This is a genomic window from Rhodococcus sp. IEGM 1318, from assembly GCF_033142465.1.
Classification (GTDB): domain Bacteria; phylum Actinomycetota; class Actinomycetes; order Mycobacteriales; family Mycobacteriaceae; genus Rhodococcus_F; species Rhodococcus_F qingshengii_B.
Genome location: NZ_JAWLSC010000008.1, coordinates 277,146 through 334,816, shown reverse-complemented (window position 1 = coordinate 334,816; position 57,671 = coordinate 277,146). Strand labels below are relative to the sequence as shown.

Here is a 57,671-nt window from a genome sequence, read left to right as displayed (position 1 = left end):
CGCTCAGTTTCGGCGTGATCACTGCGATTACCGGTGCGGTGGTACTGCTGCTCTGGATTCCGATCCGTCAGCGGCCAGGGTTCGGCACGGTCGCCAATGTCGTTGTCATTGCAATCTCGGTGGATACTTCACTGGCCTTCTTGCCGGTCTTTGATTCCATGCCAGTTCGCGCCGCGATCATGGTCGCGGGAATCCTCCTCAACGGACTGGCCAGCGTTCTCTACATCGGGGCAGGCATGGGGCCGGGTCCCCGCGACGGATTGATGACAGGACTGGTCGCTCGCACCGGCCTGTCGGTCAGGCTTGTGCGTACCAGCATCGAAATCGCGGTCCTCGCTACCGGATGGCTTCTCGGTGGAACCGTTGGCGTCGGAACCGTGTTGTACGCCTTCGGAATCGGACCGACCATTCAATTCCTGATCAAGGTGCTGCCGGATTCTATGACAGCAGCGGTGACCGGCGGACGTGACACCGAACGTAAGGCCAAGACCGTGGGGCCGGTCAACGAGATCTCGGTGCCGACGGGAACTTCCGCCGTGGAGGTAGGTTCGCCGGTCGGTGACGCCGAATCGAACGATGCAGTCAAGGTGCCGTCGAACCATTCCGGAGTGCCGACGGTGACCTGAACCGGTCCGCCGGAATGCAGGATCAGGAGCCAACTGTCGTCACCGAGCGGGCGCCCGGTCCGAGTGTGAGACCGAACGTCGGCTCCGTCGATCCAGGCCTGCAGCGTTCGGTGACTCTCGTCGTACCATGCGGTGTCGTCGAACTCGACGCCGGCAGAGTCGAACCAGACGAGGTCCGGGTGCTCCAGTCTCCTTCTGCCCTCGAAGAATTCGGGCTGACGCAACGCCGGTGCCGCTCGGCGTAATCCGAACGCTCGGGAGACGAACTGCACCAACGACTGATCGGCGCTCGTCCAGTCCAGTGCCCACGAATCGGCTGGGGAGGCAAGTGTGGGAACACAATACGCGTTGTTGTTCCCGCCCAGGCTGTGGCCGAACTCGTCTCCGGCGGTGAGCATCGGTGTACCTGTCGACAGCACGAGAGTGGCCAGCAGCGCCCGTACGTGACGTGCCCTGGCGTCCTGAATCTCGGGATCGGTGCTCGGGCCTTCGATTCCGTGGTTGAACGAATCGTTGTGATCGGCGCCGTCACGATTGTCTTCGCCATTGGCCTCGTTGTGCTTGTGGTTGTATGCCACGAGATCGGCAGCGGTGAACCCGTCGTGCGCCGTGACGAAGTTGATCGACGCCCAGGGGCGACGGCCGCTGCCGGCAAAGATGTCCTCGGAACCGGCGAGGCGGGACGCGACCTTCCGGACGCTGGAGCCGCCGTTCCAGAACTGGCGAATGGTGCTGCGGTACTTGTCGTTCCATTCGGACCACTGGAGTCCGAAGTTTCCGACCTGGTATCCGTCGGCAGTCGCATCCCAGGGTTCGGCGATGAGCTTGCACCGAGTCAGTACCGGATCGGAGGAGATAGCCGACAGGATTGACGCGCGCTGGTCGAAGCCGCCGCCGCGCGGTCGACCCAACGCGCTCGCGAGATCGAATCGGAAGCCGTCGACACCCATTTCGGTGGCCCAGTAACGGAGGCTGTCGGTGATCATGCGGACGGCGATGGGGGAGCAGGCGTCGACCGTGTTGCCGCACCCGGTGAGATCGATGTCGCGGCCGTCGCCGTCGAGGAGGTAGTAGCCGGGGCCGTCCAAACCTCGCCAGCTGACACTGATTCCGTCGACGCTCTGCTCGCAGGTGTGGTTGTAGACGACATCGAGGATGACCTCGATGCCTGCCGCGTGAAGTGCGTCGACCATGATCCGGAACTCGGTGACTTCGCCGCCCGGTGTTGCCGCGTATCCGGGATGCGGGGCGAAGTACGACGCCGTCGAGTATCCCCAGTGGTTGCGCATCCCTCGCTCGCGAACGCTGTGTTCGCTCAGAAACGCCTGCACGGGAAGCAGTTCTACGGCGGTGACGCCGAGTGAGCCGAGGTGATCGACGACGGCCGGCGCGGTCAGACCGAGGTACGTTCCGCGGTGGGCTGCGGGAACTCCTGGATGCGTGGCGGTGTATGCGCCCACATGCAGCTCGTAGATCACGCTTTCCTCCCACGGAGTCTCGAGGCGCGCTGCGGCGGGCGCGAGGCCCGGGGTCACCACGGACAGTGGCACATGGCCGAGCGAGTCGAGCGTCGACGGGTCGCCGAACGGATCGCCGGCGTACGACAGGAGGGCACGGTGATCACCGAGTTCCCCCTCGATGCGGCGCGCCCACGGATCGATCAGCAGCTTGTGTGGATTAAGTCTCAGCCCGGCGCGCGGATTCCACGGGCCGGACGCCCGAATTCCGTAACGCTGCCCCGCACCGATCCCGGCGATGATCCCGTGCCAGATTCCGTACGTGTGTTGCCGAAGTTCGACGCGATCTTCGTTTCCGTCCTGGTCGATCAGGCAGATCTGGACGTTCGAAGCAGCTGGGGCGTGGACCGCGAACTGGGTTCCGGAGTCCACGATGTGGGCGCCGAGTGGGAACGGAGACCCGGGCGTCGGGGTGTGAGTTTCGATGAGAGGCGACACGCAAGATGATCCTGCCGTGAACGGCCGGAGAATGTGCGGGAAGATGTTCGGGTGCCGCTACCTGATCCAGATCTGCTCATCGATTTCGACAACGTACTCATCCGCCGGGGAGGGTCCACTCTCGTGGGTCCCGTCACCTGGAAAGTTGAGCTCGACGAGCGATGGGTGGTGCTCGGACCCAACGGCGCCGGCAAGACGTCGCTGCTGCGAATAGCTGCCGGTGAAACTTTCCCGACCAGCGGTTCTGCCCACCTCCTCGGTGAAGTTCTCGGCAAGGTCGACGTCAACGAGTTGCGCCCGCGAATCGGACTGTCCTCGTCGTCGTTGGCGAACCGCGTTCCCGGCGACGAGAAGGTCAGCGACCTCGTCGTGTCGGCGGGCTACGCCGTTCTCGGTCGGTGGCGCGAGGAGTACGAATCCATGGACACCTCGCGTGCTGTCGAGATGCTCGAAAGCCTCGGCGCCGAGCACCTTGCGGATCGGACGTACGGGACGCTTTCCGAAGGCGAGCGCAAGCGCGTCCTCATCGCGCGAGCCCTGATGACCGATCCCGAACTTCTTCTTCTGGACGAGCCCGCCGCCGGGCTCGACCTCGGTGGCCGTGAGGAACTTGTGGCCAGACTCGCAGAACTGGCTGCCGATCCGGACGCCCCGGCAACCGTTCTGATCACCCATCATGTCGAGGAAATCCCGCCGGGATTCACTCACGCACTCCTTCTCAAGGAAGGGGAGGTCGTCTCCCAGGGCCTTCTGGAGGACGTCATCACTGCCGAAAATCTGAGCGCGGCATTCAGCCAGTCCATCAGCCTCGACAAGGCGGACGGCCGATACTTCGCGCGCCGCGCGAGGCCGTCCGGAGCTCATCGCGCGTGAGCTTCAATGGGACCTGAAATGCGGCCAAGATCACAGATCGCGTAGGTTCGCGAAGCATGGCTAACGAGAATGCACGTGCTGTCCCCGAGCCCAAGGATGCGTCGACCGTCATCTTGGTGCGCGATGCCGAATCCGGTATCGAGATCTTCCTGCTTCAACGAGTACAGGGGATGGCCTTTGCCGGGGGCATGACAGTCTTCCCCGGCGGCGGCGTCGACAAGTCCGACGCGACGGCCGAGGTCGAGTGGGCCGGCCCGTCGGTCGAGTGGTGGGCCGAGCGGTTCAGCACTGATGTGGCTCGGGCGAAGGCCCTCGTCTTGGCTGCGGTTCGGGAAACGTTCGAGGAGTGCGGCGTCCTGCTCGCCGGACCGACCGCAGACACCGTCGTGGCGGACACGGCCGGCTACGCGCAGGACAGGGTTGCCCTCGAAAAGCACGAGCTGTCGTTCAGTGATTTCCTGAAAAAGGAGAACCTGGTCCTGCGAACGGATCTGCTGCGGCCGTGGGCGAACTGGATCACGCCGGTGGGCGAGACCCGCCGCTACGACACCCGCTTCTTCGTCGCAGCGTCACCGACCGGACAGATTGCGGACGGAGTCACCTCCGAGGCCGCCGAGGTCCGTTGGCAGAGCCCGCAGGATGCTCTTGCGCATTGGCGTGAGGGCGGCAGCATCTTGTTGCCGCCGACGTGGAGTCAGCTGACCGAATTGGCCAAGTTCAGCTCGGTGGCGGAGATACTCGCAGCCGAGCCGGAGATCCCCGTCATCCTGCCTACGTTGATCACCGACGAGGAAACGCTGCGCGTCGAATTCCCGAACCAGGACGGGTACTACACCGCCGGACCGCATCCGTGGTCGATCAAGGCGGCAAAGTAGATTCTCGATCATGGCTGAATTTGTGACTCTCGAAGTTTCCGAAGGCATCGGCACCATCCGTCTGGCGCGCCCGCCCATGAACGCACTGAACCGTCAGGTTCAGGACGAGTTGGCCGCTGCCGCACACGCTGCGACCGTCGACAAGGCGGTCAAGGCCGTCATCGTCTACGGCGGGGAGAAGGTTTTTGCTGCCGGCGCCGACGTCAAGGAAATGGCCGAGATGGATTACGGCCAGATCCGTGACGCGATCGGCGGCATGCAGGCAGGACTCGGCGCCGTGGCGTCCATCCCGAAGCCGACCGTTGCCGCGATCACCGGATACGCACTCGGTGGCGGACTCGAAGTTGCACTGTCGGCCGATCGCCGGATCGTCGGAGACAACGCCAAGCTCGGAGTTCCGGAAATTCTGCTCGGAATCATTCCCGGTGGCGGCGGAACGCAGCGCCTGGCTCGCCTGATCGGGCCGGCCAAGGCCAAGGATCTGGTTTTCACCGGCCGTTTCGTGGGGGCTGACGAGGCGTTGGCCATCGGGTTGGTCGACGAGGTCGTCGCTCCCGACGACGTCTACACCGCAGCCCGCACGTGGGCCTCGCAGTTCGTCGGAGGTGCATCGCGTGCGTTGGCTGCTGCCAAGGCGGCCATCGACGAGGGTCTGAACACCGATCTGGAATCCGGCCTCAAGATCGAGCAGCATCTGTTCGCCGGATTGTTCGCGACCGAGGATCAGACGATCGGCATGGAGTCGTTCATCGCCAACGGTCCGGGCAAGGCCGAGTTCACGGGCGAGTAGGCTCCCCTAAACTAGAACTTGTTCATCTCTTACCAGCGAGTAGGATAGCCGCCATGACAGCCAGCCCGAATGACGACGCAACCGTCACGCCGCCCGCCGCTACCGACACCTCGGTAGTCGACCCCGCGCCGCGGCCGCACGCCACGGCCGAAGAGGTCGAGGCCGCTCGTAAGGACACCAAGCTCGCCCAGGTGCTCTACCACGACTGGGAAGCCGAAACCTACGACGACAAGTGGTCCATCTCGTACGACGAGCGCTGCATCGACTACGCACGTGGTCGTTTCGACGCTGTAGCAGGCGACCAGCCGCTGCCGTACGAGCGCGCGCTCGAACTGGGTTGCGGCACCGGATTCTTCCTCCTGAACCTGATGCAGGGTGGAGTCGCCAAGACCGGTTCGGTCACCGACCTCTCGCCCGGCATGGTCAAGGTCGCACTGCGCAATGCCGAAAGCCTCGGCCTTCCGGTCGACGGCCGTGTTGCCGACGCCGAGACCATTCCGTACGAGGACAACACCTTCGACCTGGTGGTCGGCCACGCCGTGCTGCACCACATTCCGGACGTCGAGAAGTCGCTCCGTGAGGTCCTTCGTGTCCTCAAGCCCGGCGGACGTTTCGTCTTCGCCGGTGAGCCCACCACTGTCGGCAACTTCTACGCTCGCTGGCTCGGCCGCGCGACGTGGGAAGCAACCACACGCGTGACGAAGCTGCCGTTCCTGGCAGATTGGCGTCGCCCGCAGGAAGAGCTCGACGAGTCCTCCCGCGCAGCAGCGCTCGAAGCTGTCGTCGACATCCACACGTTCGACCCCACCGACCTCGAGAACATGGCGAAGTCTGCGGGCGCCGATCAGGTCCACGCTGCCACCGAGGAATTCGCCGCGGCGCTTCTCGGCTGGCCTGTCCGTACTTTCGAAGCGGCTGTTCCACCGGAGAAGCTCGGTTGGGGCTGGGGGCGATTCGCTTTCGGTGGTTGGAAGACGCTCAGCTGGGTCGACGAGAAGGTGCTTCGCCATGTCGTTCCTCGCGGATTCTTCTACAACGTCATGATCACCGGCGTGAAGCCCGGCAACTGAATTGGGTTATGACTTCACCCTCGGCGACGTCGACTATCTCGGAAGTGATTCCGGCGTAGCTGCCTTGGCCGAGGTGGATCAGCTCGAACTGTCCACGCGTACGCGTCTGGCCGACATCGGCCGGGCGCGTACGCGTTTCGGTGATCACATGCCTGCGCTCGTGGACACCGTCCTGCTTCGACGCAAGGCCACTACGAAACTGCCGGGCAGTGATCAGTGGTTGTTCACGGACGACGCGATGCAGCAGGCCACTCCCGGCGTCGTGGCGGCGCACCGCGCGCAGCGTCTGATCGGGCGCGACGTCCACGACGTGACGTGTTCGATCGGCGCCGAACTGCATGCGTTGACCGGAGTTGCGCATCGCGTGATCGGCAGCGACATCGATTCCGTTCGGCTGGCGATGGCACAGCGCAATGTGCCGAGCGCAGCGTTGTTGCGGGCCGACGCACTCCGCCCCACGACACGCGGGACCGTCGTACTGGCAGATCCCGCGCGGCGATCGGGCGGTCGCCGCACTCACGATCCGGCAGCGCTGATGCCGCCGCTACCGGACCTCATCGAGGCGTACTCCGGCCGTCATCTCGCGGTGAAGTGCGCTCCCGGACTCGATTTCGACAACCTCGGCTGGGCCGGCGAAGTCGAGGTCGTCTCGCTCGACGGCGGAGTCAAGGAAGCCTGCCTGTGGTCGACGGGACTGGCCGAGTCCGGCGTCACGCGTCGAGCTTCGGTCCTTCGCTCCGACGGGAGCGGGTGGGCGGTCACCGACGCGGAGGACGACGTGATTCCGGAGCAAGCGCCGGGGGAGTGGATCATCGACCCGGACGGAGCGGTAGTGCGCGCGGGCCTCGTGCGCCACTACGCGGCCAGACACGGACTGTGGCAACTGGATCCGCGGATCGCTTATCTGACCGGTGACAGTGTCCCTGAGGGCGTTCGCGGATTCCGGATCCTCGAGCAGATCAAGTACTCGGAGAAACTGCTCAAGCAGACGCTGGCCAAGCGGGACTGCGGTGTCGTCGAAATTCTGGTTCGGGGCGTCGACGTCGACCCGGCAGCGCTGCGTCCGCGACTCAAGCTGAAAGGCTCGCTTGCGCTGAGCGTCGTGATCGTGCGGATCGGGCGATCGGCGTCGGCCTTCATCTGTGAGGCATCCCGCTAGATCACTTGAAGACGAACAGCTCACCGATTGCGCTGGGCGTCAACACTTCGCCCTTGGGACCGATGGAGGTGCCGACGGTGAATCCGACCGCGCCCGGCAACGTGTCCTGATCCACCGTCTCGCCGGTTTGGGTGTCGAAGGTGATCAGGCTCAGTCCGTTCTCGCCCTCGCGTACGACGGTGTATCCGGTGTTTCCGGCGGTCTGTGCCGGAACACCTAGCTGCAGAAGGTCCTTACGCTCCCAGACCAGTTCGGCATGATCTCCCTCGTCGCGCACGGCAAGGAGATGCCCCTTGTCGCCGCCGGCGGGGATAATTAGGCCGTCGTCGGACGTCGAGGCGCTGCCGGCCGAGTTGAAGCCGATGTCGTAACTCCACCTGGTGTCGCCGGTTTCGGCGTCCACTGCCCAGAGGGACCCGTTGTTGTCGGTGGCGTACACGGTCTTGGCGTCCTTCGACAGGTCCGGGCTCGACGCAGTCCCCCCGGGAAGCGCATCGGTGGACCACTCGCGGGTGATGGACGGATTGTCGCCGCCCGTGTACTTCATGGCGACCAGATCGGCAGCCTGAGAACTGGGTCCGTAGAAGGTGAAGTAGAACTTGCCGGTGCCCAGGTCGACTGCCGGAGTATTGGCCACCGGGCAGCCGGACGTGCCGAGGAAGCACTCGTTCAAACCCTTGTTGTCGGGAATGAGTTCTGCATTCGCGCCCTGGTCGATCGACGGCGGTGGGATCAGGTCGAACGACGGAACCACTTTGGCGCCGGTCTGCGGATCGAGCACGTTGATCTGGCCCAGCTGCGTGATGAACAGCAAGTTGCCGTCGCCGGTGAACTGCGACGAGAGCGGCGTGCCGACAACAAGCGTGCGCCAACGTAATTGGCCTGTCTCGGTGAACGACATCATCGCGCCGCTCTCGCCGACGTAGACATTGGTGGCCGTGTCGACGATGGGCGTCGAGGCGACTACGCCGTCGTTGAGTCGAGCGCACCACTTCTTGCGACCCGAATCCATCTGGAACGAAAAGAGATTGCAGCCGTTCTCGGTGCGGGCGGTGACGAAGCTCTGGCCGTTCGCGGCCACCGAGGCGTACGCGGCAACCGGACCGCCGAGGGGCCGTGACCACGCGAACTCGATATCGCGTGACCCGGTGACCGGACTCGTGTCGCTGTTGCGTGCGTCGGCATGCATGGCCGGCCAACCCGCCGACGCGTACCGGTCCACCCGGCCGTCGTCGCTGCCGCAACCGGCGATCAGGACCGCAGCGATCGCCGTCGACACCATCACGGACGACCGTAGGACCCGCCGCATCACAATCTCCCTGCCTTCACTTCGTCAAGAGCCTTCGACAACTGCACAAGCCCGGACCAGAGACTATCCCGACCGGGGCAACGTGACGGGGCACACCCCGAGGGTCGGTGAGTCGGCCCCACGTAGGCTGAACACTCATGACGAGCATGTGGGGCGCACCGTTGCGCACTCGATGGCGGGGATCACGCCGAGGCGACAGCGATCAGGCCAAGTTCTTGACGGTCGATTCCCTCAAATGGGTTCTGGCGAACAAGGCGTACACACCCTGGTACCTGGTGCGGTACTACCGTCTCGCCAAGTTCAAGATGGCCAACCCGCACGTGATCCTGCGCGGCATGGTGTTCCTCGGCAAGAACGTCGAAATCCATTCCACCCCCGACCTGTCCCGCCTCGAGATCGGGCGCTGGGTGCACATCGGTGACGGAAATGCGATCCGGTGCCACGAAGGCTCGCTGCGCATCGGTGACAAGGTCGTCTTCGGCAAGGACAACGTCGTCAACACCTACCTCGACATCGAAATCGGTGCTTCGACGCTCGTAGCCGACTGGTGCTACATCTGCGACTTCGACCACCGCATGGACGACATCAACACACCGATCAAGGACCAGGGCATCGTCAAAGGCCCCGTCCGTATCGGCCCGGACACCTGGGTTGCCGCCAAGGTCACGGTGCTGCGGAACACCCGCGTCGGACGTGGGTGTGTCCTCGGGGCGCACGCCGTCGTCAAGGGAGACATCCCGGACTACAGCATCGCCGTCGGCTCGCCCGCGAAGGCGGTCAAGAACCGCAAGTCCGATTGGGAAGCCGGCGCTGCCGATCGCGCGAAGTACGTCGCGGCGCTCGAGGACATCGCACGCAAGAAGGCTGCTGCCGACGCATCGTCGACCTCGTAGCTCACTTTTCGGCAGAACCAGCGATTACTTTCGGCGCCGCCACCGGTCTGTATCGGTATCGGCGCCGAAAGTCTGCGCCGGTGAAAGGAGTGCCGACATGAGCGAACAGACACCTGAATGGGTCGTGGCGCAGCGCCGCGAACTGGTGGGATTTCTCGAAGGCCTGAGTGCAGAGCAGTGGAATGCGCCGACCCTCTGCGACGGGTGGCGCGTCCGCGAAGTGATCGCGCACATCACCATGCCGTACCGATACTCGGCGCCGCGATTCGTCCTGGAAATGGTCAAGTCACGCGGAAATTTCAACAAGATGTCGAATCGGCGAGCGCTCGCCGACGCGTCGGAAGTTGGTGAACAACAACTGCTTGCCTCACTTCGTGACAATGTTGCACACCCGTGGAAGCCGCCGGGCGGCGGCTTCGAGGGTGCGCTCTCGCACGACGTGATCCACGGTCAGGACATTCGCGTGGCACTCGGCGACGATTACGTGGTGCCGGAAGATCGGCTCAGCCGCGTCCTCGGCGGCCTCTCGCCCAAAACAGTGAAGTATTTCGGGACGGATCTCGATGGCGCGCGGTTGCACGCCGACGACCGAGACTGGGAATACGGTGCAGGCGCCGAGGTCCACGGAGCGGCGCAGGATCTGCTGCTGGTGCTGTGCGGCCGGATGTTGCCGCCAGGCCATCTGCTCGGGGATGCGGGTTCTCGCTTCACCGCGCCACTCCCGACCTCCTGAGACTGAGGTCAGCGCCCAGGTAGCGGACGCTCGGGTATCTGCGGACGTGCCAGCGGCTGCCGCACCCGACGCTTTGCGCCCGCGTAGACGTGCGCAGTCTCCTCGGCGACCTGATGCCAGTCGAAGTCCGACGTCAGGCGTGCCCGGGCCGCCACGGCCCGCTCCTGTGCCCCGGTGGGATCGTCGAGAACCTCGCGAACTGCCGAGGTGAGTCCGGCGATGTCGCCTGGTTGGAAAGACATGCCTGTCACCCCGTCGACGACGGCCTCGCCCAGTCCGCCTGCGGTGGACGTGATCAGCGGAGTGCCGGCTGCCGCCGCTTCGAGGGCGATGATCCCGAACGGCTCGTAGCGTGACGGCAGGACGATGGCATCCGCGCCGTGCAGCCAGCTGAGCAGTTCGGTGTGATCGAGGTTGCCGAGAAAGTCGACGGCCCGCGCGACGCGATGCGTGCGTGCCTGCTGGTAGAGCCAGGTGAACTGAGTACCTTCGCCCGCGATCGCGAGGGTCGTGCCGGGGTGGCTACGACGGATTCGGGGGAGTGCCGCGATAGCGTCCTGCACACCCTTCTCGTATTCCAGTCGCCCGACGAAGAGTAGTTTCGGCGGTCCGGATCGCGGTCCGCGTTCGCGAAAGTTCCACGTGGTCACGTCGATTCCGTTGCGGATGACGGTGATCGGTGGAAGCGTCGGGCCGTAGAGCTCGGTCACTTCTTCCTGCATAGACGCCGAACAGGTTATGAGAGAGTCGGATTCGTTTGCCAGCCACCACTCGACGGAGTGGACCTGACGGTTGATTCGGCCGGAGATCCAACCGCTGTGCCGACCGGCTTCGGTGGCATGAAGCGTGGAAACCAGTGGTACGTCGTAGAATTCGGCCAGGGCGATTGCCGGATGTGCAACCAACCAGTCGTGCGCGTGCACCACATCCGGTTGCCAACCTTCGCCGACGCCCGGCTTGTGCAGCGCCATCCCGGCACGGACCATCGCATGGCCCATGGCCAGGGTCCACGCGAGCATGTCCTCACCGAAGACGAAGTGCGCCGGGTCCTCGGCCACTGCGACGACGAGAACGCCCTCGGAAATGTGCGTGACTGTCGGGTGGGTCGATGAATCGGTGCCGGACGGGCGGCGTGAGAGCACCACGACCTCGTGGCCAGCGGCTGCCAATTCGGTGGCGAGATGGTGGACGTGTCGACCGAGCCCGCCGACGACGACCGGTGGGTACTCCCACGAGACGATGAGAATTTTCACGACGGACTCAGTTCTGTGTCAGGCAGACGGCGAGCATCCAGTCCCGGAAACAATCCGTCGGCGCGATTCCAGCCTTCGGCGAGTCTCACGGCGACGGCATCGCGGCCGGATACCAGCGCTTCGGAGATTTCCCTGGTCGCATGGGCGTGCTTGTGCGCGCGTTCGCGGGCGTACCCCGCGGCCGAATCCTTGCTCACCATGAATGCCCAATCGCTCGAAACTGTCATCAGTGTCTCGCGAAGTACCTGATCGTTGACGCGGTTTCGCAGTTCCGGTCGTCCGGGTGCGTTGTCGCGTCCGCGAGACTTGTCCACGGTGCTGAGCGCGGTCTCTACTACCTCGGAGTTCAGTTGCACCAGGTCGGATACCTGATCGCCGGCCCACACGCGCCAGTCCTTACCCGATCCCCAGGACGAGTCCTCGAGCTGAACGAGTTCGCCGACGTATCCCGATGCCTTCGCGTCGGCGAGGGTGCCGACGCGGATTCCGGCTTCGGGGAGCGCGCGCAGGAGCTTCTCGACCCACTGCGGACCTTCGTGCCACCAGTGCCCGAACAGTTCGGTGTCGAAAGCGGCGACCACGAGGGCGTCGCGGCCGATGCGGGCGGATTCACTGCGCAGACGCACCCGAACGGTTTCGACGAAGTCGGCGACATGCTTGTCGACCGCGGCCGCGGCGAGATCGGGGTCGTACGGCAACTTGTCGGCGGAGTCGACGGTCCGTCCGGTGACCCGCGACGGCTTGAGGCCCGTCTCGTGGTCGTAGGTGTGGAAGTCGCGGTAAGCAGCGTGACCCGGATATCCGGATTTCGGGGACCAGACGCGGTAGCTGACCTGCAGGTCGCGGCCGAAGGCAACCACGTCGGATTCTCGAACCGGGCGACCGAGGGACGTGTCGCCGCGCAAGGCGGGGCCGTCGACCATGAAGTGGGTGACGCCCGCTTCGGCGTACCCGCGCTCCATGCCCGGGGTGTACCCGCACTCGGGTCCCCAGATCCCGGTAGGGGTGTGGTTCCACCGGGCGTGCGCGTCGGCGAGACCTTCGCGGAGGGAGAGGGCCCGCAAGCGGGGATCGAGCAGTGGTTGGAACGGATGGGCCAGCGGCCCGCCGAGAAGCTCGAATGCCTCACGATCTATGAGGTCGCGAAATACCGGTGAGGCACCGTGCTGCCAGTGAGTCTCGAAATCCTCGAGAGCAGCTGCTGACGCCCGGTGTTCGCGCGCTCCGAGTTCGCGGTGTGCTGCGTCCGGCATGCCGGCGGCCTCGTGGGCACGGATCTGCCAGTTGCCGAGCCAGTGATGCATTCCGGCGAGGCAGTGGGGATCGTCCAACTGGGCTGCGAGTACCGGCGTGATTCCCAGCGTCAGCAAGTGCGATCGGCCCTCGTCGGCCAAGCGTCGCAGCGCGGCGGCGAGCGGAATGTATGACGCAGCCCAGGACTGGTAGATCCACTCCTCGCCGACGGGCCATCTGCCGTGGTTGGCGAGCCACGGCAGATGGGAGTGCAGAACCAGGGCGAACATCCCCGGTTCGGTGACGGGTGTTGCGTTACTCACTCGCCGGTTTCCTTCATAGCAGCGTCCTTGACAGCGGTGTCTTTCACGGCGATTGCGACGAGATCGAGGCTGTCGTCGATGTCAGGTTCGCTGATGCTGAAGTCGTCGACGGTGATGCCCTCGACGTCGCGGGTGAGATCTTCGGGCCAGGGCTCACCGGCCAACGCGCGGTCGATCTGCGCGTTGATGAACGATCCGCCGTGCTTGGCGTCGAGTTCCTTCAGGCGTGAACCGTGGTGCACACCGGTCATCAACTGAACGCGGAATCCGGCGTCTTCGAGCAATTCGGTCATTTCGGCGGCGTTGAGCTCACGAGTGTGGAAAGGGTTGAGCGGCGTGTCGCGGCCGGGGGAGAACGTGATCCGGTTGGGGGTACTGATCAGAAGTTCACCGCCGGGAGCGAGAACTCGGAAGCACTCGCGCAAGAACTGACCCTGATCCCACAGGTGCTCGATCACCTGGAAATTGACGACGACGTCAACCGAGTTGTGGGCCAGTGGAAGCTCGGCGAGGTTGCCGTGGAGCATCTCGACGCGGGGGTAGCGCGCACGAACGTGTTCGACCGCGGAGACGTCGTAGTCGAGGCCGGTAACCTTCGTTGCGACGTCCGCAATCATGTTGGCGCCGTAGCCTTCTCCGGATCCGGCCTCGAGGACTCGGCGGTCCGTGCAGCGCTCCAGAAGTGCGCGGTACACCACTTCGTGGCGTCGGAACCAGTAGTTCTCCTCGGGGATTCCTGGCACGGTTCGTTCGCCCGTCAAGGGCAGGGGTGCGTCCTCGTGGTTGCTGACACTCGTTTCACTCACCCGTGCGAGATTAGTGCCATCCGAGTAGAACGTGTTCGCCGTGGTCCAGATCACTGCTGTCAATTCCTGTTCGTGCCGTTATGGTGGACGAGGTTCCACGTTAAGTTACCCACCGGTAACTTAACGTGGGGTAATCTAACGCACAGCCGACGTGAACCGAGAAATCCGCCCGTAGGGAGACCTGTCGGACTCTCTTTTCGGACGCTCGGACTGCGCGAGCACCACAGACGATTTATCAGGTGAATTACACACAGGAGGTCGACGAAGACCCATGACGAATATCGTTGTTTTGATCAAGCAGGTCCCCGACACATGGTCCGAGCGCAAGCTGACCGACGGCGACTACACGCTTGACCGTGAAGCCGCCGACGCAGTCCTCGACGAGATCAACGAGCGCTCCGTCGAAGAAGCACTCCTCATCAAGGAAGCTCAGGGCGGTGAGGTAACGGTGCTGTCTGCAGGTCCCGACCGCGCCACCGACGCTATCCGCAAGGCTCTCTCGATGGGCGCCGACAAGGCTGTCCACATCAACGACCCGGCACTGCACGGCTCCGACGCGATCCAGACCGCATGGACCCTCGCTGCTGCTCTCGGACAGATCACCTTCGAGAACGACGAGCCTGCCGACCTGATCATCGCCGGTAACGAGGCCACCGACGGTCGCGTCGGCGCTGTCCCGGCCATCATCGCCGAGTACCTGGGCATCCCGCAGCTCACGCAGCTGCGCAAGGTCGTCGTCGCCGACGGCAAGATCACCGGTGAGCGCGAGACCGACGAGGGCGTCTTCGGCCTCGAGGCTTCGCTGCCCGCGATCGTCTCGGTCACCGAGAAGATCAACGAGCCGCGCTTCCCGTCCTTCAAGGGCATCATGGCCGCGAAGAAGAAGGAAGTTCTCGTCTACACGCTGGCCGACCTCGGAGTCGATCCGGAGACCGTCGGTGTTGCCAACGCCGGCACCACCGTGACGTCCTCCACCCCGAAGCCCCCCCGTACCGCTGGTGAGCGCATCGCCGACGAGGGAGACGGTGGCACCAAGATTGCCGCTTACCTCGTCAGCAACAAGGTCATCTGATCGCGCCCTTCTAGACATCCAGCAGAAGAACTCAGGGAGAGTTAAGTCATGGCAGAAGTACTTGTGCTCGTAGAGCACGCAGAGGGTGCGCTGAAGAAGGTCAGCACCGAACTCATCACCGCTGCACGCGCACTCGGTGAGCCGTCGGCAGTTGTCGCCGGCCCCGCGGGCACCGCAGCAAAGCTCGCCGACGCGCTGGCAGCAGCCGGCGCCGAAAAGATCTACGTCGCCGAGTCCGACGACATCGACGGCTACCTCGTCACCCCCAAGGTCGACGTTCTCGCCGCTCTGGTCGAGTCCACCAGCCCGGCAGCAGTCATCACCGCAGCCGGCACCGAAGGCAAAGAGGTTGCCGGTCGTCTGGCCGCCCGTCTGGGCTCCGGACTGCTGACCGACGTCATCGAGATCAAGGCTGACGGCACCGGCGTCCACTCCATCTTCGGTGGTGCGTTCACCGTCGAGGCCAAAGCCAACGGCGACGTTCCCGTCTACTCGGTTCGTCCGGGTGCCGTCGAGGCTGCTCCGCAGGCCGGCGCAGGCGAGCAGATCACCGTCGAGGTTCCGGCTCAGGACGAGAGTGCCGTCAAGGTCACCTCGCGTGAGCCCATCGTCGGCGGCGACCGCCCCGAGCTCACCGAGGCGTCGGTTGTCGTCTCCGGTGGACGTGGCGTCGGCAGCGCTGACAAGTTCTCCGTCGTCGAAGAGCTGGCCGATTCCCTCGGTGCTGCAGTCGGTGCTTCGCGTGCCGCTGTGGACTCGGGTTACTACCCCGGACAGTTCCAGGTCGGTCAGACCGGTAAGACGGTCTCCCCGCAGCTGTACATCGCGCTCGGCATTTCCGGTGCCATCCAGCACCGCGCCGGCATGCAGACGTCCAAGACCATCGTCGCGGTCAACAAGGACGAAGAGGCACCCATCTTCGAGATCGCCGACTTCGGCATCGTGGGCGACCTGTTCAACGTCGCACCGCAGCTCACCGAAGCTGTGAAGTCCCACAAGGGCTGAAACGCACAATCTGCTGTGCGCCTTTATCAACCCCCCGCGGTTGATAAAGGCGCACAGTGCTTTATTCACCCGGCCTGCATCGGTATGTCACTTCGTCGATACCGGGATGCCGTTCGCGCTCGATAAACCTTGCGCATGACAATTACGTCAGTCCTTCGCTCCGCGAGTGACAATCTCGGCCGTGAGGTCGCCCAGCCGAGATATTCCCTGATCGTCTCCTCCGACCGCGAGCATCGTGTCGCTGCGCAGCGCCTTCGATACCGAGTGTTCGCCTCCGAGCCAGGCTTCTCCCTCCCGGCAACGGCTGGGGTGTTCGAACTCGACGCCGACGCCTTCGACGAATTCTGTGATCATCTTCTCGTTCGTGACAACATCACCGAGGAGTACGTCGGCTGCTACCGAATGCTGCCGCCGGATTCCGCTGCGATGGCCGGTGGGTATTACACCGCAACGGAATTCGACATCTCCGCGCTCGACCCGGTGGCGAACAGGATCGTGGAGATGGGGCGCGCGTGTGTCGATCCCGCTCACCGCACCGGATCCGTCCTGAGCCTGATGTGGTCGGGCATCCTGCACTATCTCGAACTGACCGGATACGAGTGGGTGATGGGTTGCGTCTCCGTGCCCATCCTGCCGCGCCCCGATGCCATTGCCGGCGCAGATGTCCGCGGCGTGCGTGACTTCGTTATGAAGAAGCACGCCAGCCCGGTTTCGCGACGGGTGATCCCACGAAACCCGGTGGTCCTCGGCGGTCTGACGCTCGACGAGATCGGCGTACCGGAACGCCTCACGATGCCGCCGTTGCTCCGTGGCTACCTACGGATGGGCGCGACGATCTGCGGGGAGCCTGCCTACGATCCCGAGTTCGGTGTGGCCGATTTTGTTGCGCTGCAAGGCCTTCACTCCGCAAACAAGCGTTATCTCGAACGGCTGCGATCGGCGGCCGCCGCACACGAGTCGGGGATGGGCTGATGACCGCGGCGGTGCCGTACTGGGTACCGACGAGCCCCTGCGGCGACGGGTGTCTACCTGCGGACGCACCCGCTGTGTCGAGTATCACCGTGATTGCCCGCGGGGTCATGGTTGGTGCCGCCCTGGTGACTGCGCCGGTGCTGTCGGCCGGCTGGCTACTCCCGCGCACTTGGCGCACGGAGATGCAACGCGGATACTCGCGGGCGTTGCTGCGCTGTCTGGGGATGAAGCTCACGGTCGACGATCAACGGTTGGGGCGCGCCGAACCGGCAGGCGTGATGGTTGTCGCCGGTCACGTGTCGTGGACCGACGTCCTCGTCGCGAGTGCCGTTGCGCCGGCCAACTTCGTCGCCCGCGCGGACCTGCTCGACTGGGCAGTACTCGGCGGCCTCGCACGGCGGATGCGCGTAGTGCCCATCGACCGCGCCCGACTGCGGGATCTCCCCGGAACCGTCGACGTCGTTCGCGAACGCTTGCAGCGCGGTGTCCGCGTGATGGTGTTTCCCGAGGGAACGACCTGGTGTGGCCGGGCGTACGGCGGTTTTCGCCCGGCGATGTTCCAAGCTGCCGTCGACGCCGAATGCCCAGTTCAGCCGATGGCGATCCGATACGAGAACGCCGACGGTTCCCTGTGCACCGGACCGTGCTTTGTCGGCACCGAAACGATCGGTCAGTCCATCCGTCGGATCCTGCGTCAGAAGAACGTCGAGGTGAAGGTCAGGCTGGCTCCGCTCGAAGAGGCAGGGGAGTGTCGAGCCGATCTCGCCCAGCGATGCGAGAGAGCCGTACGTGGCGTCGACATCATCGATCTGGCAGCTCACGACATCTTCGACCCCGCACCGGAACTCGTGACACAAGCCGTGGGACAAATCGATCCCTCCCGAGTGATGAGCGCTTAGCCTGCTGAGCGAGGCCGGGAGAGCTCTCGTGCTGGGCTATCCTTGTCAAGCCATGACTCTGCCTGCCCACAGTGCCCACGCCGGATCTCCGGTGTACCTCGATCATGCCGCCACGACTCCGATGTCGGCAGCCGCTATCGAGGCGATGACCGATGCCTTCAAAACCGTGGGCAACGCGTCCTCGCTGCACGGCTCCGGTCGTGCGGCCCGGCGCCGCGTCGAGGAATCGCGCGAATCGATCGCCTCCAGCCTGGGCGCGCGGCCGTCGGAGGTCATTTTCACCTCCGGGGGAACCGAGAGCGACAACCTCGCGGTCAAGGGCATCTACTGGGCTCGCCGTGACGCCGATCCACGACGCACTCGCATTCTGGCCAGCTCCGTCGAGCATCATGCGGTGCTCGACGCCGTCGAGTGGCTCGAGCAGCACGAGGGCGCGCGCGTGACGTGGTTGCCGGTCGACGAGAACGGTGTGGTCGATCCGCAGACGTTGCGCGACGAACTGTCCGTCCACGCCGACGAAGTAGCACTGGTGACGGTGATGTGGGCCAACAACGAGGTCGGCTCGATCATGCCGATCGTGGAGTTGGCGGAGGTCTCGGCCGAGTTCGAGATTCCGATGCACAGCGACGCGGTCCAGGCCGTTGCCCAATTGCCCGTCGACTTCGCAGCGAGCAAGTTGTCCGCGCTGAGCATCGCGGCGCATAAGTTCGGTGGTCCGCACGGCGTCGGTGCCCTCTTGCTCGGACGCCAGGTTCCCTGTGTGCCGCTCCTTCACGGCGGTGGGCACGAACGTGATCTGCGTTCGGGCACTCCGGATACCGCGGGAGTTGTCGGCATGGCTGCGGCGTTGCGCGCAAACGTCGAGAACTTCGATTCCAGCACAAGGGAATTGGCGCAGCTGCGTGACCGTTTGATCGAGGGAGTCCTGGAGGTCCTTCCCGAGTCGGTGCTCAACGGCCCGACCGGATCCGATCGGCTTCCCGGTAACGCGCACTTCACCTTCCCCGGCTGCGAAGGCGATTCGTTGCTGATGCTCCTCGACGCAGCCGGTATCGAATGTTCCACCGGTTCGGCCTGCACCGCCGGTGTGGCCAGGGCAAGCCACGTGTTGATCGCGATGGGCGTCGAATCGCCCGTAGCGCGTGGCTCACTGAGATTTTCGCTCGGACATACGTCGAGTGTCACCGATGTGGATGCGCTGCTCGCAGCGCTTCCACAAGTAGTAGAGCGCGCTCGGGCCGCCGGTCTCGCCGGTGCCGGTTCGCGTGGAGGGGATCGCTGATGCGAGTACTCGCAGCCATGAGCGGAGGTGTCGACTCCGCTGTCGCCGCCGCCCGCGCTGTTGCCGCCGGACATGACGTCGTCGGAGTTCACCTTGCGCTGTCCACGGCGCCGGGCGCATTGCGGACAGGTTCGCGGGGTTGCTGCTCGAAAGAAGATGCCGGCGACGCCAGGCGCGCCGCCGACGTCCTCGGAATACCTTTCTACGTCTGGGATTTCGCCGATCGCTTCAAGGAAGACGTGATCGACGACTTCGTGGCGTCCTACGCGGCAGGTGAGACCCCTAACCCCTGCCTGCGCTGCAACGAGAAGATCAAGTTCACCGCACTCGCCGATCGTGCGATCGCTCTCGGCTTCGACGCCGTGGCGACCGGTCACTACGCACGCCTCGAAGACGGTGTGCTGCGCCGGGCGGTCGACGCGGACAAGGACCAGTCGTACGTCCTTGGTGTGCTGACGGCAGAGCAGCTTTCACGCGCGATGTTCCCGATCGGTGACACCCCGAAGGAACAGATCCGCGAGGAAGCCGCCGAGCGCGGCCTCGCTGTGGCGAACAAGCCTGACAGTCACGACATCTGCTTCATCCCGACCGGCGACACACGAGCATTCCTGGGTGCACGCATCGGCGTTCGTCCCGGAAGCGTTGTCGACGCCGATTCGGGTGAAGTCCTCGCTGCGCACGACGGCGTCCACGGCTTCACGATCGGGCAGCGTAAGGGTCTCGGCGTCGAAGGTCCGGCGGGTGACGGCCGTCCGCGGTACGTGACCGCGATCGAGCCCGAAACCGGAACGGTCCGAGTGGGTTCGGCCAAGAATCTCGACGTCTGGGCCATCGCGGCGCAGCGTGCGATCTGGACTTCGGGCCAGGCGCCGGAGGGCCCGGTCGAATGCATGGTGCAGGTTCGTGCGCACGGCGGGCTGGCGGAGGCCGTCGCGGAGGCCGTCGATGACGGTACTTCAAGCGGCGGTATATCGATCTCGTTGCGCGAACCACTGACCGGCGTCGCAAGGGGACAAGCTGTCGTGTTGTATCGCCCCGACAGCGAACTGGGCGACCAGGTCCTCGGCAGTGGCACCATCTCGGGCACCGAATCCGAGCCGAACACACTGTGACGCAGCAGGTTTCCATCGGTGGCCTCGTCACCGGAATCGGATCCTGGCCGGGCACGGATGCCCGCGAAAGTGCCGCAACCATCCTCGGCGAGCTTGGCGGTTTCCCACATCTGGTGGAGCTGCCGGGCCGGGGTCTCGGCGCAGACATGGTCGGCCGGGCAGGCGCCATTTTGGTCGACATCAACCTCGACGCCTCGACGCGTGCCTATCGCGTCGTGCCTCGGCGGGGCAACGTGGCGAAGCGGGCCGAGGACTTCCTGAATCAGGATCTCGACGCACTCGAGGAAGCCTGGGAGTCGGCCCGCTTGGTCGGCGGAGATCACGTGATCAAGCTCCAAGCTGCCGGCCCGCTGACGCTCGGCGCCGAGATCGAGGTCGCGAACGGCTCGCGAGTTCTCGTCGACCGCGGGGCGCTCCGCGACATCGCCGAATCACTCGGTGAGGGCCTCGCGCGTCATGCGGCCGAGGTCACTCGCCGCACCGGCGCCACAGTGGTGATCCAGTTGGACGAGCCCCAGATCGCGGCCGTACTGGCCGGTTCGCTGCCGGGGCGCACCAAGATGGAGAGCGTTCCGGCACTGCCCGAACCTGAGGCGCTCGCCGTTCTCGACTCGACGATCAGCGGTAGCGGGCTGCCCACGATCGTCCACAGTTGCGGCGCCGACATGCCGTGGGATCTGCTGAGGCGAAGCCACGCGTTCGGCGTGAGCTTCGACATGTCCCTCATCGGCTCACGCGATCTCGACGGCATCGGCCAATTGTTCGACGCCGGCAAGGAACTGGCGCTCGGTCTGGTTCCGTCCGTGGAGCCGGAAAAGCCGGTGACGTGGAAAGAGTGCGCGATGCCTGCCGTCACGCTGATCGATCGTCTCGGATTCTCGCGTGAACTCCTGCAGACCCAGGTCGCGGTGACCCCACGCTGCGGTCTTGCGGGTGCGAGCCTGGAGTGGGCTCGTGCCGCTCTTCGACTGAGCACAGACGTCGGCAAGGCATTGGTGGACGATCCCTCGGCGTTCTGATGCGTGGAGTCATGTGGTGTGTCGGTGCGAACCGATAATCTTCTAGCTGTGACTGAAACCGCGGATGCAATGCAGCCAGCGCCCAACGAGGCGCGCGAGCAGTGGACGGAGCTGGCCGAAGAGGTACGCCAGCATCAGTTCCGCTACTACGTTCGTGATGCGCCCGTCATTTCGGACGGTGCATTCGACATATTGCTCGGGCAGCTCAATGCTCTCGAAGAGCAGTATCCGGATCTGCGGACTCCCGACTCCCCGACGCAACTGGTCGGCGGCGGATTCGCGACGGACTTCACATCCGTCGATCACCTCGAGCGGATGCTCAGCCTCGACAACGTCTTCGACGAGTCCGAACTCCGTGGATGGATCGCCAAGGTAGAGCAGGAAACCGGGCCCGAACTGCACTTTCTGTGCGAAGTGAAGATCGACGGTGTCGCTCTCAACCTTGTCTACGAGAACGGCAAACTCGTGCGCGCCGCTACCCGCGGCGACGGTCGCACCGGCGAGCTGGTCACACTCAACGCCCTGACGATCAACGACATACCGGAGCGGCTCACCGCCACGGACGAGTACCCGATTCCGAGCCTGCTCGAGGTGCGCGGTGAGGTGTTCTTCCGCCTCGAGGACTTCGCTGCACTCAATGCCTCGCTGGTGGAGGAGGGCAAAGCGCCGTTCGCCAATCCACGCAACTCCGCGGCGGGCTCCCTGCGCCAGAAGAATCCGGCCGTCACCGCGCGTCGTCGCCTCGGCATGATCTGCCACGGATTCGGAAGCATGGAAGGTTTCGATCCGGCTTCGCAGTACGACGCATACGTGGCCCTCGCCGCCTGGGGTCTGCCGGTGTCCACGCACACTTCGCGGGTGGTCGGCGCCGACGCCGTGGTCGAGAAGATGAAGTACTGGGGAGAACATCGCCACGACGTCGAGCATGAGATCGACGGCCTGGTGGTCAAGGTCGACGAGATGTCGTTGCATCGACGTCTGGGCACCACGTCTCGCGCACCGCGGTGGGCGATCGCGTACAAGTACCCGCCGGAAGAGGTCACGACCAAGCTCCTCGACATCCGGGTCAGTGTCGGCCGCACGGGACGTGTGACGCCGTTCGCGTACATGGAACCCGTCACGGTGGCGGGTTCCACTGTGTCCTTGGCCACGCTGCACAACGGATCCGAGGTCAAGCGCAAGGGTGTGCTGATCGGCGACACCGTGGTGTTGCGTAAGGCCGGAGACGTTATCCCAGAGGTCCTCGGGCCCGTGGCAGACGTGCGCGACGGTACCGAGCGCGAGTTCGTCATGCCGACGCACTGCCCCGAGTGCGGCACGTTGTTGGCACCCGCAAAAGAGGGCGACGTCGACGTGCGATGCCCCAATCAGCAGTACTGCCCGGCGCAGTTGCGCGAGCGCGTGTTCCACGTTGCCGGTCGCGGGGCATTCGACATCGAGGTGCTCGGATACGAGGCCGCGACCGGTCTGCTGGAAGCGAAGGTCATCGGCGACGAGGGCGATCTCTTTTCCCTCGACGCCGAGAAACTGATCGATGTTCCTATCTTCCGCACCAATGCGGGAGCACTGTCCGCCAACGGAAAACGCTTGCTGGCCAATCTGGATTCGGCCAAGGACAAGCCGCTGTGGAGAGTGCTTGTGGCACTGTCGATTCGGCACGTCGGCCCTACTGCCGCCAGGGCGTTGGCCGGCGAATTCGGTTCGTTGCAACGCATTCGGGAAGCGTCGGTCGACGAGTTGGCTGCAGTGGACGGCGTCGGATCCACGATCGCGGCGGCGGTCGTGGAGTGGTTCTCGGTCGACTGGCACGAGCAGATCGTCGACAAGTGGGCGTCGGCCGGAGTGCGCATGGAGGACGAACGAGACGATTCGATTCCGCGCAATCTCGAGGGCCTCTCGATCGTTGTCACCGGTTCGCTCGAGACGTACTCGCGCGATCAGGCAAAGGAAGCGATTCTTGTGCGCGGGGGCAAGGCGGCAGGTTCGGTCTCGAAGAAGACCGCCTTTGTCGTCGTTGGTGAGGCGCCCGGTTCCAAGCACGACAAGGCCGTCGAATTGGGTGTACCGGTGCTCGACGAGGACGGCTTCCGGCGGTTGCTCGAAGATGGCCCGGATGCAGTCGCTCCCACGGAATTGGACGCAGCAGAGTGACTTTGTCCGATTTCTGAGATTGGCGTGTGGGGTGCCATAGTGACGCCATGATCGAGATTCGTGAAGTTCTGCCGGCAGAGTTCGAGACCGTCGGTGAGCTGACTGTGCAGTCGTACGTGGGCGGCGGATTTGTCGCCGACGGATCCCCGTACGCGGAGCGCCTGCGCGACACCGCAACTCGGGTGGAGCAGGGGCGGGTGCTGGTGGCCGTTCTCGGCGATCAGGTCGTGGGTTCGTTGACGATTGCCGAGCCCGGTACGCCCTTCGCCGACGTTGCGCAGAAGGGTGAACTCGAGTTCCGCATGCTGGCGGTCTCGCCACAGGCTCGGGGATCGGGCGCCGGAACCGCATTGGTTCGCGCCGTGATCGCCGACGCTTACGATCGCGGCGATCACTCGGTGGTCATTTCGACGCAGCCCGAGATGGTTGACGCGCGTCGTATCTACGACCGCAACGGTTTTGTCCCGGATCCCGAGCGCGCGTGGGAGCCCATTCGCGGCATGGAACTGACCGTCATGGTTCGCGGCCTGGCCTGATTACCCACGCTGGTCAACCCAGTACCGTCGCGACGATTCCTGCGAGGTAGCCGAGGCGGGCTATCTCAGAGGGGCGGAATTCGGGTCCACCGGGGCGGCCGAGCATGAGGACTCGATTGCCGGAACCGAGAGGTGCGGCAGCGAGGCTGGTGTTCATGTCGCGCCATACGTCCGGAACCCAATCCGCCTCGCCGTCGAGTGCAGTGGGCTTGTCCAGCGGCATCCACGGAATGTCGGTGGCGTGGGTTTCCGGCGCACCGGCGCTCCCGACGACGCGGTACGCACCGTGCTTGCCGATGTCCGCGACGACGCACCATCCGACTCGCAGTACACGCGGCGCGCCGTCGACGAGGACCTGTAGTCGATCGTTTCGGGCCGTCGCAACGGAATCGATGAGTTCGAGCTCACGGTGAGTGTCGAGAATCCCGGCGTAGGGGCGGATCGAATCGACCAGCACGTCCGGTAGATGCTCGGCAGCGGTGATCAAGGTGTCGGGCAGCGCGCCCGGTTCGACGTCGACCACGAGGTCGTCGATGGCAAAACCGTCGCCTCGTTCCACGACGTCGAGGGAGAGGATGTCTGCGCCCACGGATCCGAGAGCTACGGCGAGCGCGCCGAGGCTGCCGGGTCGGTCGGGCAGTTGGACGCGAAGCAGGTACGACACGTGCGTGCCTTTCGCTGATCGGTTCTTGCCCGGATCACGTCGACCCGGGCCACACCCATCTTTGCACTTGCTCAGCCTGCGATGGTGGGCGCCGCGGCGGGGTCACACCGGGTGCACATGCTTGTCACACGAGCGAAACACGAGGTGGATTCGACGTGGCGGTGGACACAGAAGACGTGCGTACCGGTCGACACAGCAGGCGTGCTTACAGGTCTGTCGCGGCGAGCAACTAGGCTGGACCGGCAATGTTCACGTCCTCTTCCGAAAGGGGCCCCGCGGTGCCTGCCATCTCCCGTGACGAGGTCGCGCACCTCGCGCGGCTGTCCAGACTCGCCCTGTCCGATGCCGAACTCGACGAGTTCGCCGGTCAGTTGGATTCGATTCTCAACCACGTCAAGGTGGTCACCGAGGTTGCGGCCGACGACGTCCCGCCCATGGCGAACCCCAATGCCGTCACCAACGTGACCCGCCCTGACGTGATCGTGCCCGGGTTGACCCCCGAGCAGGCATTGTCCGGAGCACCCGCAGTCGAACAGGATCGCTTTGCGGTTCCGCAGATCCTTGGAGAGGGCGAATGACCGATCTGACCACGCTGGACGCCGCTGAGCTGGCCGGCAAGATCCACTCGCGTGAGGTGTCCTCCGTAGAGGTCACGCAGGCGCATCTCGACCGCATCGCGGCCGTCGACACCGAGTATCACGCCTTCCTGCACGTTGCAGGCGAACAGGCTCTCGAAGCCGCCGCAGCAGTGGACAACTCGCTCGCAGGCGGAAACGAACCCGCTTCGGCACTCGCCGGCGTTCCGATCGCGTTGAAGGACATCTTCACCACGACGGACATGCCGACCACCTGTGCGTCGAAGATTCTCGAAGGCTGGGTCGCGCCGTACGATGCGACTCTGACGTCGAAGCTGCGCGCTGCCGGCATCCCGATCCTCGGCAAGACGAACCTCGACGAGTTCGCGATGGGCTCTTCGACCGAGAACTCGGCCTTCGGCCCGACGCGTAACCCGTGGGACGTCACCCGCATCCCCGGTGGTTCGGGCGGCGGTAGCGCAGCGGCGCTCGCGTCCCGTCAGGCCCCGCTGGCCATCGGCACTGACACCGGCGGTTCGATCCGTCAGCCCGCTGCGGTCACCGCGACGGTCGGAACCAAGCCGACGTACGGAACTGTCTCACGCTTCGGACTCGTCGCGTGCGCCTCGTCGCTCGATCAGGGCGGTCCCTGTGGTCGAACCGTGCTCGACACCGCTCTGCTGCACGAGGTCATCGCCGGGCACGATCCGCGTGACTCCACGTCCATCGACGCCCCCGTGCGTCCGGTCGTCGCCGCAGCACGCGAAGGTGCAAACGGCGACCTGCGCGGCGTCAAGGTCGGTGTGGTCAAGGAACTTCACTCCGACAGCTATCAGCCCGGCGTCATCGCTTCCTTCGACGCGGCCGTCGAGCAGCTCAAGGCACTCGGTGCCGAGGTCGTCGAGGTCTCGTGCCCGAGCTTCGAGCACGCACTCGCGTCGTACTACCTGGTGCTGCCCAGTGAGGTCTCGTCCAACCTGGCTCGCTTCGACGCCATGCGCTACGGACTGCGTGTCGACGACGGCAACATGAGTGCCGACCAGGTCATGGCCGCAACTCGCGCCGCCGGTTTCGGTCCGGAGGTCAAGCGCCGCATCATGATCGGTACCTACGCACTGTCCTCGGGCTACTACGACGCCTACTACGGTTCGGCGCTCAAGGTTCGTACGCTCATCGCGCGCGATTTCGACAAGGCCTACGAGAAGGTGGACGTACTGGTCTCGCCGACCAGCCCGTTCACCCCGTGGAAGTTGGGCGAGAAGGTCGGCGATCCGCTGGCCATGTACCTCTCGGACCTGTGCACGTTGCCGACCAACCTGGCCGGACACTGCGCGATGTCGGTGCCCTCGGGTCTGTCCGCGGACGACAACCTGCCGGTGGGCTTGCAGATCATGGCGCCCGCCATGGCTGACGAGCGCCTCTACCGCGTCGGTGCCGCCTACGAAGCTGCACGCGGCCCGATTGCAACTGCAGTCTGACTTGTTTGCTGTGCGCCTTTATCAACCCTCCGCGGTTGATAAAGGCGCACAGCAGTTTCAGGAGCAGGTCCCCAATGCCGTCCCCTGATCGGTTCCGTAGCGATGACCGTGGCCGGCGGGAACACCGAGCGAACCGAGCATGTCTGCGGTCGTCTGCAAGAACGTGACGCCTGGAATCCACTGCGGGATCGGGGCATCCTGGACGGCGCGGCTCAGGTCCGGCTTCTGTGTGGCGAGGGCGGGGGACCACCACACCACCGGGTCGGACGTGTTCGCGAGGACGGTTGCGCCCTCCGTCCGCGTCGCGCCCGCCGGGGGACCGGCCCACAACACGTCGCACGTGGTGGTGGGGCTTTTCTCCACTAACGCAGCACTGCCCCCGACGGCGCCCAGGCTCTGTCCGTAGAGGAACAAGTCCGGTCGCTCTTCGGTCGGCATCGAGGCGATGTGTGTACCGACCGCGGTGAACAGAGCGGTGGCCGAATCTTCGGCCTCGTCTCGGCTGAACAGGAATGTAGCCCAACTGGGTGCGTCGGAGTACTGCTGGCCGACTATCGCGACGTCGCCGCCGAACCGTTGCTCGATACCGTCGACTGCGTGCGTGTCGATCCACCCCGAGCCGGTCGGAACGGCTACCACGACGCTGTTGCGGGCAAAGCCGCCGACGCGATCGAGTTCACTCACGGCGAGAGCGGCACGCGATGCGGCGTTGGGTGCGGAATCGACACCGGCGTAGACGCGCACCGAGTCTTCACGCGGATCGGTGGCAACGAACTTACGTCCCTCCGCGCCCATCGACCTCCACGAGATGAGAGATTCGGGGCTGCCTGACACGGAGGCCGAAAGTGGCTGTGTCAGAGCAGTGTCGATGTACGCGTTGGAACTGTCGAACGAATCGGAAAGACCGTTCCACACGGCGGGACCAACTACCAACTGCACTCCGAGAACACCCATGACCAGTGCGCCGACGCTCCGCACGAAACCCATCCACCGCAGCGCCTTCGACATCCCGACCCCGATGCCCCAGAGGCCAAGTGCGGTCAGTGCTGCAATGCAACCCGCCTCCGCCCAGTGGAGAAGTCCGGCAGACGGTGCGCCCATCGCCGCTCGCAACAAGTTCTGCCAACTGGAGGCGGCGAAGACAGCGATCGCGGCGGCGGCCGTCGACAACCCCAACGCGCTGATGCGCCAATGATGTTCGTCGAATCGGGCCTTCACACGATCGGAGACGAGTCGACGCGCAACCGCGGAGAACGCCCACATCGCCAGTAGTCCGGCCGCGACGAGCAGACCGCTGAACACGCCCTGGAGCACGGCTGATCTCGGCAGCAGTCCGGGGGCAAGTGAGATGGCGGACATCGCTGCCACGGCGACGCTCGTCGACACTCGGGGGAGTGCGAGCGCCCCGACTCGGGCGAGGGCAGGGGTCCGTGACGCATTCAGAACGCTCATGCTGCAACCGCTTTCGGAGAGGAGGAGAACCCGTTCGACGGATCGAGACGCCGCGACCGCACGAGGGTGAAGCCGAGAGCGGAGACAGCGAAGACTCCGGCCGCGCCGTAACCGAAGCCTGATTCAGCGACCGGTGTCAGATAGCTTTGGCGCCAGGAATTTCCGTTCACCGCTGTGACGGCTACATCGGCCATCGCGAAGCAATACCCTCGTGAGAGAAAAGTCGTGCGGTCTTCACACGCGGCATGCATTCGCTCGTCGAGCTGACCGTCGAGGACCTGACGTGCCCACGGCCCCAGTTCAGTTCCGTGCGAATGCGCGTAGCGGAGCAGGTCGTAGCCGAGATCGTGCGCTTTGCAGGCCGAGTCGAATTCGTCGGGAAGTGGGACCGGCGACGAGCAGTCGCCGTGGGGATTGGCGAGGTATCCATCGACGACGGTGGGGGTGTAGCCCGCGAATGCCGCAAAGTCCGTCGGGATGGTGGTCACAGCGTCAGAGGCATCCGCGGTAGTCACAGTGACGATCGCCCTGGATGCGTTCGAGTTCTCGGTGCGCGGCGGCTCGGCGCCGCTCGATCCGGCAGTGACGATGATTGCCGCCGTTGCAGCCAGCGCCAGGGCAGCCCAGGTGCCGGCGCTTCGAGAGAGGTCTTTCACCCGTGTGATCCGCATGCCGTTCACGCTATGAACGGACAATCCTGGCGGTCATCGCTCTGTGGAGGGGTTCTCCGACGCGTATTCGGGTGAGAATTCCCTCCCTGTGATACCTCGGAGGTAGGGGGATCTCACTCTGCAGTATGAGGACTTTCGGGGTTCGTCTTCATAGGCTTGACGGGTGATCAAGGTCCGAAGGAAGAACAGGGGCGCACCGGCTGTGCCCGCACCGACATTCGCCACCGCCGGGGTGATGCTGTCCGGCCTCGACGGGGCGGTAGTGCATTCGGAGAAAGTGCGCCGCGCAACCCGTTTCGTGGCCCACGGTCAGTTCTGGAACTTCGTCATAGTCGCGGTCACCTTGATCCTCTATTCGATTGCCTGGCCGACACTGCAACTGACGCATCATGTTTCGCCGCCGATCATGCCATTCGTCGCCGCGTTGGCCGCATTTCCGTTTGTCCTGATCCGGATCAACGCTCCGTTGGGGTGGGCGGTGTCGGCGGTCTCGGCACTGATCATCCCGTTGGTGTTCGACAACACGCCCGGTTACGACTATCCGTGGCAGGTCGTCCACATCATCGTGCTGATGTCGTTGCTGGCCGCAGTGAGTCTGCGAGCGCCCATTCAGGTTGTCGGTGTCGCCTGGATCGCCACTGTGCTGCTCTTCCTCGGAAACGCTCCGGGAAGCGACGGAGCCGGTTGGGCTGTCGGACTCAGCGCCCTGGTGGTCTTCTGCCTGCTGATCCGCTGGTTGGTTCTCTCGCGCCGTCAGTTGGCCAAGCAGGAGGAAGTCAGTGAACTCGAGCGCACTCGGCGAACGATCCTCGAGGAGAAGGCGCGGATCGCCCGCGACTTGCACGACATCGTGGCCCACCACATGTCGATGGTGGTCGTGCAAGCGCAGAGCGCGCCGTACCGACTCGATGCAGTCACTCCGGAGATCCGGACCGAATTCGAATCGATAAGTGAGACTGGGCGAGCAGCGCTCAACGAGATCCGCGGCCTCCTCGGAGTCCTGCGCAGCGACGGGGACACCGTGGTGACGGCTCCGCAACCGGGTGTCGATCAGTTGGACGAACTGCTGCTCGGCAGTACACGTGCCGGATTGCCGGTGTCGTGGCGAGTCGACGGAGATCGAGCGTCGGTCTCGGAATCCACGGGCCTTGCGCTCTACCGGATCATTCAGGAGTCGATCACCAATGCGGCCAGGCATTCACCTGGCGGACCCATCGAGGTCGCCGTGGTGTTCGGCCCGCAATCGGTGAGCGCGCTCGTGAACAACGGACCTTCGCCCCTGGGTGGCAATCAGCACTCGGCGTCGGAAACCACTGGTGGCAACGGAATACGCGGAATGCGTGAGCGGGCTTCGGCCGTGGGCGGCATGTTGTTGGCAAACCGGCGCGACGACGGAGGGTTCGAGGTCCGGGCCGAGTTGCCGTCGATGCCCGCCTAGGCTGTCCGAGTGCCCATCACAGTATTCATCGCAGACGACCAGGCGATGGTTCGACAAGGGTTCGGAGCCCTACTCTCCGCCCAGCCCGACATCAGCGTGATCGGCGATGCGCCGGACGGCAAGATCGCCGTCGCCGAGGTCTCGCGATTGCGTCCGGATGTGGTGTTGATGGATGTTCGCATGCCCGAGATGAACGGACTCGACGCTGCCCGCCAGATTCTGTCCGCCGGGTGGGAACCGCCGGTGCGAGTCCTCATGCTCACCACTTTCGACATCGATGACTACGTCTACGAGGCACTGAGCGTCGGAGCGAGCGGTTTCATGCTCAAGGACGCACCGGCTGAGGAACTGATTCGGGCGGTACGCGTCGTCGCCGAAGGGCAGGCCTTGCTGGCGCCGACGGTGACGCGTCGCCTGATTGCCGATGTGACCAGCCGGCGGGCCGCACCGCGCGCACGGCCCGCAGCGCTTGATGCGCTGACCCCGCGTGAGCGCGAGGTCCTCGAACTGATCGCCCGCGGATTGTCCAACGTCGAGATCGCCGAGCGGCTGTTCGTCGCCGAGCAGACCGTCAAGACCCATGTCGGGAAGGTGCTGTCCAAGCTCGATCTGCGCGATCGCGCCCAGGCAGTCGTGTTGGCGTACGAAAGCGGGCTCGTCACGCCGGGTTAGTGGTCCCGTGCGGCTCGGCGTTGCGGCTCGGCAACGCCGCTATCCTGCGGCAATACGGTGACTGGGGGAAGATGGACACCAAGATCCACAATCCGGTCACGAGAGGTGCTGCACTATGCGAATCGGAATCCTCACGGGCGGCGGCGACTGCCCGGGCTTGAACGCGGTCATCCGCGCCGTCGTACGTACGTCGGCCGGACGTTACGGCAGTACCGTGGTCGGATTCCGGGACGGCTGGCGAGGACTTCTCGAGGACCGCAAGGTCCCGCTCGATGCGGACGATCGCATCAACCGCATCCTCACTCGCGGCGGCACAATCCTCGGCACCGCTCGCGTGAACCCCGACAAACTGCGCGCGGGCCTCGATCAGATCAAGCAGACCCTCGACGACAACGGGATCGACGTCCTGATCCCGATCGGCGGCGAAGGCACACTCACTGCGGCCAGTTGGCTTTCCGAGAGTGGCGTACCCGTGATCGGCGTGCCCAAGACGATCGACAACGACATCGACTGCACCGACGTGACTTTCGGCTTCGACACCGCCTTGGCCGTCGCCACCGACGCCATCGACAGACTCCACACCACGGCCGAATCACACCAGCGGGTCATGCTCGTCGAGGTCATGGGCCGGCACGCGGGCTGGATCGCGCTGCAAGCCGGACTGGCGTCGGGGGCACACCTGACGCTGGTCCCAGAACAACCGTTCGACGTCGACGAGGTGTGCGCGATGGTCAAGAAGCGCTTCCAGCGCGGCGACTCCCACTTCATCTGCGTCGTCGCCGAAGGCGCGATGCCCGATCCCACGTCGATGACTCTGCGCGAAGGTGGCATCGACGAGTTCGGACACAAGATCTTCACCGGCGTCGCGCAGCAGCTCGGCAACGAGATCGAGCGTCGGATCGGCAAGGAAGTTCGCACCACCGTCCTCGGACACATCCAGCGCGGCGGCACCCCGACGCCGCACGATCGCATCCTCGCCACTCGCTTCGGGGTTCATGCCACCGACGCAGCTCACCGCGGAGATTTCGGTCAGATGGTCGCGTTGCACGGAACGTCCATCGACCTCGTTCCGCTCGCCGAGGCGACCCGCAAACTCAAGACGGTGCCCAAGGAGCGTTACGAGGAGGCAGCCGCATTCTTCGGCTGAGCCGCAGACGCATAAACTGATCACCATGACTGCTGTCGATGCGCCCGACATCCTCGATTACGACGAAGTACTGACCAAGTACGAGCCTGTGATGGGTATGGAGGTGCACGTAGAACTCGGCACCGCGACCAAGATGTTCTGCCCGTGCCCCACCGAGTTCGGTGCCGAACCCAATACCCAGGTGTGCCCGGTCTGTCTGGGCATGCCCGGTTCGTTGCCGGTGGTGAACGCAGCCGCTGTCGAGTCCGCGATCCGGATCGGCCTTGCGCTCAACTGCTCCATCACGCCGTGGGGCCGATTCGCGCGCAAGAACTACTTCTACCCGGATCAGCCGAAGAACTACCAGATTTCCCAGTACGACGAGCCGATCGCAACCGAGGGATACCTCGACGTGATCCTCGATGACGGCACGACGTGGCGTGTCGACATCGAGCGCGCGCACATGGAAGAGGACACCGGAAAGTCCTTGCACGTGGGCGGCGCTACCGGCCGTATCCACGGAGCGAGCCACTCGCTTCTCGACTACAACCGTGCCGGTGTGCCGCTGGTCGAGATCGTCACCAAGACCATCCACGGTGCCGGTGAGCGCGCTCCCGAGGTTGCTCGCGCGTACGTGACGGCGCTCCGTGATCTGCTCAAATCACTCGACGTCTCCGACGTGCGGATGGATCAGGGATCGATGCGCTGCGACGCCAACATCTCGTTGATGCCGATCGGCGCCACGGAACTCGGAACGCGTACCGAAACCAAGAACGTCAACTCCCTCAAAAGCGTCGAGGTCGCAGTTCGCTACGAAATGCGCCGTCAGGCAGCAGTTCTCGACGCCGGCGGTGAGGTTATCCAGGAGACCCGCCACTTCCAGGAAGCCGACGGCACCACCGCCGCCGGACGTCGTAAGGAAACGGCCGAGGACTACCGCTACTTCCCGGAGCCGGATCTCGAGCCTGTCGCCCCGAGCGCCGAGTGGGTGGAAGAACTGCGCGGCACCTTGCCGGAGCTCCCCTGGATTCGCCGCGCGCGGATCCAGAAGGACTGGGGAATCTCCGACGAGGTCATGCGCGACCTCGTCAATGCCGGTGCCATCGATCTGGTGATCGCGACCACCGAGGCCGGTGCTTCGCCCGAGGCAGCGCGGTCGTGGTGGCTGTCCTACCTGTCACAGCAGGCCAACACCCGTGGCGTCGAACTCGGTGCTCTGCCGATCACCCCGGCGCAGGTTGCCCAGGTCGTCGCTCTCATCGACAGCGGCAAGCTCAACAACAAGGTCGCTCGCCAGGTCGTCGATCACGTCCTCGACGGCGAGGGTGACCCGGAGCAGGTTGTCGCGGCCCACCCGGAGTTGGTCGTCGAACGTGACGAAACCAAGCTCAAGGCAGCCGTCGACGAGGCACTCGCAGCCAACCCCGACATCGCGGACAAGATCCGCAGTGGCAAGGTGCAGGCCGCCGGAAAGATCGTCGGCGACGTCATGAAGGCCACTCGCGGACAGGCAGACGCGGCTCGTGTGAAGGAGCTTGTCATCGAGGCGTGCAGCTAGTCCTCGGTAGCGAACACTGATGCCCGGCCGAATCGAATTCGGCCGGGCATCAGTGTTTTTCCCACTGTCGTTTTACCGCTGTCGATCTATAGATCAGGGACCACAACCGCGCGGCCGCTGAGCGTTCCGGCAGCCAGTCGTCGATACGCTTCGGCTCCGTTGTCGAGACTGAAGGTTTCCACCGCGATGTCGAAGATGCCGGCGTGCGCCAGGTCGATCAATTCGACCAACTCGTTGCGGGCACCCCAGTAAGGCACGGTCACCGAAGCCTCGTACGGACTTTGGAAGAATCCGACTTTGGCGTGGGCCTGCCCGTCGCCGATCCCGACGATGGTGACGTCGGATCCGACGCCGGCGACAGCCATCGCGGTGTCGATGGTGGGCTGGTAGCCGACGAAGTCGAGAACCAGTGCGGCGCCCTGACTTCCGGTGATCTTGCGGACGTTCTCGGCCGCATCCTTGTCGGAGAGCACCACTTCGTGAGCGCCGACCTTGGTTGCCAGTTCGAGCTTGTCCGCGCTCACGTCGAGTGCGATGACCGTGGCTGCCGAGAGGTGGCGGAGGAGCTGAATGGCGACGTGGCCGAGACCACCGGTACCGATGACAACCGCGTACGAGCCTCCGCGAAGTTTCGGCAGAGAACGCTTGATCGCGTGATACGGCGTCAGGCCGGCGTCGGTCAGTGGCACTGTCTTGATCGGGTCGAGGTCACCGATCGGCACGAGATGGCGAGGTGAATCGACGATCATGAACTCGGCCAACGCGCCGGGTGCGCCGAGTCCTGGAGGATTGATGCCGAGTTCTTTTGCGCGAGAACAGTAGTTCTCGAGTCCCTGCGAGCAGTGCCAACAGTTGCCGCAACCCCAAGGTCCGTAGACGACGACATTGGTTCCGATGTCGAGTCCCTCGACACCCTCGCCGACGGCCGCGACTCGGCCGGCGCCTTCGTGACCGAGTGTGAGCGGAAGGCCGTAGGTGTACTGCTCTTCTGGCAGGCTCATGATGAAGTCGTCCGAGTGGCAGACGCCGGCCGCGGTTACTTCCAGGAGCACTTCACCGGGACCGGGCTCGGGTTTGGGAATCTCCGTGAGTTCGGGCTCAGCGCCGATTCTCGTGTACTGGATTGCCTTCATTCCGACTCCTTTGTCGTGGTTGGCCAACCGGTCCTGGCAACTACGGGGTGTTTAGCCCCGCTAACAAAAGAGTACGCATCTGTGCATGTTCGGTCACCGGATCCGTGACCGAACAGACATGGTGCTCGTCGATCACGGCTCAGTCGATTCCGCCGCTGCCACTCGGCATGGGGATCTTGACCACCTTGTCGTCGTTCGGCCCTGGCTCGCCCGCGGTCTTGTTGATCGTGCTCGCCCACATCAAACCGTCGGATCCGAGTGCCAAACCGCCTAGTTGGCCGTACGTGTCCTTCGCCACTGCTGACGGCGCGGTCGTAACTGCTCCTGTTCCGGGGTCGGCAGCCAACGCCGAGATCGCTTTGCCGGCCCCCAGCGCGACAGCTACCACTCCCTGCGCCGCAATGCACCCTCCGACGCCGGGTCGGTCAGGCCACGTCCAAGCGGGGGACGTCACCGTTCCGTCGGAGCCGACACGTTGGAGGCGATCCTCGAGAGTGGTTCGGTCGGTGACCCACGTCGCGATACCCGGATCCACGCACACGCCGCCGCCGTTCCCGATTCCGGACAGAACAACTTCCGGGCGAGGCGGCGCTGCGTTGGGCGTCAACGATCGGACTCGCAACAGTTTCCCCGCCAACGAGCCGGGATCCTGAGCAACCGCAGGGTTTCCGGTATCGCCCGTCAGGACCATGAGCTGGTCCGGGGCCGCGAACTCCAGTGACCCGCCGTTGCCACTCGCGCCGCGTGGAATTCCACCGAGGACTTCCTTTGCGGTGTCGCCCGGCGCGATGCGGACCACCCGGTTGTCCGTTCCGGTGGTGACGTAGGCATAGATCAGGTTGTCTTCGACGAAGGTGGGCGAGAGGGCGATGTCGAGCAGGCCGCCGTCACCGCTGCCGTCGACGTCGATCTTGGCAACTTCGACCGGTGTCGTGTTGGGAGCTACCTGCATGATTCGGCCGGTTCGTCGTTCGGCCACCAGTCCTGAATTTCCGTCCGGAAGTGTGACAAGGCCACCGGTGGTGTCGAGACAGGTTGCGATCACGGCGGTGTCGGCATCCTGACACGGTCCGAGGGGGCCGGTCCGCGGCGCCGGCGGCGTGGTGGACGGCGGAGGATTCTCCGGCTGCACTTCCGCGCTTGCCTGGTTGGTCGGTTCGGGTGTGAACGGCGAGGCAGTCGATTCGTCGAAGTCGGCGCAACCTGCGAGCAACGATGTCCCGAGCACCAGAGCCAGTGCGCCCAGCGTTGCATGCCTACCCGTAGTCATGCCCAAGACGTTACGTAACGCACGGCAGATGTCGCCACGCCGGACCAAGGTTCCCCGTCGAGTTCGTGAATCGGTCATAGGCTCACCTACGTGACTGACGAGCGAAAAGATCCCAGCGAGTTGTCGGATGCGGACAAGCCGACGGGCAATGTGTCCAGTCCGTATGATTCGCCCACCGAACAATTTCCGACGGTGAGCGCCAAGAATCCGTTGCCGCGGACCGACGACGATCTCGATTTCGGTTCCACGAACGCCAACTCCTTGACCGAACAGATACCGACATATCGAGCACCTGGCGCGGATCAGCCGACGGTGGCTCTCGAGCGTGAGACGGCGTACGACGCTCCGATCGCCTCCGTCCCCACCGCCGAAGCCGTGGCAGGTGCAACGGAGTCTCCGCGGGGCCGAGGCACGCTCGACCTCGGGTTGCTTGCACTGCGATTGGCCGTCGGCGGAACTGCGTTGGTGCACGGTCTGCAGAAGTTGACCGGTATCTGGAACGGGCCGGGCCTGAACGGGTTCGAGACGATGCTGGCGGACGCCGGGTTCCAGCAGGCGAAGTGGATGGCGATACTCGGCGCCGTCGGTGAGGTCGCAGGTGGCGCCCTCCTGATACTCGGGTTGCTGACTCCCGTTGCGGCAGCGTCGGTTCTGGCGGTGATGATCAATGCGTGGGCGCTGCGTCAGGCGAGTGCACCTGGACTGGAGTACTTCGCCCCTGCCGGTACCGAGTACGAGATGCTGCTCGGAATCTGTGCGGGCGTCATCATTTTGACGGGTCCTGGCCGTATTGCGCTCGACGGTCGTCGTGGCTGGGCAACCCGCCCGTTTGTCGGATCGCTCGTGGTCTTGATCCTCGGTATCGCTGCCGGCGTCTGCACCTGGATCTTCCTGAACGGTGCCAATCCGCTCATCTGAAACTCGCGCCGTCCAAACAAGCGAACCGCCGCTCTCCGAATCGGAGAGCGGCGGTTCGTTTGTGAAGGATCAGTCCTTGACGAGTACCGGGTCGGCGTTCGCGGACGGGATGGCTGTTCCGTCCTTGAGCTTGCGACCGAGGACCGACTTGCGGTGACCGTAGGCGAAGTACACGAGCACACCGATGGCCATCCAGACGAGGAACCGGATCCAGGTCTCGACCGAGAGGTTGAGCATCAGCCAACCGCAGGCGAGCACGGCGACGATCGGAACGAACGGCACCAGTGGGACGCGGAATCCGCGCGGCAGGTCGGGGCGGGTGCGGCGCAGGACGATAACGCCGACGCAGACCAGGACGAATGCGAAGAGCGTGCCGATGTTGACCATCTCTTCGAGCGTTCCCATGGGGAAGAAGGCCGCCAGGACAGCAACGATGCCGCCGACGATCAGCGTGATGCGTATCGGGATGCCCTTGGCGTTGGTTTTGGCCAGGCTGCGCGGCATGAGACCGTCACGGGACATGGCGAACAGGACGCGGGTCTGGCCGAGCATCATGACCATGACAACTGTCGTGAGGCCGGCCAGGCCACCGAAGTTGATGGCCGTCTGTGCCCAACCGATTCCGTTTGCCTCGAATGCGGTGGCAAGGGTGGCGCTGGAATCGCCGACCAGTGGGCTGCCGTCCTTGAGTTCGGTGTACTTGACCATGCCGGTGAGGACGAGTGTGACGGCAACGTAGAGCACGGTGACGATGGCGAGCGAGCCGAAGATTCCTCGCGGCAACGACTTCTGCGGGTTCTTGGTTTCCTCGGCCGTGGTCGCAACGACGTCGAATCCGATGAATGCGAAGAACACGAGGCTGGCTGCGGCGAGCAATCCGTATGCGCCGTAGCTGCTTCCGCCGGCACCGGTCAGCCAGGAGAACAATGTCTGGTGGATTCCGCTGGCAGAGCTCTCGGACCCCTCGGACGGCGGGATGAAGGGGGAGTAGTTCTCCTTCTTGATGTAGAACGCGCCGACGACGATGACGAGCAGGACTACCGCGATCTTGATTGCGGTGATGACAGCAGAGACTCGCGAGGAAACCTTGGTGCCGATCGCGAGGATCAGCGTGATTACTCCGATGATGAGCAGTGCGCCCCAGTCGAAGCTGATCGATCCGATGTGCGCGGTGGTACTGCCGCTGGCACCGATGACGTTGCCGAGATAGAGCGACCAACCCTTGCCGACGACAGCGGAGGCGAGTGCGAACTCGAGGATGAGGTCCCAGCCGATGATCCAGGCCGCGAACTCACCGAACGTCGCGTAGGAGAACGTGTATGCGCTGCCGGCGACCGGAACAGTGGAGGCGAACTCCGCATAACACAGTGCGGCAAGGCCGCAGGCGATGGCAGCAAGAACGAATGCCAGTGAAATGGAGGGTCCTGCGACATTGCCTGCGGTTCGAGCAGTCAGCGTGAAGATGCCTGCGCCGATGACGACGGCGACTCCGAATACCGTGAGGTCCTTCGCGGTCAGTTCCTTCTTGAGCTTTGTCTCAGGCTCGTCGGTGTCCGCGATCGATTGCTCGACGGATTTGGTGCGCCATATGCCGACTCCGGGCATGTATTGCTCCTTGGTTGTTTCCCGTCGACCTTGTGGGTGACGGGCGGTGGCTGACTGTCGTCGTTGTGATGTGCGTCTCAGCGACCTGATGAGGGAACCACTGGTGAGCGCCGTGTGCAAGTCAGCTCGCTCGAACTGACCGAAATGATCACCTGACTGAAAGTCATCCCCCCTCATGTATCTGAATTGATCAGCTGGTGTCTGGAACCCTACGTCCAAGTGAATTCGCTCACGAGCCGGACGCGCGATTCAGTCTGAAATGTCTGATAGCTCATATCGTTCCGTTGGTGCTCCGCGTGTCGCCCCGGTTATTCGGTACCTGTCGGTCGGTCTTGCTGTCGATGAGTTGCATCAACCGATCTCGTTTTGTGAGGTGCGGTGCGGGTCCTGCAAACTGTTTACCCGTATCGGGGCGCCAGGCGAGATGACCACCGCGTATCCGGATGCGATCGAGCGTCAATCGCGCGTCGTGGCAGAGTGCGTCGGCGACGGAACCCACTGCGAATGTCAAACCGACGGGATGATCGGATTGGGTTGTGGTTCAGGCTCATACAACACGGGAGGAAGCATTGCGTGTTCGGACGCAGTCGGTCCCACGTTCTTCTCCGACAGCATCAGGCGTGATATGGCGGACTCCGAGGCGAAATGAACACGACTCTGTCGATCCTCTGCAGTCGCCCGTTGGCGAGCATCTCGTGGAGCTGAGTTGGTTGCCGCACGTCCGACTGCCCGAAAACCTTGTGTGACTGTCACATCGGCTACGCGCATCTCGAGCCGCGCGCTGACAGAAAAAATCCCCGGCCGAGAGCGGCCGGGGATCTTTTTCGATTCGTGGCAGAACTTACGGAACGTAGCGAACCGCGCCCTTGTCCGCCGACGTTGCCAGAGCGGCGTAGGCGCGCAGGGCTGTCGTCACCGTGCGCTGACGATCGACCGGCTGCCATGGCCGCTCCGAGGTCTCCATCTTGGCGCGTCGCTCGGCGAGGACGTCGTCGTCGACAAGGATCTCCAGCGTGCGCGAGGCGACGTCGATGCGAACCTGATCGCCGTTCTGGACGAGTCCGATGACTCCGCCTGCGGCAGCCTCGGGGGAGATGTGGCCGATGGACAATCCGGAGGTTCCGCCCGAGAAACGACCGTCGGTGATCAGTGCGCATTCCTTACCGAGGCCCGCGCCCTTGAGGAAGGCGGTGGGATGCAGCATTTCCTGCATGCCGGGTCCGCCCTTGGGGCCTTCGTAGCGCACGACGAGAACGTCGCCGGCCTTGATCTTCTTCTGCAGGATGACCGAGACGGCTTCTTCCTGAGACTCGACGACCAGCGCCGGGCCCTGGAAGGAGAACAGTTCCTCGTCGATGCCGGCTGTCTTGAGGATTGCGCCGTCGAGTGCGATGTTGCCGCGCAGGACGACCAAGCCGCCTTCGACGGTGTAGGCGTTCGCGACGTCGCGGATGCAGCCGCCGGCCGCATCGGTGTCGAGGGCAGACCAACGGTTGTCCGTGGAGAACGGTTCGATGGTGCGCACGCCGCCGGGAGCAGCGTGGAAAAGCTCGATTGCCTCGTCGGTTGCCTTGCCGGAGCGGATGTCCCAGTCGTCGAGCCACTGGTCGAAGCTCTTGGTGTGCACGGTGGACACGTCGGTTTCGAGGAGTCCACCGCGGCGAAGCTCACCGAGCAGGGCGGGGATTCCGCCGGCGCGGTGGACGTCTTCCATGTGGTAGTCCGAGTTGGGGGAGACCTTGGACAGGCACGGCACCTTACGGCTGATCGCGTCGATGGTGTCGAGGTCGAAGTCGACCTCGCCTTCCTGCGCCGCAGCCAGCGTGTGCAGGACAGTGTTGGTGGAACCGCCCATGGCGACGTCGAGAGCCATTGCGTTGCGGAACGCTGCCGGGGTCGCGATGTTGCGCGGCAGAACCGACTCGTCGCCGTCGCGGTAGTACTTGAGTGCAGCCTCGACCACAGTGGTGCCCGCACGAGAGAAGAGTGCGTGACGCGCTTTGTGAGTTGCCAGCGTGGAACCGTTGCCCGGCAATGCAAGACCGAGGGCTTCGGTCAGGCAGTTCATGGAGTTGGCGGTGAACATGCCGGAGCAGGACCCGCACGTCGGGCACGCGCTGCGCTCGACCTCGTCGAGGCCTTCGTCGGACACGGCATCGTTGGCAGAGGCGGAGATCGCGGTGATGAGGTCGGTGGGGGCTTGGGCCACACCGCCGACGACCACTGCCTTACCGGCCTCCATCGGACCGCCGGAGACGAAGACGGTCGGGATGTTCAGACGCATCGCGGCGTTGAGCATGCCGGGAGTGATCTTGTCGCAGTTGGAGATACACACCAGTGCGTCGGCCGTGTGGGCGTTTGCCATGTACTCGACCGAGTCGGCGATGATCTCGCGGCTCGGGAGTGAGTAGAGCATTCCGCCGTGGCCCATAGCGATGCCGTCGTCGACTGCGATGGTGTGGAACTCACGAGCAACGCCGCCGGCTGCACTGATAGCCTCGGCAACGATCTCGCCCACGTTCTTGAGATGCACGTGGCCGGGTACGAACTGGGTGTACGAGTTCGCTACGGCGACGATCGGCTTTCCGAAGTCGGAATCCGTCATTCCTGTGGCGCGCCAAAGGGATCGGGCTCCGGCAGCATTACGTCCGATGGTGGTGGTGCGTGACCTCAACGGGGGCATGGGCGTGTTCCTTATGTGATCGTTGCTGGTCCACTCAAATAGAAGCGAGGGCCTTCCAACGCTACTCGCGTGCTATCGGCGCTTCTCTTCGGGCTGGTCCTGACCGTTGTCGGCGATGTCGGACTCGACCTCTGATTCTTCGTCTGATTGTGGCGCTGCTTCTTCCTCTTCGGCTTCCTTGGCGGCGAAGGCTTCTGCGGCCGATGCGTAGGGATCAGTGATGCGGCCGCCGCTGGCGATCGCGATCTCGGGAAGCCTGACGAAGCTGACCGCAGGCAAGGTCACCTCGGTTCCATCGGTGAGTTCCGCGCGCGCCCAGCTGCGCTTCGGGAAGCGGAAACCCTTGACGTCGTCCCAGGCGAGGGTGCGCTTGGAGAACGTCGAGCGGACCTCGAGACCGTCAGGGCTGACGGTGGTGCGCAGTCGCGCGACGAGATAGACGGCGATGATCGGCAGGATCAGCAACCAGCTGAAGGCGACGGGCCACCCGAAGATCGGGAAGCTGACCGCGAACAGAAGGAATGCGCAAGCCATGTAAGCGAGCTGCGAAATGCGGATGACGTGCCGAAGTGGTTTCGGCGTGTGGGATGATTGAGCCGGTGGCACGGGCTGCTGCGAAGTTGACACCTCTACATCTTCGCATTGCAGCCGATGTATCTCAGATTCTGGGACGGTCGACTCACCAAGTTTGCCGTTCGCGACTAGCGCCTCTACTGTCGAGTGCGTGAAACAGAATGAGTTGCTCGTAATCGGCCGGCGCGTCGTCGCCTGAGTCGATTTTTCAACTCACCAGATAACGACGCGCCACCCTCGCTCAGCAGATGCTGACGGGGGTTTTTTGTTGCCCGGAGCCAAATCAGAGGATTTCCCAGTGAGCGCACCAACAGCACGGCCTCAACCAACGCCGCGCAAGTCAGGGACACCGAGCCCGACAACCGCGGCTGCCGCAACCCAGACGGCCAACCGTCGCCAGCTCCCGCCTGAGCGGGTAACCGGCGCGCAGTCTGTGGTTCGAGCCCTCGAAGAGCTCGAGGTCGACACGGTATTCGGCATTCCCGGCGGTGCCGTGCTCCCGGTTTACGACCCACTCTTCGATTCGGTCAAGGTCCGCCACGTGCTCGTGCGCCACGAGCAGGGTGCAGGGCACGCTGCCACCGGTTACGCCCAGGCGACCGGCAAGGTCGGCGTGTGCATGGCTACCTCGGGTCCCGGTGCGACCAACCTGGTCACGCCGCTGGCCGACGCGCAGATGGACTCCGTTCCGATCGTCGCGATCACCGGACAGGTGGCTCGCTCGCTGATCGGTACCGACGGCTTCCAGGAAGCCGACATCTCAGGCATCACGATGCCGGTCACCAAGCACAACTTCCTGATCACCGACGCGATCGACATCCCGCGCATCATGGCCGAGGCGTTCTACCTCGCAGCCAGCGGTCGCCCCGGCGCCGTCCTGGTCGATATCCCGAAGGACATCCTGCAGTCGCAGACCACGTTCTCGTGGCCGCCGGAGATGCGTCTGCCGGGATACCGCCCGGTCACCAAGCCGCACGGCAAGCAGGTACGTGAAGCTGCACGTCTGATTGCAGACGCCAAGTCGCCGGTGCTGTACGTCGGTGGCGGCGTCATCAAGTCCGACTCCTCGCCGGAGCTGCTCGAATTGGCCGAGCTGACCGGAATCCCTGTCGTCACTACATTGATGGCTCGCGGCGCGTTCCCGGACAGCCACGATCTCAACTGCGGTATGCCCGGTATGCACGGCACCGTTGCCGCGGTCGCCGCTCTGCAGCGTAGCGATCTCTTGATCACCCTCGGCGCGCGTTTCGACGACCGCGTCACCGGTCAGCTGAATTCCTTCGCGCCCGATGCCAAGGTCATCCACGCCGACATCGATCCGGCCGAGATCGGCAAGAACCGCTACGCCGACGTCCCGATCGTGGGCGACTGCAAAGAGGTCATCACCGAACTCATCGAGGCTATCCGTGCCGACATGGCCACGGGCACCACGTTCGAACTCTCTGAATGGTGGGTGTACCTGAACGACATCCGTCGCACGTACCCGCTGAGCTACGACCGTCCCACCGACGGTCAGCTGAGCCCGGAGTACGTCATCCAGACCGTCGGCAAGCTCGCCGGACCGGATGCCATCTACTGTGCCGGCGTCGGCCAGCACCAGATGTGGGCCGCGCAGTTCGTCGGTTACGAGAAGCCCCGCACGTGGCTCAACTCGGGTGGACTCGGCACCATGGGCTACGCGGTTCCCGCAGCCATGGGCGCCAAGATGGGCATGCCCGACACCGAGGTGTGGGCGATCGACGGCGACGGCTGCTTCCAGATGACCAATCAGGAACTCGCAACCTGCGCACTCGAAGGTATTCCGATCAAGGTTGCCCTGATCAACAACGGCAACCTCGGCATGGTGCGTCAGTGGCAGACACTCTTCTACGAAGAGCGCTACTCCAACACCAACCTCGGAACGCACGGCGCCATCCGCATCCCGGACTTCGTCAAGCTCGCAGAAGCATTGGGCTGCCACGGAATTCGTGTCGAGCGCGAAGAAGATGTCGAAGCTGCGATCCGTGAGGCGCAGTCCATCAACGACAAGCCTGTCGTGATCGACTTCATCGTCACCGCCGACGCGCAGGTGTGGCCGATGGTCGCTGCCGGAACGAGCAACGACGAAATCATGGCGGCCCGGGGCATCCGGCCGCTGTTCGACGACGACGAGGCAGTAGCCGAGCCCGCCGTCATCCACGAAGCCATGTCACGCGAGCAAGCCGGACCCGCCGCGGGCACAGGGGAGGATCAGAAGTGAGCACCAGTCACACCCTCAGTGTTCTCGTCGAGGACAAGCCAGGCGTGCTGGCTCGCGTCTCCGCACTTTTCTCCCGCCGCGGATTCAACATCGAATCCCTTGCGGTGGGTGGAACCGAGATCCCCGAGATCTCACGTATGACCATCGTCGTCACGGTCGACGAGTTCCCTCTCGAGCAGGTGACGAAGCAGCTCAACAAGCTGATCAACGTCATCAAGATCGTCGAGCAGGACGGTGAAGCATCCGTCGCTCGCGAGCTCGTGCTCATCAAGGTGCGCGCAGATGCAAGCGTGCGCACGCAGGTCATCGAAACGGTGAACCTGTTCCGCGCCAAGGTGATCGACGTCTCCCCGGAGTCTGTCACCATCGAGGCGACCGGTACTCGGTCCAAGCTGGATGCACTGCTGCGGATGCTCGATCCGTACGGTATCCGGGAGATCGTTCAGTCCGGGGTCGTGGCAGTCGGTCGAGGGCCGAAGTCGATCACGGCCACCCGCTAGTACTTTTAGACACGTAAAAATCCAAGGAGAGGTTGAGAACTGTGGCAGTCGAGATGTTCTACGACGACGATGCCGATCTGTCGATCATTCAGGGCCGCAAGGTTGCTGTGATCGGCTACGGAAGCCAGGGCCACGCCCATTCGTTGAGCCTGCGTGACTCGGGCGTCGATGTGCGCATCGGCCTCAAGGAAGGCTCGAAGTCGCGTGAGAAGGCGCAGGAGCAGGGCCTGACAGTCGGTACGCCGGCCGAGGTTTCGGAGTGGGCCGACGTCATCATGGTGCTCGCACCTGACACCGCTCAGGCGAGCATTTTCACCAACGACATCGAGCCGAACCTCAAGGACGGCGACGCGCTGTTCTTCGGTCACGGCCTGAACATTCACTTCGACCTGATCAAGGCTCCGGAGTTCGTCACCGTCGGCATGGTCGCCCCTAAGGGACCCGGCCACCTGGTGCGTCGTCAGTTCGTCGACGGCAAGGGCGTTCCCGCGCTCATCGCCATCGACCAGGATCCCAAGGGCGAAGGCCAGGCTCTCGCTCTGTCCTACGCCAAGGGCATCGGCGGAACCCGCGCAGGCGTCATCAAGACCACGTTCAAGGAAGAGACCGAGACGGACCTCTTCGGCGAGCAGGCCGTGCTGTGCGGCGGCACCGAGGAACTGGTCAAGACCGGTTTCGAGGTCATGGTCGAGGCCGGCTACGCACCCGAGATGGCGTACTTCGAGGTTCTGCACGAGCTCAAGCTCATCGTCGACCTCATGTACGAGGGTGGCATCGCACGCATGAACTACTCGGTGTCCGACACCGCTGAGTTCGGTGGATACCTCTCCGGACCGCGCGTCATCGACGCCGACACCAAGGAGCGCATGAAGGCGATCCTGGCCGACATCCAGTCCGGCGAGTTCACCCGTCGTCTGGTTGCCAACGTCGAGAACGGCAACACCGAGCTCGAGGGCCTGCGCAAGGCAAATGCCGAGCACCCCATCGAGGTCACCGGCAAGAAGCTGCGCGACCTGATGAGCTGGGTCGATCGTCCGATCACCGAAACCGCGTAATTCGCAGTTTCACGCTCCACGTCTCCACTGGCCTGATGCCGCGCCGGTTCAATTCCGTTGAACCAGCGCGGCATTGGGCCCGAGTTGTTTTCCGGGCTGGTTGAGCCCGGATTCATATTGCATCGAGAATTTGCCCGCGAAAGTGTCCACTATGTGGTATTGCCTACCGCGTTGTGGATTCGAAGTCAGCGCGCACTAAACTGTCGGTGGTTAAACCACCTTCACGCCCACCTAATCAGGGAGTTTGCACGTGAGCCAGCCTGGCCGTCCCGTTGTTCTGATCGCCGACAAGCTCGCGCCGTCCACAGTCGAGGCGCTCGGTGACGGTGTGGAGGTGCGTTGGGTCGACGGACCCGACCGCCCGGCGCTGCTCGCCGCGGTACCCGAGGCCGACGCGATTCTCGTCCGTTCCGCCACCACCGTCGACGCCGAGGTTCTGGCTGCCGGCACCAAGCTGAAGATCATCGGCCGCGCCGGTGTCGGCCTGGACAACGTCGAGATCCCCGCAGCCACCGAGCGCGGCGTGATGGTCGTCAACGCACCGACCTCCAACATTCACTCCGCTGCCGAGCACGCTGTCGCGCTCCTCATGTCGACCGCTCGCCAGATTCCCGCAGCAGACAAGACCCTGCGTGAGAACACCTGGAAGCGAAGCAAGTTCAACGGTGTCGAGATCCTCGGCAAGACCGTCGGTGTCGTCGGACTCGGCCGCATCGGCCAGCTCTTCGCGCAGCGTCTCGCTGCGTTCGAGACCACGATCATCGCGTACGACCCCTACCTGCCCGCAGCGCGCGCAGCGCAGCTCGGCATCGAACTGGTCACCATCGACGAGCTCGTAGAGCGCGCCGACTTCATCTCCGTGCACCTGCCCAAGACCAAGGAAACGGCCGGCCTGATCAACGCCGAGCGTCTCGCCAAGGCCAAGGACGGCGTCATCATCGTCAACGCCGCACGCGGTGGTCTGATCGACGAAGATGCGCTCTACGACGCACTGGTCTCCGGCAAGGTTCGCGGCGCCGGCCTCGATGTGTTCAGCACCGAGCCGTGCACCGATTCCAAGCTCTTCGGTCTCGACAACGTCGTTGTCACCCCGCACCTCGGTGCATCGACGTCCGAGGCTCAGGACCGCGCAGGCATCGACGTGGCGAAGAGTGTTCTCCTTGCTCTGGCAGGCGAATTCGTTCCCGAGGCCGTCAACGTCTCCGGCGGCCCCGTCGGCGAAGAAGTTGCTCCGTGGCTCGAGCTCGTCCGCAAGCTCGGTCTCCTCGCTGCGACGCTGTCGCCCGAGGCAGTTCAGACCGTGCAGGTTGTCGCCACCGGCGAGCTGTCGGCCGAGACCGTCGACATCCTCGGCCTGGCTGCACTGCGCGGCGTGTTCTCTGCCAGCAGCGACGAGGCTGTCACGTTCGTCAACGCTCCGGCACTTGCCGAGCAGCGCGGCGTGACCGTGTCGGTCGAGAAGCACTCCGAGGCTCTTGCTCACCGCAGCGCGGTCGAGGTTCGTGCAGTTGCCGCCGACGGCACGGTCACGTCGGTCACGGGCGCACTCACCGGCCTGCAGCAGGTCGAGAAGATCGTAAATATCAACGGACGCAGCTTCGACCTGCGCGCCGAGGGTCACAACATCGTCGTTCACTACAGCGATCGTCCGGGCGTTCTCGGTGTGCTCGGCACGGTTCTCGGTAACGCGAGCGTCGATATTCTCGCCGCAGCGTTGAGCCAGGACGCCGAAGGCGAAGGCGCAACGGTCATCCTGCGCGTCGACCGCGTCGTCGGTGACACCGAGGTCGACGCAATCGTCTCGCAGCTCGACGCTCGCGTCGCCCAGGTCGACCTTTCCTGATTTGTTTTTGCTGTGCGCCTTTGTTGACCGCCCGCGGTTAACAAAGGCGCACAGTTCTACTGAGATGAGGACTCCATGAAGCTTGCGGTCATTCCGGGTGACGGAATCGGCGTCGAGGTCACAGCCGAAGCGCTCAAGGTGCTCGGCAAGTTGGTTCCGGATCTGGAAACCACCGAATACGATCTCGGTGCCCGTCGCTACAACGCCACCGGCGAGCTGCTTCCGGCCGACGAGCTGGACCAGATTCGTCAGCACGACGCAATCCTGTTGGGCGCCATCGGGGATCCGCGGATCGTCGCACCCGGCATCCTCGAGCGTGGTCTGCTGCTGAACATGCGTTTCCAGCTCGATCATCACGTGAATCTTCGCCCCGCACAGCTGTATCCGGGTGCGTTGTCGCCGTTGGCGGCTCAGCCGGAGATCGATTTCGTCGTCGTTCGTGAAGGAACCGAGGGTCCGTACACCGGAAACGGTGGAGCGATCCGCGTCGGTACCGATCACGAGATCGCGACCGAGGTGTCGATCAACACCTGGTTCGGTGCCGAGCGCGTGGTGCGTTACGCATTTGCCTTGGCGCAGACCCGGTCCAAGCACCTCACCTTGATTCACAAGACCAACGTGCTCTCCAACGCGGGCGCAATCTGGACGCGTGCAATCGAGACCGTCGGCGCCGAGTTCCCGGACGTCGAAACCGCGTATTGCCACATCGACGCGGCCACGATCTACATGGTCACCGACCCGTCGCGCTTCGACGTGATCGTCACGGACAACCTCTTCGGTGACATCATCACCGATCTCGCCGGCGCGGTGACCGGTGGAATCGGTTTGGCCGCAAGCGGAAACATCGACGCGTCGGGTACCAACCCGTCGATGTTCGAGCCGGTGCACGGTAGTGCTCCCGATATTGCAGGCAAGGGGATCGCCGACCCCACTGCCGCGATCCTGTCCGCTGCACTGCTCCTTCGTCACCTCGGTCGCGAAGACGACGCCGCTCGGGTCGAGGCAGTAGTTGCCGCGGACCTGGCAACGCGAGGCGAAGGACCCATCTCCACCACGGAGATCGGTGACCGGATCACCGCAGCACTGTAGGGATTCTTCTCACGAGACTGACGCGCGTAAGCCTTTCGGCTTGCGCGCGTCAGGCGTATCCGGCACCCGGATAGACTTGCGTTCATGCGTCTTGGTCGAATTGCCAGTCCCGATGGTGTTGCGTTCGTCAGTATCGAAGGTGAAGAGGATGCCCTCGTCGCCAAGGAGATCGCGGAGCACCCGTTCGGGAATCCCACATTTACCGGCCGAAGTTGGCCACTCGCCGATGTTCGCCTTCTCGCCCCGATTCTGGCCAGCAAGGTGATCTGCATCGGTAAGAACTACGCCGACCACATTGCCGAGATGGGCGGCGAAGCTCCCGCGGATCCCGTGATCTTCCTCAAGCCCAATACGTCCATCGTCGGTCCGGGTGCCCCGATCGTCTTGCCTCTCACCTCCAACGAGGTGCACTTCGAGGGTGAACTCGCGATAGTCATCGGTCAGCCGTGCAAGGACGTTCCCGCGGCGAAGGCGTTGAGCGTGGTCCTCGGCTACACAATCGCCAACGACGTGTCGGCGCGTGATCATCAGCGTCACGACGGGCAGTGGACGCGTGCGAAGGGGCACGACACCTTCTGCCCACTCGGACCCTGGATCGAAACCAGCCTGGATGCGTCCGACGTCGACATCAAGACCGAGGTGAACGGTCAGGTCAAGCAGGACAGCAGCACGGCTTTCCTCCTCCACGACATTCCTAAGATCATCGAGTGGATCTCGGCGGTGATGACACTCCTGCCCGGCGACGTCATCCTCACCGGCACACCGGCCGGAGTCGGCCCGATCGTCGACGGGGATTCCGTGTCGGTCACGGTCTCGGGGATCGGCACGCTCGCGAACCCGGTGACCGCCAAGAGTTGATCTGACCCAGTTCGTTCAGTCACACGACGACGGAGGCCCCATCCTTACCGGGTGGGGCTTCTTTCGTGCTGTGAGCTCGCGAGTTGTCCATCGAGGAAAGTTGCAAGATGGTAACTATCAGTCAGGGGTGGTCTGGATTGTCACCCGACTTCAGTCGATGGCGCTCTGGGACTGGCCTGCAGGTTTCATGAGTCAAGCGAAGCGTCGTCAGATCTGTTCTGGCATTATGATCGAAATTCCCGGATTGGAGGCCTTTGCCGTAAGGGTTTGCCGCCGCAACCGATATCAGACCAAATTCCCTGAAATGGAACGTTGAGCAGTAGGGTGGCCGATAACTGGATAGAAGCCATGGGGCAATCGAGTGGATTGCGCAGAAACGCGGTGACAGATGACGATTTTCGCGGAAGCCTCCCGGATGGCGGCTGGGGGCGCGCGAAACGGGCAGCGGCCGGTGTGGCGAGACAAGAAGCGCCGCCTGTGGCCGTTGGGTTTGCTGGTGCCTCTCAGTCCCTTTGCTGCCTGGTTCCTGGTCGACAAGTTCAGCCTGGGGCTCTTCTGGGCCATCGGGGCGTGGCTGATCGTCATCGTCATTCCTCTGATTGATCTCCTGGCAGGCGAGGACGGGAACAGTCCTCCGGACGAAGCGATTCCACATCTGCAGGAGGATCGTTTCTACCGCTGGTGCACGTACTTGTTCCTGCCACTTCAATACCTCGGTCTCGTGTTCGTCGCGTGGTGCTGGGTGAACGCGCCGATGGCTGCGGGGGAGAAGTTCGCTCTCGCGATGACCGCCGGTGTTGTTGCCGGTGTGGGGATCAATGCGGCACATGAACTGGGGCACAAGAGTGAGAAGCTCGAGAAGTGGCTCGCGAAACTAGCGCTGGCGCAGTCCTTCTACGGCCATTTCTACGTCGAACACAACCATGGTCACCACGTCCGCGTCGCGACGCCGGAGGATCCGGCCAGTTCGCGCTACAGGGAGAATTTCTGGTTCTTCCTGCCTCGCAGTGTCGTCGGCGGTCTGCGCTCGGGATGGCGGATCGAAAGCGCTCGACTGAAGCGTCAAGGACGGCGAACCTGGAGCTGTCGGAACAATATCTTGAACGCGTGGGCGATGAGCGTTGTTCTGTTCGGCGGCCTGATTGCGCTGTTCGGGTGGGAAATCGCTCCGTGGCTGGCCGTTCAGGCGATTGCGGGATTCACGTTCCTCGAGACCGCCAACTATCTCGAGCATTACGGATTGCTTCGCGCAAGGAGGCCTGACGGCTCGTACGTTCGCTGCTCACCAGAGGACAGCTGGAACAGTGACCACGTGGTCAGCAACCTCTTCCTCTATCAGCTTCAACGCCACAGCGACCATCACGCGAATCCGCGTCTGCGGTATCAGAGCCTGCGCAGCGCGGCCGAAGCGCCGCAACTTCCTGCGGGTTACGCGGTCATGATCGTGTGCGCGTGGGTGCCACCGCTGTGGCGAAAGGTCATGGACAAGCGACTACTCGCCTACTACGACGGTGACATGACGAGAATCAACGTCCTACCGGGTAGGTGATCGGGGGATGGAGGAAGCGCTACCGGACTAACCTGTAGTACGACCATCCACCATCGCCGAGCCAAGTGAGCCATGACCAACAGCGAAGTACGCGTCCGTTTCTGCCCGTCACCCACCGGAACCCCGCACGTAGGTTTGGTGCGCACCGCCTTGTTCAACTGGGCATTCGCACGACACCACGGCGGCACGTTCGTGTTCCGTATCGAAGACACCGATGCGCAGCGCGACAGTGAAGAGTCCTACCAGGCCATCCTCGACGCCCTCCGCTGGTTGGGGCTCAACTGGGACGAGGGCCCGGAGGTCGGTGGGCCGCACGCGCCGTATCGCCAGTCCGAGCGTCGTGACCTGCATCTCGACGTCGTAACCAAGCTGCTTGCCGCGGGTGAGGCCTACGAGTCGTACTCGACCAACGAAGAAGTGGAAGCGCGGCACAAGGCTGCCGGCCGCGATCCGAAGCTCGGATACGACAATTTCGATCGCGACCTCAGCGAAGAGCAGCGCGCCGCCTACATTGTCGAGGGTCGCAAGCCCGTCGTCCGACTCCGGATGCCCGATCACGACCTGACATGGAACGACCTGGTCCGCGGCGAGACCACGTTCAAAGCAGGCACCGTTCCGGACTTCGCGTTGACTCGCGGCAACGGCATTCCGCTGTACACGCTGGTCAACCCGGTCGACGACGCGTTGATGAAGATCACCCACGTACTACGCGGTGAGGACCTGCTGTCCTCGACTCCTCGTCAGCTCGCGTTGTACGAGGCATTGATCCGCATCGGTGTTGCCGATTTCACACCGTCGTTCGGGCACCTGCCGTTCGTGATGGGTCAGGGCAACAAGAAGCTTTCCAAGCGCGATCCCGAGTCCAACCTCTTTATTCACCGTGATCGGGGCTTCATTCCCGAGGGACTGCTGAATTATCTGGCTCTGCTCGGGTGGAGCATCGCCGACGATCACGACGTCTTCTCGCTCGACGAGATGGTGGAGGCCTTCGACGTCTCCAAGGTCAACTCCAACCCCGCGCGCTTCGACCAGAAGAAGGCCGACGCGATCAACGCCGAGCACATTCGCTTGCTCGAGCCGGCCGACTTTGCGGCCCGACTGAAGTCGTTCCTGGTGGAGCATGGCCACATCGGCGCCGACGTCGACGAGGCGACGTTCACTGTTGCTGCGGACCTCGTGCAGACGCGCATCGTCGTTCTGTCCGACGCGTGGGATCTGCTGAAGTTCCTGTTCGTCGACGAGGCGTCGTTTGCCCTCGATCCGGCTGCAGCGGCAAAGAACCTGAAGGAAGATGCGGGACCGGTTCTGGACGCATCGCTTGCTGCGCTCGACGGTGTCTCGGAGTGGACGGCGGCAAGCATCGAGGAAGCTCTCAAGAAAGCCCTCATCGAGGATCTGGAGCTCAAGCCGCGTAAGGCCTTCGCCCCGGTGCGAGTGGCGATCACGGGCTCTCACATCAGCCCTCCGCTCTACGAGTCGATGGAATTGCTCGGTCGGGACGTCTCTCTCGCGCGGCTGCGAGCAGGTAGGGCAGCCGTAACCGCTTAGATTGGGCGGTCTTCCGGCCGAAAATGAAGCAAAAACCTCCCGTGACCATACGATTTGGTGTTTGGGGCAGGGGTACTGGTAATCTTCTTTTCGGCCGGAGACGAGCCGCCGAGCACAACAGCGAAGCGGATCGGGTAAGGCTGGTGAGCAAGACCTTGGGGTATGGTGTAATTGGCAACACAGCGGTTTCTGGTACCGCCATTCTAGGTTCGAGTCCTGGTACCCCAGCGGAAATCCGGTCGATTTTGTGGCCGGACTCAGACAAGCTAAGCTTGCTGAGCATCCAAGAGCAAGACTGAAATACCACGGTTAAAAGCGTGTTCTGGCCCCGTCGTCTAGCGGCCTAGGACGCCGCCCTCTCAAGGCGGTAGCGCGGGTTCGAATCCCGTCGGGGCTACAAAGGAAAGACCCTTCGATCATCGATCGGAGGGTCTTTTCGTATGTCCAGGAAACTTTCATCGGGTCACGAAAAGCAATCACCCCCAATCGAATTCGACTGGGGGTGATCGTTATCTCACTCTGTCGTCCGCTAAAGGCTATCCGCTCTTGCGGCGGAACTCTCGCTTGTGATCGGCAGGGCCATGCGTGTTGTGGACCTTGGACTGTCCGTCGCGATGGTCGGTCGATTTTGCGTTCTGATGATTCTTCCGTTCGAGGGCCTCACGGAACTTTCGTTTGGTCTCCTCCGATTGGGATTCGGATTCGGACGGGGTGTTGCTGTCGAGATCGCTCATATGCTCACTCCTTGTTGTTGGGCCTGTTGGTGAAACTACGCCGGCCCGAATTCGAATGCTCGTGATTTTGTTGCTCACGAATCTCGGGGCTGCGGCGGCGGTGCGGTAGAGCCGGATAGAGGCATCGCAGGCATCCCGAGCTTGCGGTGGTCCCACGAACGAGTTCGATCGGGAACGAACCGTACCGCGACGCGTTTGTGGAGCATCGCGTCGACGGCCGGGCGGACATCGTCGGTGTACGGGCCGGTGTATCGCTCCCAGACGCTGATTCCCACGGCGAAGAGGGCATCGGGATCCTCGACGATCACTCCCGTGCCTTCCATCGAGACCCCTCGGAGCGTGTCGTACGTCAGGCCGTCTTCGATCAGCACCGACATACGGGCGTCCCGGCGAAGATTGACGGCCTTCTGCGACTTGGCTTTGGTCTCGAACCAGATTTCGCCGTCGACTATCGCGAACCACATCGCGATCAGGTGAGGCATTCCGTCTGCGCTCAACGTCGCCATCGTTGCCGTGCGGCTCTTTTCGACGAAGCTCGAAATTTCGGCCTCGGTCATCGTGATCTGACTACGCTGCTTTCCTGCCATGGTCGCGTCGTACTCCTACGTGCTCGAGGATCTGAAGACCTTACTGTGTCACGAATTACAGACGCTTGTGGAGCGCTTCGGCAGCTGCGAGAAGGTCGGCGGCCCAGCGCGCTCCCGGTCGCCGACCCATCCGGTCGATGGGGCCGGAGACCGAAATCGCGGCAATGACAGTACCTGCGGAGTCGCGGACGGGAGCCGCGACGCTGGCGACACCCGGCTCACGTTCGGCTGCGCTCTGTGCCCAGCCGCGCCGACGCACCTCGAGGAGCACTCGTTCGCCGAACGACGCATCGGCGAGAACGGTCCGTTGGGTTTGTGGATCTGCCCATGCGAGAAGGACCTTGGCGCCGGATCCGGCATTCATCGGCAGCCGGGCCCCGACGAGAACCGTGTCGCGCAAACCTGTCGGAGGTTCCATCGATGCGACGCAGATGCGTTGTGTGCCTTCTCGGCGGTACAGCTGGACGCTTTCGCCGGTGATTTCGCGAAGGCGGGGGAGGATGAGTCCGGCCGCCGCAATGAGTGGATCATTAGCGGTGGCAGCGAGTTCGGCGAGTCCAGGCCCCGGGCACCACTGACCGTCCGAGTCGCGGGTGAGGAGTCGGTGGACTTCGAGGCCGACGGCGAGTCTATGGGCGGTTGCGCGCGGCAAACCGGTTCGTGCACAGAGTTCGGTGAGGCTGCATGGTTCCTCAGCTACTGCATGAAGCACGCCCATTGCTTTGTCCAGGACGCCGATGCCGCTATGCTGTCTCATAGGTCGATACCAGTTTCTCGCATAGTGGGATGCTACCGCATTTCCTGGAGGGATAGCGCATTTCATGGTGGGATAGCGCATTTCCTGAACGGCTAGTGCATTTCCTACGGAAGTTGGGGACCTACTTCACGCGCGGCGGGCCAGCCCGTAGTCCGCCGACGCGAGGCTACGTACAGAGGTGGAAGACATGGCACAGAAAGCACGCACTCTCGCCGAGAAGGTGTGGGACGACCACGTTGTCGTGAAAGGGGAGGGGCAGGATCCCGACCTTATTTACATCGATCTCCACCTCGTTCACGAAGTGACGAGCCCGCAGGCATTCGACGGACTTCGCTTGGCCGGACGCCCGTTGCGCCGTCCCGACCTGACGATCGCCACCGAGGACCACAATGTTCCGACGATCGACATCGACAAGCCGATCGCCGATCCCGTGTCCAAGACTCAGGTCGACACCTTGCGCCGAAATTGCGAGGAGTTCGGAGTTCGCTTGCACCGCATGGGCGATCTCGATCAGGGCATCGTGCATGTGGTCGGACCGCAGCTCGGCCTGACTCAGCCGGGAACCACCGTGGTGTGCGGCGACAGTCATACGTCGACGCACGGCGCATTCGGTGCGCTCGCAATGGGAATCGGCACCAGCGAGGTCGAGCACGTGATGGCGACGCAGACATTGTCGTTGCGCCCCTTCAAGACCATGGCGATCACGGTCGACGGCGAGCTGCCTCCTGGCGTCACGAGCAAGGACTTGATCCTGGCAGTCATCGCCAAGATCGGCACCGGCGGCGGCCAGGGCTACGTCCTGGAGTACCGCGGCGAGGCCATTCGCAAACTGTCGATGGAAGCCCGTATGACCATCTGCAACATGTCGATCGAGGCCGGAGCCCGTGCGGGCATGATCGCACCGGACGAGACCACTTACGAGTTCATCAAGGGCCGTCCGCATGCACCGTCGGGCGCAGAGTGGGACGAAGCCGTCGCCGCGTGGGAGTTGCTCAAGACCGACGAGGGCGCCGAATTCGACAACGAGGTCCACATCGACGCAAGCGCATTGACACCTTTTGTCACGTGGGGAACCAATCCGGGACAGGGTGCACCGCTCGGTGACCGTGTTCCCGATCCGGAACTGATCGTCGACGAGAGCGAGCGTCAGGCTGCCGAGAAGGCGCTCACCTACATGGGTCTCGACGCCGGCATGGCGCTTCGGGATGTTGCTGTCGACACCGTCTTCGTCGGTTCGTGCACCAACGGACGCATCGAAGATCTGCGCGCGGTGGCCGAGGTGCTCGAGGGTCGCCATGTGGCAGAGGGCGTTCGGATGCTCATCGTTCCCGGCTCGATGCGGGTGCGTGCTCAAGCCGAAAGTGAAGGTCTCGGTGAAATCTTCACGGCGGCAGGGGCCGAATGGCGCCAGGCCGGTTGCTCGATGTGCTTGGGAATGAACCCTGACCAGCTTGCTCCCGGCGAGCGTTCGGCATCGACGTCCAACCGGAATTTCGAAGGCCGACAGGGTAAAGGCGGTCGGACCCATCTGGTTTCCCCGCTCGTCGCGGCTGCCACTGCGGTCCGCGGAACGCTCTCGGCACCGGCCGATCTGGTCTGACCCACTTACCATCTCGAGGAGAATTTCGATGGAATCCTTTACCACGCACAAGGGTATCGGCGTCCCGCTGCGACGCTCGAATGTCGATACCGATCAGATCATCCCTGCCGTGTACCTGAAACGGGTGACGCGCACGGGATTCGAGGACGGGCTGTTTGCAGGCTGGCGCACCGACCCCAACTTCATTCTCAATCTGGCTCCGTACGACAAGGGAAGTGTCCTCGTAGCCGGTCCCGATTTCGGCACGGGCTCTTCGCGTGAGCATGCCGTGTGGGCTCTCTCCGACTTCGGATTTCGGGTCGTCATCGCTTCCCGGTTCGCCGACATCTTCCGCGGGAACGCCGGAAAAGCCGGTCTCGTAGCGGCACAGGTCGAGCAGAGCGACGTCGAATTGCTCTGGAAGTTGCTCGAAGAGCAGCCCGGACTGGAATTGACAGTAGATCTCGAGAATCGGACCGTGAGCGCCGGAACTACGGTGGTGCCGTTCAATATTGACGACTACACACGGTGGCGTCTGCTGGAGGGTCTCGACGACATCGGACTGACATTGCGGCAGGTAGAAGCGATTTCCGAGTTCGAAAAGTCAAGGCCTTCATGGAAACCGACTACCCTTCCAGCCCGAATTTCGCAGGGCTGAACCGAAATCCGCAACTCCGCGCGGGAAGAGAAATAGGTCACCATTTCGCAGTCACGTTGAATGAGAATTGGCGTGGCACATAGACTCTTGCCGTTATCAGGTTTACCGTGGTTCTCAGTCGGTCCGACGGTGGACCACAATTAGCGGAGGAATTTCAATGAACAAGGCAGAGCTCATCGATGTTCTGACTGAAAAGCTGGGTTCGGACAGGCGCACAGCGACCGACGCAGTGGAGCACGTCGTGGACACCATCGTCCGCGCCGTCCACCGTGGCGAGAGCGTGACCATCACCGGCTTCGGAGTCTTCGAGCAGCGTCGTCGTGCAGCACGTGTTGCACGCAACCCGCGTACGGGCGAGACCGTCAAGGTCAAGCCGACGTCGGTTCCGGCTTTCCGTCCGGGTGCGCAGTTCAAGGCTGTTATCGCTGGTGGACAGAAGCTTCCGGCCACCGGCCCGGCAGTCAAGCGTGGCGTAGCAGCACCGGCCACCAAGGCTGCAGCCAAGAAGGCTGCTGCCAAGAAGACCGCAGCCAAGAAGGCTCCGGCTAAGAAGGCTCCGGCCAAGACCGCAGCCAAGAAGACGGTTGCCGCCAAGGCTCCCGCCAAGAAGGCTCCGGCCAAGACCGCAGCCAAGAAGACGGTTGCCACCAAGGCTCCCGCCAAGAAGGCTCCGGCCAAGACCGCAGCCAAGGCTCCGGCCAAGAAGGCTCCCGCCAAGAAGGCTCCGGCCAAGACCGCAGCCAAGAAGGCTCCGGCCAAGAAGGCTCCGGCCAAGCGCGGCAAGTAGTCGCGTTCGGGTGAAAAACCCGATGCCGTAAGACAAAGAGGTGGGGGCCCCGGGTGCATACCCCGCCGGCCCCGCTTTTTGTTGTGTGGGTGGCGTGGTAAATACCCCCGGGTTCATGGGGTTGTA

General features: G+C 63.8%; 50 protein-coding genes, 2 tRNA genes and 1 pseudogene (1 of these 53 only partly in view). 37 read left to right on the top strand and 16 right to left on the bottom strand.

From position 1 onward, the window contains the following. A protein-coding gene (locus R4P65_RS20600) for a membrane protein (protein WP_317827924.1) crosses the window boundary here: on the top strand, positions 1-626 show its 3' portion. It extends 169 nt beyond the left edge of the window; the window shows 626 of its 795 coding nt (coding positions 170-795); its start codon lies beyond the left edge, outside the window; the stop codon is at positions 624-626. Here R4P65_RS20600 and glgX read toward each other — a convergent pair. Beyond that, positions 539-2,581 (bottom strand): annotated as a pseudogene (gene glgX / locus R4P65_RS20595) (glycogen debranching protein GlgX); the annotation flags it as partial. The gene R4P65_RS20600 and the pseudogene glgX overlap by 88 nt on opposite strands. A gap of 51 nt (positions 2,582-2,632) precedes the next feature. Between glgX and R4P65_RS20590 the strand changes: the two are divergent. From R4P65_RS20590 to R4P65_RS20570, 5 genes are read left to right on the top strand one after another with little or no spacing between them, the layout of a single operon-like run. Continuing rightward, complete coding sequence (locus R4P65_RS20590; RefSeq protein WP_230812782.1) at positions 2,633-3,454, top strand: ABC transporter ATP-binding protein; 822 nt, start codon at positions 2,633-2,635, stop codon at positions 3,452-3,454. Between the two features lie 56 nt (positions 3,455-3,510). Beyond that, entirely contained in the window at positions 3,511-4,329 is an 819-nt protein-coding gene (locus R4P65_RS20585; RefSeq protein WP_230812783.1) for an NUDIX hydrolase, read from the top strand. Positions 4,330-4,339: 10 nt separating this feature from the next. Then, a complete protein-coding gene (locus tag R4P65_RS20580; protein WP_317827913.1) occupies positions 4,340-5,119 on the top strand; it encodes an enoyl-CoA hydratase/isomerase family protein in 780 nt (259 codons plus the stop codon). A 53-nt stretch (positions 5,120-5,172) separates the two neighbouring features. Beyond that, positions 5,173-6,189 carry a class I SAM-dependent methyltransferase gene (locus R4P65_RS20575; RefSeq protein WP_003944733.1) on the top strand — a complete coding sequence of 339 codons (1,017 nt, stop codon included), beginning with the start codon at positions 5,173-5,175 and terminating at the stop codon, positions 6,187-6,189. 1 nt (position 6,190) lies between these two features. Then, positions 6,191-7,348 (top strand): THUMP-like domain-containing protein, encoded by a 1,158-nt coding sequence (locus tag R4P65_RS20570; RefSeq protein ID WP_317827912.1) that lies wholly within the window; start codon positions 6,191-6,193, stop codon positions 7,346-7,348. A 1-nt stretch (position 7,349) separates the two neighbouring features. On the opposite strand, the gene R4P65_RS20565 is transcribed toward R4P65_RS20570, so the two are convergent. Continuing rightward, positions 7,350-8,657, bottom strand: coding sequence for a PQQ-binding-like beta-propeller repeat protein (locus R4P65_RS20565; protein ID WP_317827911.1), 1,308 nt, complete (start codon positions 8,655-8,657; stop codon positions 7,350-7,352). A gap of 137 nt (positions 8,658-8,794) precedes the next feature. Between R4P65_RS20565 and R4P65_RS20560 the strand changes: the two genes are divergently transcribed. Together R4P65_RS20560 and R4P65_RS20555 are read left to right on the top strand one after the other, a co-directional pair. After that, entirely contained in the window at positions 8,795-9,550 is a 756-nt protein-coding gene (locus tag R4P65_RS20560) for an acyltransferase (protein WP_230812790.1), read from the top strand. Positions 9,551-9,647: 97 nt separating this feature from the next. Then, positions 9,648-10,283: a maleylpyruvate isomerase family mycothiol-dependent enzyme gene (locus R4P65_RS20555; RefSeq protein WP_230812791.1), complete on the top strand. Its 636-nt coding sequence runs from the start codon at positions 9,648-9,650 to the stop codon at positions 10,281-10,283. Positions 10,284-10,291: 8 nt separating this feature from the next. Here R4P65_RS20555 and R4P65_RS20550 read toward each other — a convergent pair whose 3' ends face one another. From R4P65_RS20550 to R4P65_RS20540, 3 genes are read right to left on the bottom strand one after another with little or no spacing between them, the layout of a single operon-like run. Beyond that, entirely contained in the window at positions 10,292-11,536 is a 1,245-nt protein-coding gene (locus R4P65_RS20550; RefSeq protein WP_317827910.1) for a glycosyltransferase family 4 protein, read from the bottom strand. Beyond that, positions 11,533-13,059: a glycoside hydrolase family 57 protein gene (locus R4P65_RS20545; protein WP_317827923.1), complete on the bottom strand. Its 1,527-nt coding sequence runs from the start codon at positions 13,057-13,059 to the stop codon at positions 11,533-11,535. Before R4P65_RS20545 ends, R4P65_RS20550 begins: the two co-directional genes overlap by 4 nt. A 29-nt stretch (positions 13,060-13,088) precedes the next feature. Continuing rightward, the gene (locus R4P65_RS20540; protein ID WP_317827908.1) at positions 13,089-13,898 is read right to left on the bottom strand and encodes a class I SAM-dependent methyltransferase; all 810 of its coding nucleotides are present in this window, start codon (positions 13,896-13,898) and stop codon (positions 13,089-13,091) included. A 271-nt stretch (positions 13,899-14,169) separates the two neighbouring features. On the opposite strand from R4P65_RS20540, the gene R4P65_RS20535 reads away from it, so the two are divergent. The 9 genes from R4P65_RS20535 to R4P65_RS20495 all read left to right on the top strand — a co-directional run bounded on the left by R4P65_RS20535 (position 14,170) and on the right by R4P65_RS20495 (position 23,946). Next, the gene (locus R4P65_RS20535; RefSeq protein ID WP_019747906.1) at positions 14,170-14,970 is read left to right on the top strand and encodes an electron transfer flavoprotein subunit beta/FixA family protein; all 801 of its coding nucleotides are present in this window, start codon (positions 14,170-14,172) and stop codon (positions 14,968-14,970) included. Between the two features lie 48 nt (positions 14,971-15,018). After that, positions 15,019-15,975: an electron transfer flavoprotein subunit alpha/FixB family protein gene (locus R4P65_RS20530; protein WP_003944698.1), complete on the top strand. Its 957-nt coding sequence runs from the start codon at positions 15,019-15,021 to the stop codon at positions 15,973-15,975. A gap of 135 nt (positions 15,976-16,110) precedes the next feature. Continuing rightward, positions 16,111-16,947 carry a GNAT family N-acetyltransferase gene (locus R4P65_RS20525; RefSeq protein ID WP_317827907.1) on the top strand — a complete coding sequence of 279 codons (837 nt, stop codon included), beginning with the start codon at positions 16,111-16,113 and terminating at the stop codon, positions 16,945-16,947. Continuing rightward, positions 16,947-17,846 (top strand): lysophospholipid acyltransferase family protein, encoded by a 900-nt coding sequence (locus tag R4P65_RS20520; protein WP_317827906.1) that lies wholly within the window; start codon positions 16,947-16,949, stop codon positions 17,844-17,846. The genes R4P65_RS20525 and R4P65_RS20520 overlap by 1 nt, the downstream gene beginning before the upstream one ends. Before the next feature lie 52 nt (positions 17,847-17,898). Then, positions 17,899-19,128, top strand: a complete 1,230-nt coding sequence (locus R4P65_RS20515; RefSeq protein WP_317827905.1) for a cysteine desulfurase family protein — start codon at positions 17,899-17,901, stop codon at positions 19,126-19,128. Next, entirely contained in the window at positions 19,128-20,240 is a 1,113-nt protein-coding gene (gene mnmA, locus R4P65_RS20510) for a tRNA 2-thiouridine(34) synthase MnmA (RefSeq protein ID WP_317827904.1), read from the top strand. The genes R4P65_RS20515 and mnmA overlap by 1 nt, the downstream gene beginning before the upstream one ends. Further along, on the top strand, positions 20,237-21,259 hold the full coding sequence (locus tag R4P65_RS20505) for a methionine synthase (RefSeq protein WP_317827903.1): 1,023 nt from the start codon (positions 20,237-20,239) through the stop codon (positions 21,257-21,259). The genes mnmA and R4P65_RS20505 overlap by 4 nt, the downstream gene beginning before the upstream one ends. Before the next feature lie 69 nt (positions 21,260-21,328). After that, positions 21,329-23,410, top strand: coding sequence for an NAD-dependent DNA ligase LigA (ligA, locus tag R4P65_RS20500; RefSeq protein WP_411742566.1), 2,082 nt, complete (start codon positions 21,329-21,331; stop codon positions 23,408-23,410). Between the two features lie 47 nt (positions 23,411-23,457). Beyond that, a complete protein-coding gene (locus tag R4P65_RS20495) occupies positions 23,458-23,946 on the top strand; it encodes a GNAT family N-acetyltransferase (RefSeq protein ID WP_230812805.1) in 489 nt (162 codons plus the stop codon). Between the two features lie 13 nt (positions 23,947-23,959). Here the strand turns inward: R4P65_RS20495 and R4P65_RS20490 are convergent, their stop codons facing one another. Next, the gene (locus R4P65_RS20490; protein ID WP_003944719.1) at positions 23,960-24,610 is read right to left on the bottom strand and encodes an amino acid-binding protein; all 651 of its coding nucleotides are present in this window, start codon (positions 24,608-24,610) and stop codon (positions 23,960-23,962) included. 278 nt (positions 24,611-24,888) lie between these two features. On the opposite strand from R4P65_RS20490, the gene gatC reads away from it, so the two are divergent. Both gatC and gatA read left to right on the top strand, forming a co-directional pair. After that, positions 24,889-25,188, top strand: a complete 300-nt coding sequence (gene gatC, locus R4P65_RS20485) for an Asp-tRNA(Asn)/Glu-tRNA(Gln) amidotransferase subunit GatC (RefSeq protein WP_003944747.1) — start codon at positions 24,889-24,891, stop codon at positions 25,186-25,188. After that, positions 25,185-26,663, top strand: coding sequence for an Asp-tRNA(Asn)/Glu-tRNA(Gln) amidotransferase subunit GatA (gene gatA / locus R4P65_RS20480; protein ID WP_030535403.1), 1,479 nt, complete (start codon positions 25,185-25,187; stop codon positions 26,661-26,663). The genes gatC and gatA overlap by 4 nt, the downstream gene beginning before the upstream one ends. Before the next feature lie 57 nt (positions 26,664-26,720). Here gatA and R4P65_RS20475 read toward each other — a convergent pair whose 3' ends face one another. Further along, on the bottom strand, positions 26,721-28,115 hold the full coding sequence (locus R4P65_RS20475; protein WP_317827901.1) for an alpha/beta-hydrolase family protein: 1,395 nt from the start codon (positions 28,113-28,115) through the stop codon (positions 26,721-26,723). Then, positions 28,112-28,786, bottom strand: coding sequence for a hypothetical protein (locus tag R4P65_RS20470; protein ID WP_317827900.1), 675 nt, complete (start codon positions 28,784-28,786; stop codon positions 28,112-28,114). The genes R4P65_RS20475 and R4P65_RS20470 overlap by 4 nt, the downstream gene beginning before the upstream one ends. Before the next feature lie 163 nt (positions 28,787-28,949). On the opposite strand from R4P65_RS20470, the gene R4P65_RS20465 reads away from it, so the two are divergent. From R4P65_RS20465 to gatB, 4 genes are all read left to right on the top strand, one after another. Beyond that, the gene (locus R4P65_RS20465) at positions 28,950-30,224 is read left to right on the top strand and encodes a sensor histidine kinase (RefSeq protein WP_317827899.1); all 1,275 of its coding nucleotides are present in this window, start codon (positions 28,950-28,952) and stop codon (positions 30,222-30,224) included. Positions 30,225-30,233: 9 nt separating this feature from the next. Next, positions 30,234-30,896: a response regulator transcription factor gene (locus tag R4P65_RS20460; RefSeq protein WP_317827898.1), complete on the top strand. Its 663-nt coding sequence runs from the start codon at positions 30,234-30,236 to the stop codon at positions 30,894-30,896. A 115-nt stretch (positions 30,897-31,011) separates the two neighbouring features. Next, the gene (locus R4P65_RS20455) at positions 31,012-32,043 is read left to right on the top strand and encodes an ATP-dependent 6-phosphofructokinase (protein ID WP_230812812.1); all 1,032 of its coding nucleotides are present in this window, start codon (positions 31,012-31,014) and stop codon (positions 32,041-32,043) included. Between the two features lie 25 nt (positions 32,044-32,068). Continuing rightward, positions 32,069-33,580, top strand: a complete 1,512-nt coding sequence (gatB, locus tag R4P65_RS20450; RefSeq protein ID WP_230812813.1) for an Asp-tRNA(Asn)/Glu-tRNA(Gln) amidotransferase subunit GatB — start codon at positions 32,069-32,071, stop codon at positions 33,578-33,580. Positions 33,581-33,666: 86 nt separating this feature from the next. On the opposite strand, the gene R4P65_RS20445 is transcribed toward gatB, so the two are convergent. Together R4P65_RS20445 and R4P65_RS20440 are read right to left on the bottom strand one after the other, a co-directional pair. Then, positions 33,667-34,713: an NAD(P)-dependent alcohol dehydrogenase gene (locus tag R4P65_RS20445; RefSeq protein WP_230812814.1), complete on the bottom strand. Its 1,047-nt coding sequence runs from the start codon at positions 34,711-34,713 to the stop codon at positions 33,667-33,669. 139 nt (positions 34,714-34,852) lie between these two features. Beyond that, the gene (locus R4P65_RS20440; protein ID WP_230812815.1) at positions 34,853-35,983 is read right to left on the bottom strand and encodes a PQQ-dependent sugar dehydrogenase; all 1,131 of its coding nucleotides are present in this window, start codon (positions 35,981-35,983) and stop codon (positions 34,853-34,855) included. 90 nt (positions 35,984-36,073) lie between these two features. Here R4P65_RS20440 and R4P65_RS20435 point away from each other — a divergent pair, with 90 nt between their 5' ends. Beyond that, on the top strand, positions 36,074-36,901 hold the full coding sequence (locus R4P65_RS20435; protein WP_230812817.1) for a DoxX family protein: 828 nt from the start codon (positions 36,074-36,076) through the stop codon (positions 36,899-36,901). A gap of 69 nt (positions 36,902-36,970) precedes the next feature. On the opposite strand, the gene R4P65_RS20430 is transcribed toward R4P65_RS20435, so the two are convergent. The 3 genes from R4P65_RS20430 to R4P65_RS20420 form a co-directional block, all read right to left on the bottom strand. Next, positions 36,971-38,506 (bottom strand): amino acid permease, encoded by a 1,536-nt coding sequence (locus R4P65_RS20430; protein ID WP_230812819.1) that lies wholly within the window; start codon positions 38,504-38,506, stop codon positions 36,971-36,973. A gap of 841 nt (positions 38,507-39,347) precedes the next feature. After that, positions 39,348-41,189, bottom strand: a complete 1,842-nt coding sequence (gene ilvD / locus R4P65_RS20425) for a dihydroxy-acid dehydratase (protein ID WP_230812822.1) — start codon at positions 41,187-41,189, stop codon at positions 39,348-39,350. 72 nt (positions 41,190-41,261) lie between these two features. Continuing rightward, positions 41,262-41,795 carry a PH domain-containing protein gene (locus tag R4P65_RS20420; RefSeq protein ID WP_230813218.1) on the bottom strand — a complete coding sequence of 178 codons (534 nt, stop codon included), beginning with the start codon at positions 41,793-41,795 and terminating at the stop codon, positions 41,262-41,264. A 265-nt stretch (positions 41,796-42,060) separates the two neighbouring features. Between R4P65_RS20420 and R4P65_RS20415 the strand changes: the two genes are divergently transcribed. The 10 genes from R4P65_RS20415 to R4P65_RS20370 all read left to right on the top strand — a co-directional run bounded on the left by R4P65_RS20415 (position 42,061) and on the right by R4P65_RS20370 (position 52,840). After that, positions 42,061-44,001, top strand: coding sequence for an acetolactate synthase large subunit (locus R4P65_RS20415; RefSeq protein WP_317827897.1), 1,941 nt, complete (start codon positions 42,061-42,063; stop codon positions 43,999-44,001). Continuing rightward, positions 43,998-44,501, top strand: a complete 504-nt coding sequence (ilvN, locus tag R4P65_RS20410; protein WP_003944718.1) for an acetolactate synthase small subunit — start codon at positions 43,998-44,000, stop codon at positions 44,499-44,501. Before R4P65_RS20415 ends, ilvN begins: the two co-directional genes overlap by 4 nt. 53 nt (positions 44,502-44,554) lie before the next feature. Further along, positions 44,555-45,556 (top strand): ketol-acid reductoisomerase, encoded by a 1,002-nt coding sequence (gene ilvC / locus R4P65_RS20405; RefSeq protein WP_172436500.1) that lies wholly within the window; start codon positions 44,555-44,557, stop codon positions 45,554-45,556. Between the two features lie 250 nt (positions 45,557-45,806). Continuing rightward, a complete protein-coding gene (gene serA, locus R4P65_RS20400) occupies positions 45,807-47,399 on the top strand; it encodes a phosphoglycerate dehydrogenase (protein ID WP_230812823.1) in 1,593 nt (530 codons plus the stop codon). A gap of 75 nt (positions 47,400-47,474) precedes the next feature. Further along, complete coding sequence (locus R4P65_RS20395; protein ID WP_003944691.1) at positions 47,475-48,488, top strand: 3-isopropylmalate dehydrogenase; 1,014 nt, start codon at positions 47,475-47,477, stop codon at positions 48,486-48,488. Between the two features lie 84 nt (positions 48,489-48,572). Then, positions 48,573-49,346, top strand: a complete 774-nt coding sequence (locus R4P65_RS20390) for a fumarylacetoacetate hydrolase family protein (protein WP_317827896.1) — start codon at positions 48,573-48,575, stop codon at positions 49,344-49,346. A gap of 388 nt (positions 49,347-49,734) precedes the next feature. Next, positions 49,735-50,895, top strand: coding sequence for an alkane 1-monooxygenase (locus R4P65_RS20385; RefSeq protein WP_317827895.1), 1,161 nt, complete (start codon positions 49,735-49,737; stop codon positions 50,893-50,895). A 72-nt stretch (positions 50,896-50,967) separates the two neighbouring features. Then, positions 50,968-52,443, top strand: a complete 1,476-nt coding sequence (gltX, locus tag R4P65_RS20380; RefSeq protein ID WP_317827894.1) for a glutamate--tRNA ligase — start codon at positions 50,968-50,970, stop codon at positions 52,441-52,443. Between the two features lie 156 nt (positions 52,444-52,599). After that, positions 52,600-52,671: transfer RNA gene (locus R4P65_RS20375), tRNA-Gln, on the top strand. Positions 52,672-52,767: 96 nt separating this feature from the next. Then, positions 52,768-52,840: transfer RNA gene (locus tag R4P65_RS20370), tRNA-Glu, on the top strand. Between the two features lie 139 nt (positions 52,841-52,979). Here the strand turns inward: R4P65_RS20370 and R4P65_RS20365 are convergent. The 3 genes from R4P65_RS20365 to R4P65_RS20355 form a co-directional block, all read right to left on the bottom strand. Next, positions 52,980-53,177: a DUF5302 domain-containing protein gene (locus R4P65_RS20365; RefSeq protein ID WP_095969209.1), complete on the bottom strand. Its 198-nt coding sequence runs from the start codon at positions 53,175-53,177 to the stop codon at positions 52,980-52,982. Positions 53,178-53,251: 74 nt separating this feature from the next. Next, positions 53,252-53,764: a pyridoxamine 5'-phosphate oxidase family protein gene (locus R4P65_RS20360; protein ID WP_230812831.1), complete on the bottom strand. Its 513-nt coding sequence runs from the start codon at positions 53,762-53,764 to the stop codon at positions 53,252-53,254. A 55-nt stretch (positions 53,765-53,819) separates the two neighbouring features. Then, positions 53,820-54,521, bottom strand: coding sequence for an IclR family transcriptional regulator (locus R4P65_RS20355; RefSeq protein WP_230812834.1), 702 nt, complete (start codon positions 54,519-54,521; stop codon positions 53,820-53,822). Between the two features lie 178 nt (positions 54,522-54,699). On the opposite strand from R4P65_RS20355, the gene leuC reads away from it, so the two are divergent. The 3 genes from leuC to R4P65_RS20340 all read left to right on the top strand — a co-directional run bounded on the left by leuC (position 54,700) and on the right by R4P65_RS20340 (position 57,545). Continuing rightward, entirely contained in the window at positions 54,700-56,121 is a 1,422-nt protein-coding gene (gene leuC / locus R4P65_RS20350) for a 3-isopropylmalate dehydratase large subunit (protein WP_019747936.1), read from the top strand. Positions 56,122-56,149: 28 nt separating this feature from the next. After that, positions 56,150-56,758 (top strand): 3-isopropylmalate dehydratase small subunit, encoded by a 609-nt coding sequence (gene leuD / locus R4P65_RS20345; RefSeq protein WP_019747937.1) that lies wholly within the window; start codon positions 56,150-56,152, stop codon positions 56,756-56,758. Positions 56,759-56,915: 157 nt separating this feature from the next. Further along, complete coding sequence (locus tag R4P65_RS20340; RefSeq protein ID WP_019747938.1) at positions 56,916-57,545, top strand: HU family DNA-binding protein; 630 nt, start codon at positions 56,916-56,918, stop codon at positions 57,543-57,545. The last annotated feature ends 126 nt before the right edge of the window (positions 57,546-57,671 follow it).

What these genes read in the sequence shown, in the direction of transcription:
- R4P65_RS20530 (WP_003944698.1), top strand. Translation starts at nt 15,019, where the DNA reads ATGGCAGAAGTACTTGTGCTCGTAGAGCACGCAGAGGGTGCGCTGAAG.
- R4P65_RS20580 (WP_317827913.1), top strand. Translation starts at nt 4,340, where the DNA reads ATGGCTGAATTTGTGACTCTCGAAGTTTCCGAAGGCATCGGCACCATC.
- R4P65_RS20565 (WP_317827911.1), bottom strand. Translation starts at nt 8,657, where the DNA reads ATGCGGCGGGTCCTACGGTCGTCCGTGATGGTGTCGACGGCGATCGCT.
- R4P65_RS20560 (WP_230812790.1), top strand. Translation starts at nt 8,795, where the DNA reads ATGACGAGCATGTGGGGCGCACCGTTGCGCACTCGATGGCGGGGATCA.
- R4P65_RS20475 (WP_317827901.1), bottom strand. Translation starts at nt 28,115, where the DNA reads ATGAGCGTTCTGAATGCGTCACGGACCCCTGCCCTCGCCCGAGTCGGG.
- ligA (WP_411742566.1), top strand. Translation starts at nt 21,329, where the DNA reads ATGCAGCCAGCGCCCAACGAGGCGCGCGAGCAGTGGACGGAGCTGGCC.
- R4P65_RS20535 (WP_019747906.1), top strand. Translation starts at nt 14,170, where the DNA reads ATGACGAATATCGTTGTTTTGATCAAGCAGGTCCCCGACACATGGTCC.
- R4P65_RS20525 (WP_317827907.1), top strand. Translation starts at nt 16,111, where the DNA reads ATGACAATTACGTCAGTCCTTCGCTCCGCGAGTGACAATCTCGGCCGT.
- R4P65_RS20575 (WP_003944733.1), top strand. Translation starts at nt 5,173, where the DNA reads ATGACAGCCAGCCCGAATGACGACGCAACCGTCACGCCGCCCGCCGCT.
- R4P65_RS20495 (WP_230812805.1), top strand. Translation starts at nt 23,458, where the DNA reads ATGATCGAGATTCGTGAAGTTCTGCCGGCAGAGTTCGAGACCGTCGGT.
- R4P65_RS20340 (WP_019747938.1), top strand. Translation starts at nt 56,916, where the DNA reads ATGAACAAGGCAGAGCTCATCGATGTTCTGACTGAAAAGCTGGGTTCG.
- gltX (WP_317827894.1), top strand. Translation starts at nt 50,968, where the DNA reads ATGACCAACAGCGAAGTACGCGTCCGTTTCTGCCCGTCACCCACCGGA.
- R4P65_RS20470 (WP_317827900.1), bottom strand. Translation starts at nt 28,786, where the DNA reads ATGCGGATCACACGGGTGAAAGACCTCTCTCGAAGCGCCGGCACCTGG.
- R4P65_RS20545 (WP_317827923.1), bottom strand. Translation starts at nt 13,059, where the DNA reads ATGTTCGCCCTGGTTCTGCACTCCCATCTGCCGTGGCTCGCCAACCAC.
- R4P65_RS20355 (WP_230812834.1), bottom strand. Translation starts at nt 54,521, where the DNA reads ATGAGACAGCATAGCGGCATCGGCGTCCTGGACAAAGCAATGGGCGTG.
- R4P65_RS20515 (WP_317827905.1), top strand. Translation starts at nt 17,899, where the DNA reads ATGACTCTGCCTGCCCACAGTGCCCACGCCGGATCTCCGGTGTACCTC.
- R4P65_RS20520 (WP_317827906.1), top strand. Translation starts at nt 16,947, where the DNA reads ATGACCGCGGCGGTGCCGTACTGGGTACCGACGAGCCCCTGCGGCGAC.
- R4P65_RS20445 (WP_230812814.1), bottom strand. Translation starts at nt 34,713, where the DNA reads ATGAAGGCAATCCAGTACACGAGAATCGGCGCTGAGCCCGAACTCACG.
- gatB (WP_230812813.1), top strand. Translation starts at nt 32,069, where the DNA reads ATGACTGCTGTCGATGCGCCCGACATCCTCGATTACGACGAAGTACTG.
- R4P65_RS20365 (WP_095969209.1), bottom strand. Translation starts at nt 53,177, where the DNA reads ATGAGCGATCTCGACAGCAACACCCCGTCCGAATCCGAATCCCAATCG.
- R4P65_RS20440 (WP_230812815.1), bottom strand. Translation starts at nt 35,983, where the DNA reads ATGACTACGGGTAGGCATGCAACGCTGGGCGCACTGGCTCTGGTGCTC.
- R4P65_RS20390 (WP_317827896.1), top strand. Translation starts at nt 48,573, where the DNA reads ATGCGTCTTGGTCGAATTGCCAGTCCCGATGGTGTTGCGTTCGTCAGT.
- R4P65_RS20455 (WP_230812812.1), top strand. Translation starts at nt 31,012, where the DNA reads ATGCGAATCGGAATCCTCACGGGCGGCGGCGACTGCCCGGGCTTGAAC.
- leuD (WP_019747937.1), top strand. Translation starts at nt 56,150, where the DNA reads ATGGAATCCTTTACCACGCACAAGGGTATCGGCGTCCCGCTGCGACGC.
- gatA (WP_030535403.1), top strand. Translation starts at nt 25,185, where the DNA reads ATGACCGATCTGACCACGCTGGACGCCGCTGAGCTGGCCGGCAAGATC.
- R4P65_RS20360 (WP_230812831.1), bottom strand. Translation starts at nt 53,764, where the DNA reads ATGGCAGGAAAGCAGCGTAGTCAGATCACGATGACCGAGGCCGAAATT.
- ilvD (WP_230812822.1), bottom strand. Translation starts at nt 41,189, where the DNA reads ATGCCCCCGTTGAGGTCACGCACCACCACCATCGGACGTAATGCTGCC.
- R4P65_RS20430 (WP_230812819.1), bottom strand. Translation starts at nt 38,506, where the DNA reads ATGCCCGGAGTCGGCATATGGCGCACCAAATCCGTCGAGCAATCGATC.
- R4P65_RS20555 (WP_230812791.1), top strand. Translation starts at nt 9,648, where the DNA reads ATGAGCGAACAGACACCTGAATGGGTCGTGGCGCAGCGCCGCGAACTG.
- R4P65_RS20385 (WP_317827895.1), top strand. Translation starts at nt 49,735, where the DNA reads ATGACGATTTTCGCGGAAGCCTCCCGGATGGCGGCTGGGGGCGCGCGA.
- R4P65_RS20395 (WP_003944691.1), top strand. Translation starts at nt 47,475, where the DNA reads ATGAAGCTTGCGGTCATTCCGGGTGACGGAATCGGCGTCGAGGTCACA.
- mnmA (WP_317827904.1), top strand. Translation starts at nt 19,128, where the DNA reads ATGCGAGTACTCGCAGCCATGAGCGGAGGTGTCGACTCCGCTGTCGCC.
- R4P65_RS20585 (WP_230812783.1), top strand. Translation starts at nt 3,511, where the DNA reads ATGGCTAACGAGAATGCACGTGCTGTCCCCGAGCCCAAGGATGCGTCG.
- ilvC (WP_172436500.1), top strand. Translation starts at nt 44,555, where the DNA reads ATGTTCTACGACGACGATGCCGATCTGTCGATCATTCAGGGCCGCAAG.